General features: G+C 39.9%; 56 protein-coding genes (2 of these 56 running past the window's edge). 32 read left to right on the top strand and 24 right to left on the bottom strand.

All coding sequences use genetic code 11. From position 1 onward, the window contains the following. From PL_RS18550 to PL_RS18495, 12 genes are all read left to right on the top strand, one after another. Positions 1-1439: the 3' portion of a Gfo/Idh/MocA family protein gene (locus PL_RS18550; RefSeq protein WP_041886861.1), read on the top strand. It extends 19 nt beyond the left edge of the window; only the last 1439 of its 1458 coding nucleotides appear in the window; its start codon lies beyond the left edge, outside the window; its stop codon occupies positions 1437-1439. Between the two features lie 22 nt (positions 1440-1461). Continuing rightward, positions 1462-2154 (top strand): 3-keto-disaccharide hydrolase, encoded by a 693-nt coding sequence (locus PL_RS18545; RefSeq protein WP_348620081.1) that lies wholly within the window; start codon positions 1462-1464, stop codon positions 2152-2154. Positions 2155-2206: 52 nt separating this feature from the next. After that, positions 2207-3454: a nucleoside permease gene (locus tag PL_RS18540; protein ID WP_348621868.1), complete on the top strand. Its 1248-nt coding sequence runs from the start codon at positions 2207-2209 to the stop codon at positions 3452-3454. Positions 3455-3456: 2 nt separating this feature from the next. Then, positions 3457-4341 (top strand): hydroxypyruvate isomerase family protein, encoded by an 885-nt coding sequence (locus tag PL_RS18535; protein WP_041887107.1) that lies wholly within the window; start codon positions 3457-3459, stop codon positions 4339-4341. A 9-nt stretch (positions 4342-4350) separates the two neighbouring features. After that, on the top strand, positions 4351-5223 hold the full coding sequence (locus PL_RS18530; protein WP_041887109.1) for a sugar phosphate isomerase/epimerase family protein: 873 nt from the start codon (positions 4351-4353) through the stop codon (positions 5221-5223). Positions 5224-5321: 98 nt separating this feature from the next. Further along, on the top strand, positions 5322-5885 hold the full coding sequence (locus PL_RS18525) for a Crp/Fnr family transcriptional regulator (RefSeq protein ID WP_041887110.1): 564 nt from the start codon (positions 5322-5324) through the stop codon (positions 5883-5885). 118 nt (positions 5886-6003) lie between these two features. After that, positions 6004-6393 (top strand): RidA family protein, encoded by a 390-nt coding sequence (locus PL_RS18520; RefSeq protein ID WP_041887112.1) that lies wholly within the window; start codon positions 6004-6006, stop codon positions 6391-6393. A 189-nt stretch (positions 6394-6582) separates the two neighbouring features. After that, positions 6583-7575: an aspartate-semialdehyde dehydrogenase gene (locus PL_RS18515; protein ID WP_041887113.1), complete on the top strand. Its 993-nt coding sequence runs from the start codon at positions 6583-6585 to the stop codon at positions 7573-7575. A 131-nt stretch (positions 7576-7706) separates the two neighbouring features. Continuing rightward, the gene (dacB, locus tag PL_RS18510) at positions 7707-9104 is read left to right on the top strand and encodes a D-alanyl-D-alanine carboxypeptidase/D-alanyl-D-alanine endopeptidase (protein WP_348620077.1); all 1398 of its coding nucleotides are present in this window, start codon (positions 7707-7709) and stop codon (positions 9102-9104) included. A 157-nt stretch (positions 9105-9261) separates the two neighbouring features. After that, complete coding sequence (locus PL_RS18505; protein ID WP_041881407.1) at positions 9262-11166, top strand: beta-N-acetylhexosaminidase; 1905 nt, start codon at positions 9262-9264, stop codon at positions 11164-11166. Between the two features lie 4 nt (positions 11167-11170). Then, entirely contained in the window at positions 11171-11980 is an 810-nt protein-coding gene (locus PL_RS18500) for a tRNA pseudouridine synthase A (protein ID WP_041881404.1), read from the top strand. A gap of 66 nt (positions 11981-12046) precedes the next feature. Continuing rightward, a complete protein-coding gene (locus PL_RS18495; protein ID WP_041881402.1) occupies positions 12047-12445 on the top strand; it encodes an acyl-CoA thioesterase in 399 nt (132 codons plus the stop codon). On the opposite strand, the gene PL_RS18490 is transcribed toward PL_RS18495, so the two are convergent. From PL_RS18490 to PL_RS18475, 4 genes are read right to left on the bottom strand one after another with little or no spacing between them, the layout of a single operon-like run. Then, the gene (locus tag PL_RS18490; RefSeq protein ID WP_041881398.1) at positions 12442-12948 is read right to left on the bottom strand and encodes a shikimate kinase; all 507 of its coding nucleotides are present in this window, start codon (positions 12946-12948) and stop codon (positions 12442-12444) included. The genes PL_RS18495 and PL_RS18490 overlap by 4 nt on opposite strands. Beyond that, positions 12948-14006: an ABC transporter permease gene (locus tag PL_RS18485; RefSeq protein ID WP_041881395.1), complete on the bottom strand. Its 1059-nt coding sequence runs from the start codon at positions 14004-14006 to the stop codon at positions 12948-12950. Before PL_RS18485 ends, PL_RS18490 begins: the two co-directional genes overlap by 1 nt. 1 nt (position 14007) lies before the next feature. Next, positions 14008-15159 (bottom strand): BT_3928 family protein, encoded by a 1152-nt coding sequence (locus PL_RS18480; protein WP_041881393.1) that lies wholly within the window; start codon positions 15157-15159, stop codon positions 14008-14010. 29 nt (positions 15160-15188) lie between these two features. Further along, entirely contained in the window at positions 15189-15731 is a 543-nt protein-coding gene (locus tag PL_RS18475) for a DUF1599 domain-containing protein (RefSeq protein WP_041881390.1), read from the bottom strand. Positions 15732-15815: 84 nt separating this feature from the next. On the opposite strand from PL_RS18475, the gene folP reads away from it, so the two are divergent. Both folP and cdaA read left to right on the top strand, forming a co-directional pair. Then, positions 15816-16673, top strand: a complete 858-nt coding sequence (folP, locus tag PL_RS18470) for a dihydropteroate synthase (protein ID WP_082035902.1) — start codon at positions 15816-15818, stop codon at positions 16671-16673. 46 nt (positions 16674-16719) lie between these two features. Continuing rightward, positions 16720-17511, top strand: a complete 792-nt coding sequence (cdaA, locus tag PL_RS18465; protein WP_041881385.1) for a diadenylate cyclase CdaA — start codon at positions 16720-16722, stop codon at positions 17509-17511. Positions 17512-17602: 91 nt separating this feature from the next. Here cdaA and PL_RS18460 read toward each other — a convergent pair whose 3' ends face one another. The 4 genes from PL_RS18460 to PL_RS18445 form a co-directional block, all read right to left on the bottom strand. Beyond that, positions 17603-18013, bottom strand: coding sequence for a BrxA/BrxB family bacilliredoxin (locus PL_RS18460; protein WP_041881383.1), 411 nt, complete (start codon positions 18011-18013; stop codon positions 17603-17605). 360 nt (positions 18014-18373) lie between these two features. Then, a complete protein-coding gene (locus PL_RS18455) occupies positions 18374-18652 on the bottom strand; it encodes a ubiquitin-like protein (protein ID WP_200890726.1) in 279 nt (92 codons plus the stop codon). An 80-nt stretch (positions 18653-18732) separates the two neighbouring features. Further along, complete coding sequence (locus PL_RS18450; RefSeq protein ID WP_082035898.1) at positions 18733-19026, bottom strand: ubiquitin-like protein; 294 nt, start codon at positions 19024-19026, stop codon at positions 18733-18735. A gap of 63 nt (positions 19027-19089) precedes the next feature. Then, positions 19090-19380 carry a ubiquitin family protein gene (locus tag PL_RS18445; protein ID WP_082035901.1) on the bottom strand — a complete coding sequence of 97 codons (291 nt, stop codon included), beginning with the start codon at positions 19378-19380 and terminating at the stop codon, positions 19090-19092. A 224-nt stretch (positions 19381-19604) separates the two neighbouring features. On the opposite strand from PL_RS18445, the gene PL_RS26030 reads away from it, so the two are divergent. From PL_RS26030 to ahcY, 3 genes are all read left to right on the top strand, one after another. Then, entirely contained in the window at positions 19605-19742 is a 138-nt protein-coding gene (locus PL_RS26030) for a hypothetical protein (RefSeq protein ID WP_410429551.1), read from the top strand. A 221-nt stretch (positions 19743-19963) separates the two neighbouring features. Continuing rightward, positions 19964-20383 carry a hypothetical protein gene (locus PL_RS18440; RefSeq protein WP_041881376.1) on the top strand — a complete coding sequence of 140 codons (420 nt, stop codon included), beginning with the start codon at positions 19964-19966 and terminating at the stop codon, positions 20381-20383. A 241-nt stretch (positions 20384-20624) separates the two neighbouring features. Beyond that, on the top strand, positions 20625-21941 hold the full coding sequence (ahcY, locus tag PL_RS18435; protein ID WP_041881374.1) for an adenosylhomocysteinase: 1317 nt from the start codon (positions 20625-20627) through the stop codon (positions 21939-21941). Between the two features lie 73 nt (positions 21942-22014). Here ahcY and PL_RS18430 read toward each other — a convergent pair whose 3' ends face one another. Beyond that, on the bottom strand, positions 22015-23025 hold the full coding sequence (locus PL_RS18430) for a polysaccharide deacetylase family protein (protein ID WP_087149076.1): 1011 nt from the start codon (positions 23023-23025) through the stop codon (positions 22015-22017). A gap of 22 nt (positions 23026-23047) precedes the next feature. Here PL_RS18430 and PL_RS18425 point away from each other — a divergent pair, with 22 nt between their 5' ends. From PL_RS18425 to PL_RS18415, 3 genes are all read left to right on the top strand, one after another. Beyond that, positions 23048-23761, top strand: coding sequence for a pyridoxine 5'-phosphate synthase (locus PL_RS18425; RefSeq protein WP_041881424.1), 714 nt, complete (start codon positions 23048-23050; stop codon positions 23759-23761). A gap of 78 nt (positions 23762-23839) precedes the next feature. Further along, positions 23840-26728, top strand: coding sequence for an aminomethyl-transferring glycine dehydrogenase (gene gcvP / locus PL_RS18420; protein WP_041881370.1), 2889 nt, complete (start codon positions 23840-23842; stop codon positions 26726-26728). A gap of 152 nt (positions 26729-26880) precedes the next feature. Next, entirely contained in the window at positions 26881-27294 is a 414-nt protein-coding gene (locus PL_RS18415; protein WP_041881366.1) for a response regulator, read from the top strand. Here the strand turns inward: PL_RS18415 and PL_RS18410 are convergent. Next, on the bottom strand, positions 27281-28048 hold the full coding sequence (locus PL_RS18410; protein ID WP_041881365.1) for an MBL fold metallo-hydrolase: 768 nt from the start codon (positions 28046-28048) through the stop codon (positions 27281-27283). The genes PL_RS18415 and PL_RS18410 overlap by 14 nt on opposite strands. A gap of 154 nt (positions 28049-28202) precedes the next feature. On the opposite strand from PL_RS18410, the gene recJ reads away from it, so the two are divergent. From recJ to PL_RS18395, 3 genes are read left to right on the top strand one after another with little or no spacing between them, the layout of a single operon-like run. After that, positions 28203-29918, top strand: a complete 1716-nt coding sequence (gene recJ / locus PL_RS18405) for a single-stranded-DNA-specific exonuclease RecJ (RefSeq protein WP_041881363.1) — start codon at positions 28203-28205, stop codon at positions 29916-29918. Further along, positions 29915-30649, top strand: coding sequence for an LPS export ABC transporter ATP-binding protein (lptB, locus tag PL_RS18400; RefSeq protein WP_348620069.1), 735 nt, complete (start codon positions 29915-29917; stop codon positions 30647-30649). Before recJ ends, lptB begins: the two co-directional genes overlap by 4 nt. 8 nt (positions 30650-30657) lie before the next feature. Beyond that, positions 30658-32172 carry a GH3 auxin-responsive promoter family protein gene (locus tag PL_RS18395; protein WP_041881361.1) on the top strand — a complete coding sequence of 505 codons (1515 nt, stop codon included), beginning with the start codon at positions 30658-30660 and terminating at the stop codon, positions 32170-32172. Here PL_RS18395 and PL_RS18390 read toward each other — a convergent pair. Further along, positions 32169-33152 (bottom strand): chitinase, encoded by a 984-nt coding sequence (locus PL_RS18390; RefSeq protein WP_082035897.1) that lies wholly within the window; start codon positions 33150-33152, stop codon positions 32169-32171. The genes PL_RS18395 and PL_RS18390 overlap by 4 nt on opposite strands. A gap of 400 nt (positions 33153-33552) precedes the next feature. Here PL_RS18390 and PL_RS18385 point away from each other — a divergent pair, with 400 nt between their 5' ends. Beyond that, positions 33553-34761: a GAF domain-containing sensor histidine kinase gene (locus PL_RS18385; RefSeq protein ID WP_041881358.1), complete on the top strand. Its 1209-nt coding sequence runs from the start codon at positions 33553-33555 to the stop codon at positions 34759-34761. A gap of 7 nt (positions 34762-34768) precedes the next feature. On the opposite strand, the gene PL_RS18380 is transcribed toward PL_RS18385, so the two are convergent. Both PL_RS18380 and PL_RS18375 read right to left on the bottom strand, forming a co-directional pair. After that, positions 34769-37156: a phosphocholine-specific phospholipase C gene (locus PL_RS18380; RefSeq protein WP_041881355.1), complete on the bottom strand. Its 2388-nt coding sequence runs from the start codon at positions 37154-37156 to the stop codon at positions 34769-34771. Positions 37157-37318: 162 nt separating this feature from the next. Then, a complete protein-coding gene (locus PL_RS18375; RefSeq protein ID WP_082035896.1) occupies positions 37319-37702 on the bottom strand; it encodes a winged helix-turn-helix transcriptional regulator in 384 nt (127 codons plus the stop codon). 232 nt (positions 37703-37934) lie between these two features. On the opposite strand from PL_RS18375, the gene PL_RS18370 reads away from it, so the two are divergent. Then, positions 37935-38687 carry an SDR family oxidoreductase gene (locus PL_RS18370; RefSeq protein WP_041881352.1) on the top strand — a complete coding sequence of 251 codons (753 nt, stop codon included), beginning with the start codon at positions 37935-37937 and terminating at the stop codon, positions 38685-38687. Between the two features lie 166 nt (positions 38688-38853). Here the strand turns inward: PL_RS18370 and PL_RS18365 are convergent, their stop codons facing one another. Together PL_RS18365 and PL_RS18360 are read right to left on the bottom strand one after the other, a co-directional pair. Then, positions 38854-40515, bottom strand: a complete 1662-nt coding sequence (locus PL_RS18365; protein ID WP_041881350.1) for an FAD-dependent oxidoreductase — start codon at positions 40513-40515, stop codon at positions 38854-38856. A gap of 41 nt (positions 40516-40556) precedes the next feature. Continuing rightward, positions 40557-41954: a sensor histidine kinase gene (locus tag PL_RS18360; RefSeq protein WP_041881348.1), complete on the bottom strand. Its 1398-nt coding sequence runs from the start codon at positions 41952-41954 to the stop codon at positions 40557-40559. Positions 41955-42064: 110 nt separating this feature from the next. On the opposite strand from PL_RS18360, the gene PL_RS18355 reads away from it, so the two are divergent. From PL_RS18355 to PL_RS18345, 3 genes are read left to right on the top strand one after another with little or no spacing between them, the layout of a single operon-like run. Beyond that, positions 42065-42220 (top strand): hypothetical protein, encoded by a 156-nt coding sequence (locus PL_RS18355; protein WP_160292098.1) that lies wholly within the window; start codon positions 42065-42067, stop codon positions 42218-42220. 1 nt (position 42221) lies between these two features. Beyond that, positions 42222-43553 carry a DUF5690 family protein gene (locus PL_RS18350; protein WP_348620066.1) on the top strand — a complete coding sequence of 444 codons (1332 nt, stop codon included), beginning with the start codon at positions 42222-42224 and terminating at the stop codon, positions 43551-43553. Further along, complete coding sequence (locus PL_RS18345; protein ID WP_041881343.1) at positions 43550-44671, top strand: TIGR03364 family FAD-dependent oxidoreductase; 1122 nt, start codon at positions 43550-43552, stop codon at positions 44669-44671. The genes PL_RS18350 and PL_RS18345 overlap by 4 nt, the downstream gene beginning before the upstream one ends. 64 nt (positions 44672-44735) lie before the next feature. Here the strand turns inward: PL_RS18345 and PL_RS18340 are convergent, their stop codons facing one another. Both PL_RS18340 and PL_RS18335 read right to left on the bottom strand, forming a co-directional pair. Further along, positions 44736-45533 (bottom strand): hypothetical protein, encoded by a 798-nt coding sequence (locus PL_RS18340; RefSeq protein WP_041881340.1) that lies wholly within the window; start codon positions 45531-45533, stop codon positions 44736-44738. A gap of 34 nt (positions 45534-45567) precedes the next feature. Beyond that, positions 45568-46029, bottom strand: a complete 462-nt coding sequence (locus PL_RS18335) for a GNAT family N-acetyltransferase (RefSeq protein ID WP_041881337.1) — start codon at positions 46027-46029, stop codon at positions 45568-45570. A 206-nt stretch (positions 46030-46235) separates the two neighbouring features. Between PL_RS18335 and PL_RS18330 the strand changes: the two genes are divergently transcribed. Next, positions 46236-47336: an NAD(P)-dependent alcohol dehydrogenase gene (locus tag PL_RS18330; protein ID WP_041881335.1), complete on the top strand. Its 1101-nt coding sequence runs from the start codon at positions 46236-46238 to the stop codon at positions 47334-47336. Here PL_RS18330 and PL_RS18325 read toward each other — a convergent pair. Next, positions 47314-48252 (bottom strand): helix-turn-helix domain-containing protein, encoded by a 939-nt coding sequence (locus PL_RS18325; protein ID WP_041881333.1) that lies wholly within the window; start codon positions 48250-48252, stop codon positions 47314-47316. The genes PL_RS18330 and PL_RS18325 overlap by 23 nt on opposite strands. Before the next feature lie 68 nt (positions 48253-48320). Here PL_RS18325 and PL_RS18320 point away from each other — a divergent pair, with 68 nt between their 5' ends. Continuing rightward, complete coding sequence (locus PL_RS18320) at positions 48321-49862, top strand: GMC family oxidoreductase (RefSeq protein ID WP_041881331.1); 1542 nt, start codon at positions 48321-48323, stop codon at positions 49860-49862. A 24-nt stretch (positions 49863-49886) separates the two neighbouring features. Further along, on the top strand, positions 49887-50729 hold the full coding sequence (locus tag PL_RS18315; protein WP_041881327.1) for a pirin family protein: 843 nt from the start codon (positions 49887-49889) through the stop codon (positions 50727-50729). Between the two features lie 49 nt (positions 50730-50778). On the opposite strand, the gene PL_RS18310 is transcribed toward PL_RS18315, so the two are convergent. From PL_RS18310 to PL_RS18285, 6 genes are all read right to left on the bottom strand, one after another. After that, a complete protein-coding gene (locus tag PL_RS18310) occupies positions 50779-51012 on the bottom strand; it encodes a thioredoxin (RefSeq protein WP_041881324.1) in 234 nt (77 codons plus the stop codon). 10 nt (positions 51013-51022) lie between these two features. Continuing rightward, positions 51023-52486: a catalase gene (locus PL_RS18305; RefSeq protein WP_041881321.1), complete on the bottom strand. Its 1464-nt coding sequence runs from the start codon at positions 52484-52486 to the stop codon at positions 51023-51025. Between the two features lie 179 nt (positions 52487-52665). Further along, the gene (locus tag PL_RS18300) at positions 52666-53889 is read right to left on the bottom strand and encodes an MFS transporter (protein ID WP_041881320.1); all 1224 of its coding nucleotides are present in this window, start codon (positions 53887-53889) and stop codon (positions 52666-52668) included. A 35-nt stretch (positions 53890-53924) separates the two neighbouring features. Next, positions 53925-54599: a FadR/GntR family transcriptional regulator gene (locus PL_RS18295; RefSeq protein WP_041881317.1), complete on the bottom strand. Its 675-nt coding sequence runs from the start codon at positions 54597-54599 to the stop codon at positions 53925-53927. 197 nt (positions 54600-54796) lie between these two features. After that, the gene (locus tag PL_RS18290; protein WP_041881415.1) at positions 54797-55627 is read right to left on the bottom strand and encodes a M57 family metalloprotease; all 831 of its coding nucleotides are present in this window, start codon (positions 55625-55627) and stop codon (positions 54797-54799) included. A 314-nt stretch (positions 55628-55941) separates the two neighbouring features. After that, positions 55942-56577, bottom strand: a complete 636-nt coding sequence (locus PL_RS18285; RefSeq protein ID WP_052496237.1) for a DUF6266 family protein — start codon at positions 56575-56577, stop codon at positions 55942-55944. 289 nt (positions 56578-56866) lie between these two features. Between PL_RS18285 and PL_RS18280 the strand changes: the two genes are divergently transcribed. After that, positions 56867-57671 carry the 5' portion of a universal stress protein gene (locus PL_RS18280; RefSeq protein ID WP_041882833.1) on the top strand. 17 nt of this gene lie beyond the right edge of the window, so the window shows 805 of its 822 coding nt (coding positions 1-805); the start codon lies at positions 56867-56869; its stop codon lies beyond the right edge, outside the window.

Genomic DNA, 57671 nt, shown 5'->3' with positions numbered 1-57671 from the left:
AGATAACTGCGTCTGACAGACGCTCGTTTCTTAAGACAACAGCAATTGCCGCTGCTTCATTTATGATAGTACCCCGTCATGTTTTGGGCGGGAATGGTTTTTTAGCACCGAGTGACAGATTGATTGTAGCAGGGGTTGGTGCTGGTGGAAAAGGGTCCTCTGATATTGCGAATTTTGCTAAAAGCGGAAAAGCAGATATTGGATTTCTATGTGATGTAGATACTAACAGAGCTGCAGGAACAGTAAAGAACTTTCCAAAAGCAAAGTTCTATAAAGACTGGCGCGAAATGCTGGATAAAGAACATAAAAATATTGATGCGGTCAGTGTTTCAACTCCTGATCATAGTCATGCAATGATTGCGCTGGCCGCTATGCAGCTGGGTAAACATGTTTATGTTCAGAAACCACTGACACATGATATTTATGAAGCCAGAAAATTGACTGAGGCAGCTAAAAAATATAAAGTGGTTACACAAATGGGTAACCAGGGTGCTTCAAATGACGGCCCCCGTCAAATGAAGGAATGGTATGATGCTGGCCTGATCGGAGATGTTCATACTGTTTATGCATGGACAGACAGACCGGTATGGCCTCAGGGTATTCCATGGTCGGCCAATAAAGCTGATATTCCTAAAACCCTGGATTGGGATTTATGGCTTAACAGTGCTCCTTACAAAGATTATGTAGAAAAACTGGTTCCTTTCAACTGGAGAGGCTGGTGGGATTATGGAACAGGTGCACTGGGGGATATGGGCTGCCATTTACTGGAAGCTCCTTTCAGCATGCTGGGTTTAAAATACGCATCCGAAGTGGAAGCCAGTGTTGGTTCTGTCTACGTGGATGAATTTAAACGTGGTTATTTCCCTGACAGCTGCCCTCCTTCAAGTCATGTAACCTTAAAATTTCCTAAAACTGCCAAAACTCAGGGCGATATTACCGTACACTGGATGGACGGAGGTATACAACCTACCCGACCTGAAGAACTGGAAGCCAATGAAGTATTTGGCGATGGTGGCAACGGAACATTGTTTATCGGAACAAAAGGAAAAATGATGAGCAGCACTTATAGTGCAGATCCCCGTCTATTACCTTTAAGCCGTAATAAAGATATTAAAGTGCCTGAAAAATTTGCCCGTGTTCCACATGGTGCAGAAGGTCATTATGCACAATGGGTTGAGGCCTGTATCGCCGGGCATGGCAAAAAAGAATTAAGTTCTCCGTTTGAAATTGCTGGTCCGTTAACTGAAGCTCTGTTAATGGCTAATCTTGCCATCAGAGCAAATGATGTACAGCGTAAAAATGCAAATGGCAAGATATCTTATCCGGGCAGAAATATTAAACTGCTATGGGATAATGACAACATGAAAGTAACCAATTTTGATGATGTGAACCAGTATGTCAAACGTGAATACCGTAAAGGCTGGACACTGGGTGCTTAATTTAAAAAACAAATTTATACTGATGAAAAAACATGCTATTTCTGCAATACTGATATTTACAATGATTGGCTTCAATGCAAAAGCCCAGACTTCGAAAAAGGGATTTACTTCTTTATTTGACGGGAAAACAACTAAAGGATGGCACAGCTACGGAAAAACTACTGTAGGAAAAGGCTGGAAAGTTGAAAATGGCACCTTGCATCTTGACCCTAAAGCCAAACAAAAAGATGATGGGGATTTGGTAACAGATAAAGAGTATGCAAACTTCCATTTAAAAATTGACTGGAAAGTGGCTCCTAAATCCAACAGCGGAATTTTATTCCATATTAACGAAAATCCCGAAAAATACGTGCAGACTTACCGCACCGGACCTGAAATGCAGGTACTGGACAATGAAGGCCATCCTGACGGGAAAATCACTAAGCACCGCGCAGGCGATTTATATGACCTTGTAAAAAGCAGTTCAGAACCTGTTAAACCGGTTGGACAATGGAATACTGCTGAAATTATCAGTAACAAAGGTAAATTGGAATTCATATTAAACGGAGTTAAGATAGTTTCTACCACACAGTTTGATGAGAACTGGAAATCATTGATTGCAGGTAGCAAATTTGCCAAATGGGAAGGTTTTGGAACTTTTACAACAGGCAAAATAGCACTGCAGGATCATGGGGATGAGGTCTGGTTCCGTAATATTATGATCAAAGAGTTATAGTTTTTAACTAGCTTTCAAAATCCGTTCAACCAAAAAACCTTTAAACTATATGATGAATATTACTACCCGCGTTAAATTATCAGCAATGATGTTCCTGGAATTTTTTATCTGGGGCTCATGGTTCGTTACATTGGGTACATTCTTAGAGAAAAACCTGCATGCAACCGGTGCAGATTCGGCTGCAGTATTTTCTACACAGTCCTGGGGAGCTATTATTGCGCCTTTTATTATCGGACTGATTGCAGACAGATTTTTCAATGCGGAGAGAATCCTTGGGGTACTGCATATTATCGGAGCGGTACTGATGTATCAGATGTATACTGCAACTGATGTACATGTGTTCTATCCTTATGTATTAGGGTACATGATCTTGTTCATGCCAACTCTTGCTCTGGTTAATTCTGTCTCTTTTAATCAGATGAAAGATGCGGAGAAAGAATTTTCAAATATCAGATTCTGGGGTACTATAGGATGGATTGTAGCCGGACTATGTATCAGCTACCTGTTTCTGTGGGATTCAAAAACAGGCATGGATTCAGGACTGTTAAAAAACACTTTCCTGATGGCCGGGGTAGCTTCACTGATTTTAGGTTTATTTAGTTTCTCACTGCCAAAAACTCCGCCAAAAGTAGCTAAAGGAGAGAAAGTAACCATTTCTGACATTCTGGGTCTGGATGCGCTGAAACTCCTTAAGGATAAAAACTTTGCGATATTCTTTATTTCTGCCATTCTGATTTGTATCCCTCTGGCATTTTATTACCAGAATGCGAATCTTTTCTTATCCAGTATTGGTGTAGAAGGTCCTACAGGAAAAATGGCAATCGGACAGGTATCGGAAGCCTTATTCTTATTAATGATCCCTGTATTTTTCAAAAGATTTGGTTTCAAAACCACCATTCTTGTGGGGATGATTGCCTGGGCAATCCGTTATGCATTATTTGCTTACGGTAATGCAGGTGAATTAAGCTTTATGCTGCTGATTGGTATTGCTTTACATGGTGTATGTTACGATTTCTTTTTTGTATCCGGACAGATTTATACCAACTCCAGAGCAGGAGAAAAATATAAAAGTGCTGCTCAGGGTTTAATCACACTGGCTACTTATGGCGTAGGTATGTTAATCGGCTTTAAAGTTGCAGGTATGATTACTGATAGCTATAAACTGACAGATGGTGCTGTAGACTGGAAAATGGTCTGGATTATTCCTGCCGGAATCGCACTTGTAGTATTTTTACTTTTCACCGTTTTCTTTAATGAGAAGCGTAAAAGAGTTATTGACACCCAATTTAATGAAGTTTAACCATGGGAACTGAACAAAGCCGCAGAAATGCATTAAAGACAATTATTACAGGTTCAGCAATTCTGGGCCTGTCTTCTGCCCTGCCAACATATGCATCAGAAATGGAACCAGTAAATGCTCCGTTAAAAGGTAATGTAAATCATTCTGTTTGTCGCTGGTGCTTTAGTGGTATCCCGCTGGATGAACTTTGCGCTGCTGTAAAGGGAATGGGTTTAAAGGCTATGGATCTTGCCGGACCGGCTGACTGGCCGACCCTAAAAAAACATGGATTATATTCATCTATGTGTAATGGCGCTGAAATCAATCTGACCGATGGCTGGAATGATCCTGCTTTTCACCCAAAACTCATAGAGAATTATACAAAAATGATCCCCCTGGTAGCTGAAGCAGGTTATAAAAATCTGATTTGCTTTAGTGGAAGCCGCAGAGGAAAAGATGATGAAACCGGATGGAATAATTGTGTGGAAGGATTAAAGCAGGTTATACCGCTGGCCGAAAAACACAATGTAGTACTGGTTATGGAGTTACTGAACAGCAAAGTTGATCATAAAGATTATCAGTGCGATCACACTGCATGGGGTGCTGAACTGGCTAAAAGACTCGGTTCAGAAAACTTCAAGTTATTATACGACATTTATCATATGCAGATTGATGAAGGTGACGTTATCCATAACATCAGGACCTATCATCCTTATATTGCACATTATCATACTGCCGGTGTTCCCGGAAGAAATGAAATAGATGATACGCAGGAACTGTTTTATCCTGCAATTATCAAAGCTATCCTGGAAACAGGGTTTAAAGGATATATCGCACAGGAATTTATTCCCAAACAAAAAGATAAACTCCAGTCCTTAAGAAATGCGATTAAAATTTGTGACTTATAAAGATCAATTATGAACTCAAGAAGAACTTTCATTAAACAGGCAGGTCTGGCTGCAGCAGGTGCCATGGTACTGCCTTCATTAGGTTTCGCTGCAGGCCCCGCTAAAGTCGTTGGCTTACAATTATATTCACTAAGAGCGCAATTACCAACTGATGTAGCAGGTACTATTGCAAAAGTTGCCAAAGCAGGTTATAAAGAGGTTGAAACTTTTGGTTATTCAGCTAAAGATAAGTTCTGGGGTTTAGACCCTAAAGCTTTCAAAACTTTACTCTCCAATAATGGTCTTACTGCACCAAGCGGACATTATGGAATGGATAAATTTATTGGAACGGGAAATGCAGAGGAGCTGAAAACTTATATCGAAGCAGCAAATACTATCGGCAGCAGTTATATCGTAGTTCCTTACTTAGGTGACAATCTGCGTAAAACACAGGATGACTGGAAAAAAGTTGCAGCCAGATTAAATGAAGCTTCTGCAATTTGTAAAGCCAGCGGACTTAACCTCGCTTATCATAACCATCACTTTGAATTTATTAAATACGGAGAAACTACCGGTTATGATATCCTGCTTAAAGAGACAGACCCTAAAGCTGTTCAGTTCGAAATGGATCTGTACTGGGTAGTAAGATCTGGTAATGATCCTGTAAAGTTGTTTACTGATCATCCTGGACGTTTCCCAATGTGGCACGTTAAAGATATGGATAAGGTAGATAATACTATTAATACTGAAGTTGGTACAGGAAAAATCGACTTTAAGGCTATTTATAAGCATGCACAGCAGGCTGGATTGAAACACCTGATCGTAGAACAGGAAAACTTTGCCATCGACCCGTATGTGAGTATTAAACAAAGTGCAAATTATATTAAAAAGGCACTTTTATAAAAAGAGCATTTAAAAAGGCGGGCTTATTAAGTCCGCCTTTTTTGTGTCGCTTTAGAGAATGTCTTACCTTAGCAGGTATCTTTAGCAACCTCCTGACCATGCATGACAAACTGAGAGAACATATAGAGAAAATAGTACCTCTTAGTGATGATGAGTTTTCATTCGTGTGTACACATTTTTCTATTAAAAAGTTTAAAAAACATCAATTTCTTATTCAGGAAGGCGAAGTTGCAAAACATGCCTACTTTGTAGTTTCCGGATTATTAAAACTTGTCTATACGGATGATACAGCAAAAGAGCACATTGTTTCTTTTGCTATGGAAGACTGGTGGGAAAGCGACTATTACGCCTATTTTACACAGACTAAAGCAACCATGTCCCTGGAATGCGTTGAAAATACACAGGTGCTCTGTCTTTCGTACGAAGACTACAAAAAACTATGTGACAGTCTTCAAAAAATGGAACGCTTTTTTCTTGAAAAAGCAAATTTTGGTTTTGTCGGAGCACAGCGACGTATCATATCCTGGTTAACGTCTAATGCGAAAGAACGTTATGATCAATTGCTTAAACAATACCCTGCGCTTATTCAGCGTGTCCCTAAAAGTCTGCTTGCCGCTTATCTGGGCGTTTCCCGCGAAACCCTGAGCAGATTAGCTCCATAGTGTGATAAATCTCACCTAATAATCGTGAGGTTTGTCAACCGATATTTCTATAGGTTATGTACAATTTTGCCTAGCAAATTTTAGAAAATATGCGCGTATTGGCATAAAACAAAATCATATGGAAACAAGACAAATCAATCCCTGGAAATGGCAGGATGAACGCAGTTATGCACAGGCAGTTGAAGTAAAACACGCAGAAAGCACACTCTATTGTTCGGGCCAGACAGCTATAAATGCCGACGGAGTCTCAAGTAATGAAGACATGAAATCCCAGTTAATTCAGGCGATGCAGAACCTGGAAAAGCTGATTGAAGAAGCCGGTTATGAATGCAAAGGTATAGTACGCTTAAATATCTATACAACCTCAACAGCAGAACTCTGGCCTCATTTCCCTGTTTTCCAGGAATGGATTAACAAACATGGCATCAGACAGGCTCTTACTTTACTGGAAGTAACCAGCCTTTTTGAAACATTAAAGGTTGAACTTGAAGCTACAGTCGTAAAGTAACGGGTTAGTTTACGCAAGCCACAGAGAGTCTGTATTATAAATTATAATCAGACTCTTTTTTATGTCAGTTTTTTTTACCGTATTGTCTGATTTATTTAAACAGATTCTAAGGAAAAACCGTTTTTTTTCCCATATTTGGAATATGATATATTATCATTAAAAATAATTAAATAAAATCAAGATCAAATCATGAAAATTGCAGTTGTAGGTGCTACTGGTTTAGTAGGCACTGTTATGTTAAAAGTACTAGAAGAGCGTAATTTCCCGTTAACCGAATTAATTCCGGTTGCATCTGAGAAGAGTGTTGGCAAAGAAATCACTTTTAAGGGTAAGCAGTTCAAGGTAGTTAACATGGAAACAGCTATTGCAATGAAACCTGATGTGGCTTTATTTTCTGCCGGTGGCAGTACGTCTTTAAAATATGCTCCTTTATTTGCAGAAGCAGGAACAACAGTAATTGATAATTCATCTGCCTGGCGCATGGATCCATCTAAAAAACTGATTGTACCGGAGGTTAATGCTTATGAATTATCAATTGATGATAAAATCATTGCTAATCCTAACTGTTCAACGATACAAATGGTAGTGGCCTTAAAACCATTACATGATAAATATAAAATTAAGCGTGTAGTCGTTTCTACTTACCAGTCTGTTACCGGTACAGGTGTTAAAGCTGTGGAGCAAATGATGAATGAACGCAATGGTATTATGGATGGTGCAATGGCTTATCCTTACCAGATTGACTTAAACGTCATTCCTCAGATTGATGTATTCGAAGAAAACGGATATACTAAGGAAGAAATGAAAATGATTAAAGAAACCCGCAAAATTATGGGCGATGACAGTATTAGCGTAACTGCAACAACTGTCAGAATTCCGGTAATGGGCGGACACTCAGAATCAGTAAACATCGAGTTTGCCAATGACTTTGATCTGGCTGATGTGAGAGCTGTTCTGGAAAAAACCGAAGGTATTATTGTAGTGGATGATATTGCCAATCTTAAATATCCAATGCCGAAAGACGCCCATGAAAAAGACGAAGTTTTTGTTGGCCGTATCAGAAGAGATGAGTCCCTGCCAAACACTTTAAACATGTGGATCGTTGCTGATAACCTGCGTAAAGGTGCTGCAACAAACGCTGTTCAGATTGCTGAATTCTTATTGAGAAAAGAGCTGATCTAAGCTGTTTTTTCATCAGACCTCATTTATATACGGAATGTGGTGTTAATCTGGTAAAATGCCGGATTAACACCACATTTTTTTGTTATTAGTCTTTTGCTTTCCCGTTATTTGTAAAGAAATATCCGATACAGATGTTAAAAAAAACAATTGCATTCTTATTTGTGCTTTCGCACGGTTTTACTTTTGCACAAAGTCCCGTTCAAAAACTGACACAATCATTTAATAATTTACTGGAAGACAGGCAGACTAAATATGCAATCACTTCCATTTGTGTTTTAGATGCAAAAACGGGTAAACAACTTTATGCTAAAAATGAAAACACCGGTGTTGCCACAGCTTCTACATTGAAAACAATTACGGCTGCAACAGCATTTTCTATTTTAGGAAAAGATTTCCAATACCAGACTACCATGGGATATACCGGAAATATTAGTGCTGATGGAACATTAAAAGGAGATATTATCATTATTGGTGGTGGAGATCCTACCCTGGGTTCGCCACGTTATGCACAGAGTAAAGAAGGCGTTGTTCTAAGTCAGTGGGTTTCAGCAATCAAAGCTGCAGGGATCAAAAAAATTGACGGCAGAGTGATCGGCGATGATAGTCTCTGGGGTACGCAGTCTGCTCCGGATGGATGGTTATGGCAGGATCTGGGCAATTATTATGGTGCCGGCTCTTCGGCTTTAAGCTGGAGAGAAAATCAGTTTGACATTAAGCTGCGTACCGGTAATCCGGTTTCAGTTCTCAGAACAGTACCGGATATGCCTTATCTGACTATTATCAATGAGCTAAAACCAGGCACTGCCGGCAGCGGAGATCATGCATATGCATACCTGCCTCCTTTATCAAATACTGCCTACCTGAGAGGAACCTGGGCAACAGATATACAAAAACAAGGTATTGCAGCAGCAATTCCTGATCCGGCCTATGAAGCTGCTTTTCGTTTGCAGGATACTTTAACAAAAGCAGGTATCAAAGTCAGTGAAGTACCGGTAACTACCCGTCAGTTATCTGCAGCGAAATTACCCGTACCTGAATTGCAGCAAAAACTGAGCACCATAACTTCTCCTGCCCTGCCTGAAATTGTCTACTGGCTCAATAAAAAAAGTATTAACTTATATGCTGAACATCTTTTAAGAACTATAGCATGGAAGTCGGGTACAGCTCCGACTACAGGTAACGGTGCAGCTGCAGAAATTAAGTTCTGGGCAGCTAAAGGATTTGATAAAAATGCGTTGAACATTATTGACGGAAGCGGACTTTCTCCGGCTACCAGAGTAACCACATCGGCTATGGCCAATATTCTTTTCCAGGTACAGCAGGAAAACTGGTTTGCAGATTTTTATAAATCTCTGCCCGAATATAATGGGATGAAGTTAAAAAGTGGCACTATTAACGATGTATCTGCATTTGCAGGCTATTATACCGCAGAAAATGGCAGCAAATACGTAATTGTTATCAATATTAACAATTATTCTGGCACCGGAATCAACAGCAAACTTTTCAAAGTACTGGATGCGCTTAAATAGTAACATTTTATCCACAGAAAGCCCCGTATTTATCCACAAATTGCTAAATTGCAACCTTTTACCAATTGCTTAAGCACAAGCCCCTCTTCATTTTATGAATAAATTCTTACCTTTTATATGCTGCCTTCTTTTTTACACAAGCACATATAGTCAACAAATGGGATCCTCAATTTCTAATTTTTCTGTAACAGACAGTAATGCAATTTCTTCCGGCAGATTACCTGAATTTTCGATTATTCCTGAACCTGTATCTTTGTTAAAAACCAATGGTTCTTTCACTTTACCTGATAAAGTTGTTGTTCTGGCAACTCCTGAAATGAAACTGGTTGTGGATTATCTGAAAGAAAAGCTATCAGCTCCAACCGGAAAATTTGTAGCTGAATTTACGCATACACAGGCAGCAGGGACAATCAGATTAGTCCTTAATGCTACTCCGAATGCGACACTTGGAAATGAAGGTTACCAGCTTTCGGTAACTCCGGCTTTAATTGTCATCAAAGCGAATCAAACTGCCGGATTATTTTATGGTGTTCAGAGCTTACTGCAACTTTTCCCTAAAGAAATAGAATCCAAAGAGTTGGTGGAAGGTGTAAAATGGAGAATACCCTGTGTAGAGGTTACTGATTACCCGCGTGTGGCCTGGAGAGGGTTAATGTTCGATGTGGCCCGCCATTTCTTTACCAAACAGGAGGTAAAGCAATATATTGACGCGATGGTACGCTACAAATTCAACCTGCTTCATCTTCACCTGACTGATGATGAAGGATGGAGACTGGAAATTAAAGGTCTGCCAAGATTAACTGAGGTTGGTGCCTGGAATGTTAAAAAGGTAGGTGAATTTGGTAATTTCAGTGTACCCGGACCTGATGAACCGCGTACTTATGGTGGTTTCTATACTCAGGATGATGTCAGAGAACTGGTCAGATATGCCAAAGACAGATTTGTAGATATTTTACCGGAAATAGATGTTCCCGGCCATAGTCTTGCAGCTATTGTTTCTTATCCGGAACTTTCCTGTACACCTGGCGCCGAAACTTATCGTGTACGCTCAGGAGAACGTATTATGGACTGGTCTAAAGGAGCGCCTCCGATTGCACTGGTAGATAACACCCTATGTCCTGCTAACGAAAAGGTTTATACCTTCCTGGATTCTGTAATCACACAGGTAGCAGCTTTATTCCCTTTTGAATATATTCATATGGGCGGTGATGAAGCGCCAATCAACTACTGGCAAAAAAGCGATGCAATTAAGGCCTTAATGTTAAAAGAAGGTTTAAAAGATATGCACCAGGTACAGGGATATTTTGAAAAGAGAGTTCAGAAAATTGTAGAGTCGAAAGGCAAAAAGTTTATGGGTTGGGATGAAATTATGATGGGTGATGTACCTGCAAGTGCAGCGGTGATGAGCTGGAGAAACGCTAATTTTGGTATAGAGGCTTCTCGTGCTAAACATGAAGTAGTGATGAGTCCTCAGGGCACTAATTACCTTGACCTGATGCAGGGAGATCCTGTTTCGGAATCCAGAGTATATGCTTCTACACGTTTGGGTAAAGCTTATGAATTTGATCCCATTCCGGCCGGTGCGGATCCTAAATATATTAAAGGAGGACAGGCCAATTTATGGTCTGAACAGGTGTATAACATTCGCCAGGCAGAATACATGACCTGGCCCAGAGGTTATGCCATAGCTGAATCAGTGTGGTCTCCAAAAGAAAAGAAAAACTGGACTAATTTTACCGGTAAAATGGAACAGCATTTCCATAGAATGGATATTGCCGAGACAAAATACTCGCCTGCAATTTATGATCCGATAGTAAAAGCGGGCAGAACTGCAGACAGACAGGTAATGGTTGAACTGACTACAGAAATTGACGGACTTGATATTTATTATAGTTTTGATAATTCTACACCAGATAGATTTTATCCGAAGTATGCAGAGAAAGTGGCCATTCCTAAGGATGCAAGTCAGATGCGTGTAATTACCTACAGAGGTAAGCAGCCAATCGGCAGATTATTAACTATATCTGTTGATGATTTAAATAAAAGAGCAGGAAAAAGATAAGCGGTTGAGATATTTCGTACACATCGGTTACAATGGTTTACAATATAACGGCTGGCAAAAGCAGGCTAATGTATTGAATATTCAGGGCGTGATAGAAAATGCCCTGAGCCAGATTTTTAAAACACAGATATTTATCAATGGATGTGGAAGAACAGATGCGCAGGTGCATGCCAGTCAGTTTTTCTTCCACATGGATATCGAAAAGGAATGGGATTTTGATCTGATTTTCAGGCTTAATAAACTTTTGCCGATGAATATTGCTGTTTATGATGTTATACCAATGGAAGGGCTGCCTCATGCCCGTTTCGATGCCGTACAACGTGCGTATGACTATTTTCTTCACACTTATAAAGATCCTTTTTTAAATGGCCTGAGCTCTTATTACCTGCTCCAGAACCTGCAATGGGATAAAATGAAAGCTGCCGTAGCTTTACTCCCGCAATACAAAGATTACCGGGCTTTCTGCACCAGCCCGGATAAATATGAACATACGCTATGCTATGTACGTTCTGCCAGCTTAATGGTTGATGCAAAAGAAGAAAAAATGAGATTTCAGATTTCTTCTAACCGTTTTCTGGGTAAGATGATCCGTATTATTATGGGACAGCTCTTAAAAATCGGTAAAGGTTTAATGAGTGTGGATGAATTTGAAAGTCATCTGATCAGCAGAGAAACACCAGCATTGATTACTCCGGCACACCCTCAGGGACTTTATCTTTCAAAAGTAACTTATCCTTATCTGAATCTGCCTCCAAGAGTTGATTTCTCTGCCGTACTTCAAAAACAAGCTGATACAAACTGGATTACACTCTGATATTATTTACGCTAAGGTGAGATTCGGCTATTAATAAACCCTTATTTTTGCATAAAATTAAATGTTATGAATTTTCACACCAGAAAATGGATCAAACCTGAAGATCTGAATCCCAACGGAAGCTTATTCGGAGGTAGTTTATTGAGATGGATTGATGAAGAAGCAGCAATTTATGCTATTGTTCAATTAGGTAATCCAAGAGTTGTTACCAAGTATATATCCGAAATTAACTTTGTAAGTTCTGCTAAACAGGGCGATATCATAGAAATGGGTATCACAGCGATTGCATTCGGCAATACTTCATTGACCATGCGCTGTGAGGTACGTAACAAGATCACCCGTAAAAGTATTTTAACGATTGACAGAATGGTATTTGTCAACGTAGATGAATATGGTAATCCTGTTGCACACGGTAAAACGGAAATCAAATTTATAGAAGAGCAGTTTGCTGCTGAAGATAATTAACTCCGGGCCAGAATTTCAGCACGGATATCATCAGCGGTAAGGCTAATTCCACTCAATACAAGAGAGGCCTTATTATAAAACCCTTCCCGTTCTGCCAGTTTATTTTCAATAAATTCGACAACACCCTCAGCTGTCAGGTTACGTAGCAACGGACGTTTGGCCATTCCGCTTTCCAGACGTTTAGCAAGTGCTGGCGCAGCCATTTTGATATAAATGGTTGTACCATTCTCGTTCATCCAGTCAATATTATCAAAAAAACATGGGGTTCCCCCTCCTGTTGCAATTACACAATTTTTAGGATAGTCCAGGCTCTTTAATGTCTCACTTTCCAGCTTCCGGAATGCATCTTCTCCATGAGCAGAAAAATAATCTCCTACTGAACTACCTGTGTTCTTTTCGATCTGGTGATCAAGGTCAATCAGATCATAACCAAGTTTGGTAGCTAACTTTCTTCCCAGTGTGCTTTTACCACACCCCATAAAACCAATCAGAAATATCTTCATTAATTATCCAATTTTACCCTCGGATCAACAAGGGCATACAATACATCCACAAAAATATTAATTACAACGAATACCAGTGCAATAAAAAGAATCGACCCCATGACTACCGGAAAATCAGACATTTCCAAAGCTCTGACCGTTGCCCTGCCCAATCCATTATAACCAAAAATATATTCTACAAAAAAAGATCCGGCCAACAGCGAAGCAAACCACCCCGAAATAGCCGTAATAACCGGATTCAAAGCATTTTTCAAGGCATGCTTATAGATAATCGCCCTGCGCCCCAAACCTTTTGCACGCGCAGTACGGATATAATCCTGCGCCAGTATATCAAGCATTGCTGTTCTGGTCAGTTGTACAATAATCGCCAGTGGCCGCAAACCCAGAGTAAGTACAGGTAATATCAGGTTTTTCAATGTCATAACCTCTCCCTGAAAGGGGTCATAACTATACAGGCTTCCTGACATGTTTAAACCGGTATAAGGTCCTAATACAAAACCAAAAAACCAGGCGATAATAATACCTGCAAAAAAAGATGGTGCAGAAAGGCCCATAATGGCAAAAGCATTTACAGAATGGTCTATCCAGCTATCTTTATATACAGCTGATAACACTCCAAGTAAGACGCCTATCAATGTAGCGAATAACATAGCTGTAGCGGCAAGTACAAATGTATTGGGAACAGTTTCTGATAAGATTAAAGATACTTCCCGCTTAGTCTGATAAGATCGTCTGAGATAAGGCCATTTCAATGCTATTACCTTTGCTGAAAAACTGATCAGTGGGATATAATGATATTTTTCCTGTGCCTGTTTATTATTCTCGTGAAAACCTACCGGAGACAGGTCATTGATAAATAACACAAACTGCATAGGCCTGGACTGATCCAGTCCGAATTCTTTACGTACAGCTTCAAGTGATTGTACATCCGCGCGCTGGCCCAGAGTCATCCTTGCAGGATCTCCCGGCAGAATATTGAACAGGACAAATACAACAACTACTACACCCACCATTACTGCGAGTCCATAGAAGAATTTCCTGAGCGCATAAAACCACATCTTACTTATTGAAATAAGCGGCTTTTAATTTTTCCAGTGAAGGCAGAGACTGATAGCTCCACTTGTTAATCACGACCCCGTTTTTCAGCAATATGATACCGGGGTTAGCCCTGACCATACTTTTTAGCGGTACAGCATCGGCATAAAATATCTCCGCAAATAATTTGTGATTCTTACTGAATACCGCGGCATCCTGCGCAGAATTAGACGTGAGAAGTACAGTACGGATATTAAATTGCTCTGTCAGATCTAAAGTCATTGCATTCAGTTTCCCAATCGCATCTTCGTTAGTCTGTTTCAGATTGTAAGCAACTATAATAATGTTATAATATGGGTTCTCTATCAGTTCTTTGGTATAATCAGTTCCTGAAGCATCGCTGATAACCAAATCCTTAATTTTAGCTTCATAGCCTTTCTTAATGAGTTTCTGCTCCGGCTGACCAACAATCTCCCAGTTACTGTCTTTCCAGATTTCTGTCTTCAGATAATCTTTATCACTCATTTCTTTGGTCTCTCCTGTTGCTTTGTTTTTCAGCTTATACATAATCAGAAATAAATCTGGTTCTGCACCTGCAGGAATTTTCATCGCCTCCGGTATACTGGCTCCCTTTTTATAAGGTAAAAAGTCAAGTACCGGCAGAAAGGTATAGGTATAAATACTGAATATAACTGAAAGTGCGACAACGGCGATCAGACCAATTTTCTGCTTACCCGGGTTTACGGTGACCGGTAAAATCTTATTCCGGTTGATAAACAAATATACAATCAGAACCAGTAAAATCAGATCCTTGGAGAAAGACTGCCATGGAGTTAAAGGAATGGCATCACCAAAACAACCGCAGGATGTAACTACTTTAAAAGCAGCAGAAACAAAGGTTAGAAAAGTAAAAAATATAATAATTCCGAGCAGGCCGGTAGTTACCTTTTTACTCCAGAATCCAAATAGCAGTAAAGCACCCAGAACAATTTCAAGTACGCAAAGAAAAATAGCTATACCGGTAGCAAAAGGGCTTAAAAACGGAATATGAAATACATCAAAATATTCTTCCAGTTTATATCCGAATCCGAGTGGATCATTGGCCTTAATCAGACCTGAGAAAATAAAAAGTATACCTACAAATATTCTTGAAAAATTAAGCGCGGCTTTGTTCATCTTTTTACAGCTATTTTAATTTATTGATATTATTTTACATCCATTCTGATCAATGCAAAGACTGCATAATTCAACATATCCTGATAGTTGGCAACAACTCCTTCGGATGCTACTGTCTCTCCAAGATTATCTTCAATCTGTTTAACCCTGAATATTTTCATCAGAATAAGATCTGTCAGTGAACTGACTCTCATATCTCTCCAGGCCTCCCCATAATCATGATTTTTAGCAAACATCAGGTCTTTTGTTTCTTTTACCTTCTGATCAAACAGGGCTTCTACTACACCAAGCTCCATTTCATTTGGATCATTCTCTGTCATTTCACTTTGCATCATTGCAATTACACAGTAATTGATGATTGCGATATATTCGGGAATAATACCCTCCCCTACTTTAGAAACCTTTTTTTCTTCAAGGGTACGGATACGCTGAGCTTTGATGAATAACTGATCAGTGATAGAGGACAGACGCAGAATGCGCCAGGCAGTTCCATAATCTTTGGTTTTCTTTAAAAAAAGCGATTTGCAAACCGCAATTACTGAATCGAATTCTTGTGAGGTATTTGTTGCCAAAACAATTAAAATATTTAGAGTCTGATAAATTAAAACGCCTTCTTAGTTTAAAGCTATTTTAATACTGTATTTTTGTACAGAATGATGGCTAAAGATACATTTTTAAACCGAAAAATAACACTTAACCTAAAAGGTGAACTCCTGGATTTAAGCCGCCCCTGTGTGATGGGCATACTAAATTTAACACCTGATTCTTTTTACAGCAACAGCAGAATGAGTTCTGTGGATGCTGCGCTGGAACGGACAGAAGCCTGTCTGAATGAAGGTGCTGCTTTTATAGATATAGGAGCCTATTCTTCCCGTCCCGGAGCAGATGAGGTGACTACAGATGAAGAACTGAAAAGAATCATTCCGGCAATCACTGCAATCAGTAAAAGATTTCCCGAGGCGAAGCTTTCTATTGACACCTTCAGAGCCAAAGTTGCCAGAGAAAGTATTGAAGCCGGAGCACATGTAATCAATGACATTTCTGGTGGAAATCTGGACGAACAAATGTTTGAAACAGTTGCAGCGTTAGACGTTCCCTATATCCTGATGCATATGCAGGGCACACCTCAGACCATGCAGCAAAAGCCAGTTTACAAAAACATAGGGCTCGAAGTAGTGGATTATCTTGCACAAAAAATAAGTGTTTTAAAGGCAATGGGAATTAAGGACGTCATCCTGGATCCTGGTTTCGGCTTTGCTAAAAACACAACACACAATTACCAGTTGTTTAGTCAGCTGGAAAACCTGAATATATTTGGTCTGCCTGTATTGGTTGGCATTTCAAGAAAATCAATGATTTACAAATTACTGGGAACTACTGCAGAAGAGGCATTGAATGGAACTACCGTACTTAATACCATCGCTCTGCAAAAAGGGGCAACTATTTTAAGAGTGCATGATGTGCGTGCTGCAGCAGAGTGTATTGCAATTGTCGAAAAAATGCAACAATCCTAGAATCTAATTTTAAACAGATTCTTATTATTTTCCTAACTTGGCAACAATGAAAGGCTTTGACTTTGATTTTCTAACGATAACTGTAACGGATGTAGTGGACATTTTGTTCGTTGCTTTCCTCATTTACTATACTTACAACCTGATTAAAAACACACTGGCAGTAAATTTACTGCTGGGTATGTTTATTATCCTGATCTTATGGTTTGTAGTAGATGCATTAAATATGCGTCTGTTATCTTCTATCATTAATAAATTCATGAGCGTTGGGATTATTGCATTGATTGTGATTTTCCAGCCTGAGATCAGACGTTTTCTGCTGCTGATTGGAAAGAATACCTTTTTACAAAAAAACAAGGCGTGGTGGGGCTATTTATTTGGCAGTAAAGATATCGAACGAGATAATCTGGTAAGAATAAAGCCCATTATTGATGCCTGCAAAAGCATGAAAAAATCCAGAACAGGGGCTTTGATTGTATTTGTCAAGTTTTACGATGATCAGTTATTTGCCAATAGCTGCGAACTGATTGATTCTAAAATCTCCAAACGTTTATTGGAAAGTATATTTCAGAAATACAGTCCGTTGCATGACGGAGCAGTTGTCATTGCTGAAAATAAGATTAAAAGCGCCAGCTGTATATTACCGCTGACCGATAATGATAAATTGCCTCCGCAATTTGGACTGCGTCACCGTGCAGGAATTGGTGTATCAGAAACGACTGATGCAGTTGCAGTAATCGTATCTGAAGAAACCGGCGAAATTGCTTATGCAAAACAAGGCAGGGTCAGAATGAATGTATCTTTCGGAGAGCTGGAAAAATTACTGAATAAGGACTTTTAATCTTTCTTTAAAAAGATATGGTAATAAAAAATCCGGTACAAAGACCGGATTCCTTACCGGTATACACCGGATATATCTTTTAAGATATTAATTAGCAGTATTGCTCAAAAGCACCAATCAGGTTATCAGCAATCATTTGAGCTGCACGTCCTTCAATTTGATGACGCTCAATCATATGTACCAACTTACCATCTTTGAATAATGCCATTGCTGGCGAAGACGGAGGGAAAGGCATCATATAACTTCTCGCTCTGTCCACTGCTTCTTTTTCCATCCCTGCAAAAACAGTAATCAATTTATCTGGATGTTTTTCATTAGCAGCAGCTAATCTTGCTGCCGGTCTTGCATTCGAAGCTGCGCAACCACAAACAGAATTCACAACTACAAAGACAGTTCCTTCAGAAGAAATAGCATTGTCCACATCTTCTGCAGTTTTCATTTCTTCAAAACCTACTTTTGTAAGTTCTGCACGCATTGGTTCAACTAAGTATTCTGGATACATATATAAAAGCTTTAATATTATTCAATTTTACATACAAAGGTACTGCACTGTTACATAGCATCAAAGGAATACTATCGGGGTCAATCGTTTTTTACCTTGAAATTACTTTGAATCAGTAAGACTTATCTGTGGATCTGCATCGGGTGTACTTAATTTGTCACTCGTCACAACTCTTATAAAATCTGTATACTGAATTGTTTTGCGGAAATTAATGTACATTGAATTTTATTGTGAGCCGGGACCAAATAGTCAGCCAGCCCCGGACCTTGCCAGTAATATAGGGAACAAGATCTTTCCGGGTGTTATAATTAAGCCTGTTATTTCCAGTTTAAACACTGAAAATAACAGGCTTGTCCACTACTATCTTAATATCAGATGGAGTGTACTTTCTTTCTGAATATTATAATCGCTCAAAGTTCTGCCATCTTCCAATTGTCTGCCTGCGAAAATTAAACGCTGCCAATCAACCGCGATACCTTCTTTGTCCCGTATTTTAGCTTTCACATTTTCAATCGTATCTGAAGGTTCAACTTCAAGTGTGATTGTCTTGTTTTCTAATGTCTTTACAAAAATTTGCATCGCATAAGCCGAGCTGATCAATGAGCAAAGCATGAAAACCATAACTAAGGATAGTGACATTTTTTTTAACATAGTTTTAGAATTTAGGGTTTATTAAAATATAAATTGAGGTTATTAAACTTGAGACAAATTATTATCAGTTACTGCCTTATTATCAGATGTAGTGTACTTTCTTTCTGAAGATTGTAATCACTCAGCGTTCTTCCTTCTTCCATTAGTTTTCCGCCATAAATTAAGATCTGTTTATCGACAGGTATACCTTCTTTGTCTTGTATCTTTTGTTTTATATTGTCAATCGTGTCCGAAGACTCAACTTCAAGTGTAATTGTCTTACCTGCTAAAGTCTTAACAAAGATTTGCATGGCAGAAGCCGTGCTGACAAATGCGCAAAGCATGAAAACCACAAATAAGGATAATGAGATTTTTTTCAACATAGTTTTAGGATTTATTTAAGTATGAATCAGGTTATTAAATTTGAGGTAAGTTCTTACTCTTTGTTACCTTAATACCAGATGCAGTACACTTTCTTTCTTAATATTATAATCGCTCAAAGTTCTTCCATCTTCCAATTGTTTACCCGCAAAAATTAAGCGCTGCTGATCAACAGGTATACCTTCTTTGTCCTGTATTTTAGCTTTTACATTTTCAATTGTATCAGAAGATTCAACTTGAAGTGTAATTGTCTTGCCTGTCAAGGTCTTTACAAAAATTTGCATGGCAGAAGCTGAGCTTACAAATGAGCAAAGCATGAAAACCACAAATAAGCATAGCGAGATTTTTTTTAACATATTTTCCTGTTTATTATTTACAAGGGCAATATAATTTATTATTTTAACCAAAACAATATTATATAGTTTTATTTAAACATAAATAAACTCATTGAGAACAACAAGTATTTAATTAATAAACATGAATTAGCTAAAACTAAAATACACATAATAAAAAAGCACTTATTCTTATCATGCCTCAGCTTATTTCTGTTATGTGGTTCAAAAAATATTAAAGCAGACAAATTGCTCCCGGAAGCAGCTACACCTGGAATGTGGGTAATTATGCAACAATAGTCAGCGGACAGGGGACCAGTTCAATAATTGTAACATTATTCAAATATCCGAAAACACATTTCTATATGTCACTATTTCAGCTGTAGAAAATAACACAGCACTGGAAAGAAAATTCATCCAAAAAGTATCTGGCTGCAATAGCTGCCAGGCGGATTAAAATATTTCAAAAACAGAAAATGCCCTCCATCAATGAAGGGCCTTTTCTGTTAAATAAGCAAAAAATTTTCACTCAGATAGGGGTATGAACAGATAATAGCGTTTAAACATTTATTAAAAATATAATTATCATTCATTTAAAAAATATCAAATGAAAAATCCGTTACTTCTATTCACCAATCACACTAAACTCCTGCTTACTATCTGTACAGGTCTGACCTTTTTTCTGGGCTCATGTAAAAAGGACAAAAACACCGCTCCTGCTACAAGAGAAGTAAACATTGAGTACAGAGTAAGTCTTGCCAATCCGACTGTTAAATCCACTGTAAATATTCTTTATACGCCAACTGATAAAGCCTGGACAATTATGCCGGAAATAAATCCTCCGTTCTCAAAGAAATTTACAAGAACTATAAAAAAAGGTGACGGTATCAAATTTGAAGGTTTCATTACCGACGGCGGAAATGTAAATCTGGAACTACTGATAGATGGTAAGACGGTTTATGCTGAAACCTGCTACAACCGTTCTTTCCTGAAAGAAGAACCCAAGGATATATACAATTTCCAATAGATTTTTTCCGGCCTTTCTTTTTGAAAGGCTTTTTTTACATCCCCACCTCCTTTTGTATCATTTGAAAATCAAGAATGTGGAGATCTCTGCATAAACTACCCAACCATCTGATACCCTTTTGAATTTGGCCAAACTATTGTGTAATTTTGCAAAAGAAAAAGAAGCCACTATAACCAAGAGAACCGGCCGATTTTTCAAAACTTAACAATTAACTATAAATCAGTTACTTAACAAAATAAATATGTCATCAGTAGAGACTACTTATGTTCCTTTTAAAGTAAAGGACATTTCACTGGCAGAATGGGGCCGTAAAGAAATTGGATTAGCTGAAGCAGAAATGCCGGGCTTAATGTCTTTACGTGCAGAATTTGGTCCATCAAAACCATTAAAAGGTGCGCGTATCGCTGGATGTTTGCACATGACTATCCAGACTGCAGTTTTAATTGAAACTTTAGTTGAACTTGGAGCAGAAGTGACCTGGTCATCATGCAATATTTTCTCTACACAAGACCATGCTGCTGCTGCTATTGCTGCTGCAGGAATCCAGGTTTATGCGTGGAAAGGTCTGAACGAAGCAGATTTCGACTGGTGTATTGAACAGACTTTACATTTCGGTCCTGAGAGACAGCCACTAAATATGATCTTAGATGACGGTGGTGATTTAACCAACATGGTTTTCGATAAATATCCTGAGCTGATTGCTGCGATCAAAGGATTATCAGAAGAAACCACTACTGGTGTTCACCGTTTATACGAGCGTATGAAAAACGGAACTTTACATTTACCGGCTATCAACGTAAATGATTCAGTAACCAAATCTAAATTTGACAACAAATACGGTTGCCGTGAGTCATTGGTAGACGCGATCCGTCGTGCTACTGATGTTATGCTTGCCGGTAAAGTAGCTGTTGTTGCAGGTTATGGTGACGTAGGTAAAGGTTCTGCCGAATCTCTAAGCTCACAAGGTGTACGTGTTATCGTTTCTGAAATTGATCCTATCTGTGCATTACAAGCTGCAATGGAAGGTTATGAAGTGAAAAAATTCGCTACAGCAGTTAAAGAAGCTGATATCGTTGTAACTACTACAGGTAACTGTAATATTGTTCGTCCTGAGCATTTCAAGACAATGAAAGATAAAGTTATCGTTTGTAACATTGGTCACTTTGATAATGAAATCGATGTTGCCTGGTTAAATGCTAACTATGGTGATACCAAAGTTGAGATCAAGCCTCAGGTTGACAAATACACAATCGATGGTAAAGATGTTATTTTATTAGCTGAAGGCCGTTTGGTTAACTTAGGATGTGCTACAGGCCACCCAAGTTTTGTAATGTCTGCATCTTTCACTAATCAGACTTTAGCTCAGTTAGAGCTTTGGACTAATCCAGGTAAATATGAGAACAAAGTATATGTTCTTCCTAAATCACTGGATGAGAAAGTAGCACGTTTACACTTAGCTAAAATCGGTGTTGAATTAGATGTATTAGATCAACAACAAGCTGATTATATTGGCGTACCGGTTGAAGGTCCTTTCAAACCTGAAGCATACAGATACTAGTCTTCTCAGCAGCTTGTTTGACAAGCTGCTGGTATACAAAAAGGGGTGCAGACTTAAAGTCCGCACCCCTTTTTTATGACTTACCAGTTCCGTATTCGTCTTCTAAACTTTCTGTGAGATCGTACATCAGCCATTGTTTGCCAGTCACAGCTGCGGCCTTACTTTTTAACAGTTTGATGAAATCAGCTACACCTACCGGCTCATTCCCATTTCCATGAATCAGCACGATACTTCCGGCTGCTGGTTTTTGTCCTTTTGCCAGCCATGCATCACTACCAATCGGAATCACACCATAAGCCAGAACCTTATCTACTATTTCCTGATCAGAAACCAGTCCCGGGAATCTGAAAAATACTGAAGGAGTCAAACCACGTTGTATCATAGCCATTTCAGTCCCTAGTATTTCAAAATCCATACTTGTTCCAGGCTCCAGTAAAAAATTAGTTCTCAATGGTGCAGTAGGGCTCACATGGTGATAGAATGAATGATTTACCCAGGTAATTTCTATTTCCTTCTTTGCTACCAGTTCCTTCAGCCAGTTCAGATCATCATTATGCGCCATCATCCATCTCCCCGTGACAGAAAGCGCAAGAGGAACCGGTTGTTCAGTCTTTGCAAATTCTTTAATGAGTGAGGTAAAGATAATCCGGTCAAGTGGTTTATGTGAAGGACAAAGATCTATAGTCAGTGTTACCCCTTTTTCCTTTGGAAAACCATGGGTAATACCAGCATCCTGCAAAGCAATGGACTCTTTCCGTGCAGCATCAAGCGCTCTGAAATAAGCAGTTTGCTGAAAATATGTTTTTGCACTTTTCCAATCCAGCTGGCGCAGGGTAATTCCTGAAGCAGGCAGAAGCTGAGAAGATAACGTGCGGGGATTTACGGCCAGATAAAACAACTCCCCGTCTTTCAGCATTTTACGGATTACTAAAAGTTCCTCTCCCTTTACTTTTGCCACGCCCGTATACAATACGTAATTTTTCATTCCTTCCTGTGCTGCACAGACAGTTGTCCCAAAAAACAAAAAACACCAAATAATTACACAGAACGTTAACCTGTTTACAATAATATTATACCTGTTCATGTTTTATGGATTATCTTTGTACATGGCAAAACTATCAGTAAATATCAATAAAATAGCCACGTTACGCAACAGTCGCGGGGGAAACAATCCAGATCTGGTTAAGGTAGCACTTGACTGTGAACGTTTTGGTGCGGAAGGAATCACTGTACATCCAAGACCTGATGAACGTCATATCCGTTATCAGGATGTATTCGATCTTAAAACAGCCATTTCAACAGAATTCAATATAGAAGGTAACTGCAAAGAACAAAAATTCATTGACCTTGTACTGGCAAACAAGCCAGCACAGGTAACACTGGTACCAGATACTGAAGGACAGATCACTTCCAATCATGGATGGGATACTATAAAACATCAGGCCTATCTTAAAGAAATGGTACAACTGTTTCAAAAAGAAGGTATCAGAGTCTCTATCTTCACAGATCCGGTAAGAGAAATTATCGAAGCTGCACAGACTACAGGAACAGATCGTATAGAACTTTATACAGAGTATTACGCTTCCAATTACGCAAAAGATCCGCTCAAGGCAATCACCCCTTATACACAGGCAGCACACACTGCAAACAAGCTGGGGCTAGGAATCAATGCCGGGCACGACCTTGACCTGAATAATCTGAAATATTTTGCAGATAACATCCCTAATTTACTGGAAGTTTCAATCGGTCATGCCTTAATTAGTGACTCACTTTATTTAGGCCTTGAAAACACGATTCAGCTATATCTGAAACAATTGTAGAATATATTTAGTTCAGGCTATTCCATTGGAATAAAACTGAAATTTTAATACCTTTGCGCAAATTTATTGTTAACCGTCATGAGTTTAAACATCCATTACAAAGAAGACTTTAAAAACCGTCATATTGCTCCAAATGCGGAGGATACTGCGGCTATGTTAAGCACCCTTGGCCTGGGTTCTGTTGCTGAATTGATCGAACAAACTGTTCCTCAAAAAATCAGGTTAAAACAGCCACTTAATTTACCTGCAGCAAAGTCTGAGAAAGAATATCTGGAGAGCCTTAGACAAACGGCTTCACTGAATAAGGTTTTTAAATCTTATATCGGACAAGGATATTATGACACCACCACTCCGGGAGTAATTCTGAGAAATGTGATGGAAAATCCAGGATGGTATACTCAATATACACCATACCAGGCTGAAATTGCACAGGGCCGTTTACAGGCTTTACTGAACTTTCAGACTATGGTCATCGACCTTACAGGTATGGAAATTGCAAATGCTTCTTTATTAGATGAAGGTACTGCAGCAGCTGAGGCTATGTTTATGCAGTTCAGTCTGCGTAAAAATCAGCAGGCAAATAAATTCTTTGTTTCTGAATTATTATTCGCACAAACTATAGACATCTTAAAAACCCGTGCAAACCCTTTTGGAATTGAGCTGGTAATTGGTGATCATCAGACATTTGAAGCAACAGAAGATTTCTTTGGTGCTATCGTTCAATATCCTGCCGGAAATGGTGAGGTATTTAACTATACTTCATTTGCTGAAAAAGCACATGCTAAAAATGTTAAATTAACAGTTGTTGCTGACATCTTAAGTTTAACCCTGTTAACTCCTCCGGGAGAATGGGGAGCTGATATTGTTGTAGGTACAACACAACGTTTTGGTGTACCAATGGGCTTTGGAGGTCCTCATGCTGCATTTTTTGCGACTAAGGATGAATACAAACGTTCTATCCCGGGCAGAATTATCGGTGTAACAATTGACAGTCATAACAACTATGCTTTGCGTATGGCGCTGCAAACAAGAGAGCAGCATATCCGCAGAGACAAAGCGACATCAAATATCTGTACTGCACAAGCTTTATTAGCTATCATGGCAGGTTTCTATGCAGTATACCATGGTCCGAAAGGCCTGAAATTAATTGCTGAAAGAACTCATGGTTTAGCTGTAGCACTTTCACAATCAATTGAGCAGATCGGCTATAAACAATTAAATAAAGTTTATTTTGACACTATCCGTGTTGATTTAGGTGATTTAAAAGATTCAATCCACAAAGAGTGTATCGATAACGAAATCAACCTGAATTATAACGGTACAGTAGCTACAATTGCACTGGATGAAACCACTTCTCTTGCAGATATCAAATTACTGAACAAAATATTTTCTAAAGTAAAAGCTATCTCAGCTGACAATGTTGAACTGGCCAACGAGAAAAACATTGAAACTGTAATTCCAGCTGCACAACAACGTACATCTGCTTATTTAACTCATCCGGTATTTAATTCGCATCATTCAGAACATGAAATGCTGCGTTATATCAAATCTCTGGAAGCAAAAGATCTTTCTCTTTGTCATTCTATGATAGCTTTAGGTTCATGTACAATGAAGCTGAATGCAACTACAGAAATGATCCCGGTTACCTGGGCGGAATTCGGAAGAGTTCACCCATTTGCTCCTGCAGATCAGGTAGCTGGTTATTATACTGTCTTCAATGAAATTGATCGGTGGTTAAGTGAAATCACTGGTTTTGCAGCGATGAGCTTACAACCAAACGCAGGTGCTCAGGGAGAATATGCAGGTTTAATGGTAATCAGAGCTTATCATCAGGATCGTGGTGATCATCAGCGTAATATCGCTTTAATCCCTTCTTCAGCACACGGTACCAATCCTGCATCAGCAGCGATGGCCGGTATGAAGATTGTGATTGTTAAATGTGATGCCAATGGTAATATTGACGTTGCTGATCTGAAAGCAAAAGCTGAAGAACATCAGGCTAATCTTTCCTGCTTTATGGTTACTTATCCATCTACACACGGTGTATTTGAAGAAAGTATCATAGAAATCTGTGAAATTATCCACGCTAACGGTGGACAGGTTTATATGGATGGTGCAAATATGAATGCTCAGGTTGGCTTAACCAGCCCGGCAAATATTGGTGCTGACGTATGTCACCTGAATTTACATAAAACGTTCTGTATTCCTCACGGTGGTGGTGGTCCTGGTATGGGCCCGATCGGTGTAGCAGCTCACCTGGTAAAATACTTACCCGGACACGCAGTTGTTGACATCAATAATGAGAAATCCATTCACGCAGTATCTTCAGCTCCATGGGGTTCAGCATCTATCCTGATTATCTCTCATGCTTATATCGCAATGATGGGTGGCGAAGGATTGAAGAATGCAACCGAATATGCAATCCTGAATGCGAACTACATGAAAGCACGTTTAGAAAAACACTATCCTGTACTTTATTCAGGAAGTAAAGGACGTTGTGCCCATGAAATGATCCTGGATTGCCGTGAGTTTAAAAACTTTGGTATCGAAGTAGTTGATATCGCTAAAAGATTAATGGACTATGGATTCCATGCCCCAACAGTTTCTTTCCCGGTTGCAGGTACATTAATGGTTGAGCCAACAGAAAGCGAGCCTAAACATGAACTTGACCGTTTCTGTGATGCTTTAATTGCAATCAGACACGAAATTACCCAGGTAGAGAAAGGTACACTGGACAAAATTGATAATCCACTGAAAAATGCACCGCATACAGCTGCTAAAGTTACTGGTGATGAATGGTCACATAGCTACAGCAGACAAATTGCAGCATTCCCGTTAGCTTATGTTGCAGAACATAAATTCTGGCCTTCAGTAGGAAGAGTAAACGATTCATTCGGAGACAGATCACTGGTTTGTGCCTGTCCTCCGATAGAGAGTTATATGGAAGAAGAAGAAGTTACTTTGTAAACTGATAAAGTTCCTTTTATTGAAAAAGGAGGGTCATTTTAAAAAATGATCCTCCTTTTGTCAAATATATTAAACCGTCAAAGATTTACTTTACGTTTCTATTTTATATCTTTATATTAATCGCCGTGATCTTTTTATAAACTTTTAAGCTGATGAATACTAAAATTAACCTGCTGGTAATTGATGACGATGACATCAATATCTTCATTATTAAGAAAATAGTGGAGAAAACAGGCTATGAAGCGAAAATGGTTGCAAAGACAAACGGGCTCATGGCCATTGACTATCTGAAAGAACTGATAGAAAGTGATCAGGTATTACCCCATCTGATCCTGATTGACATCAATATGCCTGTACTCAACGGATGGGAATTTTTAGATGCCTATGAAAAACTGGGTATAAAAACTGAAATTGACATGTATATGCTTTCTTCTTCAGTCTATGAGAATGACATTGAAAAAGCAAAAACCTACAAAACAGTAAAAGGGTTTATTTCTAAACCCCTGTCTATTGAACGTTTGGTAGAGCTTTTTGAAGGCAAAAGTTTAGACTCTATACAACCTTAAACTGACCTTCTTCACCCAGTTCAATAAAACCCGTAGCTTTACTTTTACCATGATAGAAAAGACAGTTCCAATGCTCTTTAACGGCACTGTGTCCAAATTCTTCTCTTAGTTCCATTGACCTGCGGCCATCATAATCATATTTTGCAATAAACTTTTTCAGCAGTTCTTCCGGCTCAGGCAAAACATCCCCGCCAAAAAACACTTTATCCTCACCATCGTTTAATAACCAAGCCTGGTGAAAAGGCGTATGCCCTCCTGTTAATATATGCTGAATCTCTGGTGTCAAATTATCAGTTTCATCAACAAAGACCAGAGTTGCATTACGTTGAAGAAAATCAAAAATATCTGTTCGGTAAGACGACGAACTATTGGTAAATGCCCCTTCCCATTCCCCGCGCTGAATTACATAAGTAGCATTGGGGAAACTAAGTTCCATACCATTTTCCTTTTGATGTACCATTCCACCTGCATGATCAAAATGCAGATGTGACATTAAAACATAATCAACATCATCAGGATTGAAACCCGCTTTTTTTATATTCTCATGTAAGATCAACTGTCCTTCCTGATTACTGTAACCCAGTCCGGTGTCCAGTAAGAGTAATTTATCTCCCAGTTTAACAAGAAAAGGATTGACATGTATGAATAAAGATCCTGGTCTGTCTTTAGGGCTATCTGTCTGAGGATTAAAAGGGATGAACTTTTTATCGGCTGCAACAGAGTACGAACCTTCATATAAAGTGAAAACTTGCAATGGCGTAGGTATTAGTCAAAAGAATAATTAATGATATATTTACAATCGATTGCAAAGATATGGAACCTGCATGAAATACCTTCATGTTAACGTCATTACCGCCTGTAAGAGGCCATTTTTGTAAGAAAAACTAAACAAAAATCAGAAAAACTAAATGAAGAAAAGATGGGTGCAGGCCGTAAAAGGTAAAGCAGAAGTAACAGATTCGCTTGCACAGCAATTAAACATAGATACAAGTTTAGCCGAAATACTGGTACAAAGAGGCGTATCTTCTTTTCAGGAAGCCAAAGATTTTTTCAGACCCACGCTGACGCAGCTATACGATCCTTTTATAATGAAGGATATGGATAAGGCCATTGCAAGGATCGGCCAGGCTTTAACTGCCGGGGAGAGCATCATGATTTATGGCGATTATGATGTGGATGGAACAACTTCAGTTGCCCTTGTCTTTAGTTTTTTCGGTCAGTTTACCCAAAACATAGAATACTATATCCCGGACAGACATAAAGAAGGATACGGAATTTCCACAGCAGGAATTGATTATGCAGCTTCAAAAGGGATAACACTGATTATTGCACTGGACTGTGGTATTAAATCAAATGATAAAATTGCTTATGCCAATACGCTGAAAATAGATTTTATTATTTGTGATCACCATTTACCCGGCGATGAATTACCCGCAGCCGTTGCCATCCTTGATCCGAAACGTACCGATTGCCCCTATCCTTTTAAAGAACTTGCAGGCTGCGGAATAGGATTTAAACTGGCACAGGCTTATTGTCAGACCCATAATCTTGCCACAGAAAATTACGAACGCTATCTTGACCTGGTTATGGTTTCTATCGCGGCTGATATTGTGCCGATAGTAGATGAAAACCGTACCCTTGCCTATTTCGGGCTGATTAAGTTAAATACAAATCCCTGCACAGGATTAAAAGCCCTGATGGAAAGTTGTGGTAAAAACAAAGATTTTACCATTACCGATGTGGTATTTACCCTGGCTCCCCGCATTAACGCTGCAGGCCGTATGGATCATGGCAATCAGGCCGTCAAAATGCTTTTATGCACTGCCGATACACTCGCAGCCGAACAGAGCCTTTTCATTAACATTCAGAATACAGACCGTAAAACATCAGACCAGAACATTACTGCAGAGGCCCTTGCCCTGATTGATGAATCTGAAATCCTGATCAATAAAAAAACAACCGTAGTTTATAATGACCACTGGAATAAAGGAGTTATCGGTATAGTTGCATCCCGTCTTACTGAAAAATATTACAGACCAACCGTAGTACTGACACTTTCTAATGGAATGCTGACCGGATCTGCCCGTTCTGTGGCTGGTTATGACCTGTATGAAGCCTTACTAAACTGTGCAGACTTACTGGAACAGTTTGGAGGACATAAGTTTGCTGCCGGGATGACTATTAAACCCGAGAATATAGCCGCATTTACAGAAAGATTTGAAGCCGTAGTCGCTGCGACCATAACAGAAAATTTACTTTGCCCGGAAATTCAGATTGACAATGAAATTCTGCTCACACAGATAGACGGAAAATTTCAGCGTATTCTTGCTCAGATGGCACCATTTGGACCGATGAATCCTGCCCCGGTATTTGTTAGTCATAATGTATTTTACGCAGGAAGACCTTATATTGTAGGGGCAAAACATTTAAAGTTGAGTATTAAACAACAAAATTCCGCTATTTTTGAAGCCATTGGATTCGGACTTGCAGAATTTGAACAACTATTACAACCTGATCAACCCTTCTCTGTGTGCTATACAATAGAGGAAAATGTGTGGAAAGAGCAAAAGCGTTTACAATTAAATATTAAAGCAATAGAGATTAATAACCAATCATATAAATGATATTAAGAGCTGATAATCTTATAAAAAAATACAAACAACGGACTGTCGTCAATGACGTTTCGTTTAGTGTGAGCCAGGGAGAAATTGTAGGATTGCTAGGCCCTAACGGAGCCGGAAAAACTACTTCCTTTTATATGATTGTAGGACTGATCAAGCCTAATGAAGGTAATATCTATCTGGACGATGAAGATATTACCAAAGATCCCATGTACCGCAGGGCACAGAAAGGAATTGGTTATCTGGCGCAGGAAGCATCAGTTTTCAGGAAACTATCAGTGGAAGACAATATTCTTTCCATCCTGGAGATGACTACCATGACCAGGGTAGAACGGGAAGAAAAGCTGGAAGAATTAATTGATGAATTCAGTTTACACAAAGTGAGAAGAAACCGGGGAGATCTTTTATCAGGAGGAGAACGCCGGAGAACAGAAATTGCCAGGGCACTGGCAGCGAGTCCTAACTTTATTTTACTGGATGAACCATTTGCAGGGGTAGACCCGATTGCAGTAGAAGAAATCCAGACTATCGTGGCCAAACTCAGAAACAAAAATATAGGAATCCTGATCACAGATCACAATGTTCAGGAAACACTTTCCATTACAGACCGGGCCTATTTATTATTTGAAGGTAAAATACTGGAGTCTGGTACCCCAGAAGTTCTTGCCGCCAATGAGATGGTCAGAAAAGTCTATTTAGGTTCCAATTTTGTACTTCGCAGTAAAAACTTATAATCTATAACATGGCAATTGTAAATTCTATTTTCACCTGGTATATGAAAAAGCGTGTCCATCAGATAGAGCTTTTCATGAAATATCCTATAGATGTCCAGGAGGAATGGTTTCATAACCTGATTTCCAGCGCAGAAAATACAGAATGGGGAAAAAAATACGATTATAAGTCTATCGAAACTCCAGAACAGTTTAAACAACGTGTTCCGCTGCAAAACTACGATTCCTTAAAACCCTATATTGAGCGCATGCTCAAGGGAGAACAAAATATTCTCTGGCCATCAGAGATCAGGTGGTTTGCCAAATCATCAGGAACCACCAGTGACCGGAGTAAGTTTATCCCGGTATCTCCCGAAGCTTTAGAAGAATGTCATTTCAAAGGTGGGAAAGATATGATTTCCATCTTCTGCAATAACAAACCAACCAATCAGATCCTGACCGGAAAAGCGCTGGTACTGGGAGGAAGTCATCAGATCAACCAGTTGAACGAAGACTCATTTTACGGAGACCTTTCTGCTGTACTGATCAAAAACCTTCCTATGTGGGCAGAATATTACCGGACGCCGGATATTTCAATCGCTCTGATGGATGATTACGAACAAAAGATGGATAGAATGGCAGAAGCCACCATTAAAGAAAATGTAACCAACATCTCAGGCGTGCCAACCTGGACTATAGTTCTGGCCAAAAAAGTGCTGGAAATCACCGGTAAGAAAAATTTACTGGAAGTATGGCCTAACCTGGAATTGTATTTCCATGGAGCAGTTAATTTCAGCCCATATAGAGAACAGTTCAAAGAACTGATCCCGAGAGAAGATATGTATTACCTGGAGACTTATAATGCATCTGAAGGCTTCTTTGGTATACAGGATCAGATCTCTTCAGAAGAGATGCTGTTGATGCTGGATTATGGTATCTACTATGAGTTTTTACCTTTAGAACAGCTTTGCGATGATAACCCCGTTACCCTCAGTCTTGGAGAAGTAGAGCTGCATAGGAACTATGCAATTATTATTTCTACCAATGCCGGTCTATGGCGTTATGTAATCGGGGATACCGTTCAGTTTACTTCCTTATCACCTTTCAGAATCAAAATTACCGGCCGCACCAAACATTTCATTAATGCCTTTGGAGAAGAAGTGATTATTGACAATGCGGAACAGGCTATCAGCAAAGCATGCAAAGAAACCGGCGCAGCTTTTAAAGACTATACCGCCTGTCCGATATATTTCAAAGGCAATGATGCAGGCGGACATGAATGGATTATAGAATTTGATCAGCAGCCTGATAATTTCGAGAAATTTGTAGACATACTTGACCAGACTCTCCGGGAAATCAATTCTGATTATGACGCCAAGCGTTTTAACAACCTGGCACTTTGCAGACCAAAAGTTCACAATGCACCAAAAGATACTTTTTATAACTGGCTGAAATCAAAAGGTAAACTGGGCGGACAACATAAAGTACCCAGACTAGCCAATGAAAGAAAGTATGTAGATGAAATTTTACCGCTGTTAAACCTTTAAGGAAAGGGCTGCATTGAGCCACAAGAGCATTGCCTGGTATCTTTCAGACCAAATATCTGCAAATAGTGCTGATAATAATCAGTCCTGTTTTTCATTGCAGCTACTGCTTCCCCACTGTTGCACTCTATAGCGCCGTTGATAATATTGGTTACCATTCCAAACCCGGCGGTCCATCCTTTTGACAGATCCGCAGCAGAAGGCCGCCATTTCCCAATAATCACCTCATGCGCAGAAGGCTTGGTTCCCTGTGGTGTCATCCAGAAATATATTGCACTCTCAAAAGCAATTACAGGGTCTTTCAGCAGCAGATCCGGGTCACTCAGTAACTTGTTTTTATCTCCGAAGATACAATCAGAAGCAAAACCATAATTACCATTATAACTCAGCTGAAGCGGTCCTCTCCCATAATACCTCTTTCCAGGTACAGCCGGATAAATCGCGTTTGCAGCCAGATAAGCATTGGTCGTGTCCAGTTCCCGTTTCAGCATTAACCCATCATTGAAATGTCCATCCTGTCCATCTCTGGTTTCATGCGCGGCCTGTGCAAAAAAAGCAGCAAGCTCCCGCTGGTTAATTTTCCGGTCTGTACCGTTACAGAATGTCCCGTAGTCAATTGTGACACTGGTATATTCCTTTTGCTGTGCCCATGCCTCATTCCAGTCTTTATCCTGACGCACAACAGCCTGTTTTCCTGTACGCTTATCAAATCTGGTAATCTTACAAATAAAAGGCCCTCTTTTTTCAACCTGAATTTTTATCTGTGCTAAATTCTGAACAGCTTTCACTAAAGAAGTATAAGTATAAAACTTACTTCTTAAAGGGAACAGCTTGTTGTAAACTGCAGGAGAAAGCAGGGAAGAAAATGAACCAGTGGCATCGCTGTGAACCGGAATATTTAATCTGGATGCATTGGCCTGAAAACAAGTACACAAGCAGATCAGCACAACAGAACTCAGTTTAATACACGTTTGTCTCATCATATTATCTCGGGTTTTAGAATCCGCATCAATTCAAATGACAAAATTATCAAATGAATGCTATGCTTTTCCTAAACCTGAGAAAAAAGAAACTTAATAAATCCCAGGCAAAGTCTAATTATACTCATAATTTATAAAAATGAATCATATTCATACATAAACATACACGGAGCGGATATCCCCAGTGGCAAATTATCGTCACTTATTACAGGATTGTCCAATTGACAAATGGTTTTAATATTATAGTTAATCAACATCGTTTTTTAAAAAGAACAATTTATACAACAATCAATCCAGTATTTTGTTTAATGCATAATATTATTCTCAAAAAAATTTTCCAGGTAGCCTGAAAACAGATAAGAGGGGGTTTATTACCAATAAATACAGATTCCGAAAAAAAACAATGACAAATACTGAAACGCCAGATAACCTTATTCCTGATAACGATGAGACCAGGTTAAAAAAACTCTATCAATATGAAATTCTGGACACCCATTCTGAAACAGATTTTGACACAATCGCCTTAATGGCATCCGAAATATTTGGCACAAAAAAAGCCTTTGTCACTTTTGTTGATAAAGGACATGTATTTGTCAAAGCAAGCAGCAGCAGAATTGAAGTAGATCATATTTCCAGAGCCTATGGGCTATGCTCCCTGAGCATCATGGAAGATGATCTGACTATATTTTATGATACCCATGAATTCCCTGAGCTCATGAAAAACCCATATATCTCCAGACCCGGAGGTGTGAGATTTTATGCAGCAGCGCAGATCAGAACTGCCGATGGATTTGCACTCGGTACCGTTTGTGTACTGGATGCAGAGCCCAGGACCGTAGTTACTGAACATCAGTCAAGAATGCTTCAGTTACTTTCCCGAATGGTTATGGAGAAGCTGGAAACACGTATGGTCAACAGAAAGATTGTGAGAGCTTATGATGATCGTTTGCACCGCCTGGCACATGATATGAAAAACCCCGTAACTTCAATCTCCTTATATGCACAATTACTGGGTAGCAGGGAGATGAACAGCGAAAAGGTATTTTCCATGGCAGCGAAGATTGAAAACTCCTCCAAAGGACTGGAAAAGAAACTCAATAACCTGCTTACAGATGCAAGAAGTGAAAACTCAGCGATTGAATTGGTTCATGAATCAGTGATGATTACCGATTTGCTTAGTCAGTTACACCATTCCTTCGAACTTTCACTGGCAGCAAAAAAACAGACACTGATCATTAATAATGATTTATTTGTTCTGATTTATGTAGACAGGGAACGCATACTTGATGTACTTGACAACCTGTTGAGCAATGCGATGAAATACTCCTACGAAGGTGCAGTGATTACCATTAACACTTCCCTGGAAGAAGATGAGCTCATTATTGAGTTCAAAGATGAAGGATTAGGCCTGAGCGAAGAAGACAAGAAAAAACTGTTCCTGAAATTTGCCAAACTAAGCGCTATTCCCACTGCACATGAAAAATCTTATGGATTAGGTCTGTTTATTGTGAAAATGCTTGTAGAAAGCCATAAAGGCAAAGTATGGGCAGAGAGTGAAGGCAAAAACTTTGGAAGTTCTTTTTTCATTTCCCTGCCCATTTTTAAGCAATAAGCCTTTACTATAGAATTCCGGCCATATAAGGATCAGAAATTGACTCCTGCCCTGTTTCCACATGTCCGGCATACTGTCTGCTATAGGTTTCATCAGCAGTCTGCACAGTAAAATCATACCATCCCGAATATTTTTCGAGATTTAAAACCACCTGTTTTTTACCCTGTGGTGCCAGGCTGATTTTCTCTGAATTTCCAGAACCAGTGTAAACCAGTTGTTTAATTTCCAGTTCCAGCGTTTTCTTTCCTTTATTTTCCAGCAGCACGATAACATTACCACTCAGTTTTTCTCTGAGCAGTCCTGATTTCTCATACAGACACGCTATATTAACTTCAGGATCATTTTTACTTCCTTTATAATGTCTGAAAAACCCGTTTGGTCCTCTGACCAGCAGATTGTAATTTTCAGTCTTAAATTTACTCAGTTCAAGCTGATGGGTTAACTGATCTCCGGCATTTACTGCATAATCCCAGTTTTTACCCGATATTTCTGCATAAGGATTTAATGATGTTACATTAAATGCCGAACCAACAGGTTCCAGTAATTGTCCGAAACTAGTTTTTCCAGATTCAAATCTCAATTCTACAGCCGTTTTATTTTCATTTAAACCAGCCTCTGCAAATAACTGATAAGGCAGTGCACAAGCCTTTCTTGTCCCTTTTTCCTGTACAGGCATGGCCACAGGCGATGCTGATGAAAATGGCAGATTAGCATTGATTGCTGTTATTTCGCCAGCTGTCAGTGCATCAGGCGTAACCTGTGCAGGTTTATTCCTGGCATTCTGAATACTGATAACTACTTCCTCTTTCTGTAATGATTCAGGATTAACCAGTTTTTCCCCGTTATAAGGTCTGAAAACAGAAGTCAGATCACCACAAACAGCCCTTCTCCAGTCACTGATCTGGTGACTTCTGATCTTTTTCCCTGTTTTTTTACTTAGAAACTTCTCCAGAAACTGCTGCGAAGAAGTATGATCAAATACCTGAGAATTCACATAGCCGCCTTTACTCCATGGAGAAGCAATCAGCATAGGCACACGATAACCTAAACCTATAGGGCTACCTTTTTTAGCTTCCCATTCCACATCAATATTCATTTTCGCGGACACTTTTCCGGTTTCAGGATCATTCGGATTTGGTGCTACAAAAGGTGGAATATGATCGAAATAACCATCATTCTCATCGTAAGTCAAAACAAAGATTGTTTTTTTCCATACCTCAGGATTTTTGGTCAGGATGTCTATCGCTTCAGAAACATACCATGTTCCATATAAAGGAGAACTGGTGTGATCTGAAAAACGCTGCGGGGCAACCAGCCAGGAAACCGTTGGCAGTTTACCCTGATCTACATCTGCCCGGAACTGATGGAAAATATCATTTTTAGGAATTTCAATTTTTTCTTCAACTCCCTGATCATTCTTATAACTGAAGGACTCAAGCTCAAGATAATCTCCAGGCATATTGATATTTGTCGCAAATGCCTTGTCAATGAGATTTTTTTCCTTCTGGCTCAGTTTATTATATTTTTCAGTGACTTGTTCAGCAGTCAGTATTTCTTTTTTATTGGTACGATCACCATGTTTGCGGAAATAAGCAGACAGTTTTACGTTATAACGCTTTACATATTCCAGTGCATTATCCCCGTAATTATCTACCCAGTCACCTACCCTTTTATCCTGCAAATTTACCGTCCACAGCTCATTCTGATAAACTTTCCAGGATACCTGATGATCTTCCAGCAATTCAGGAAAAGTATCCCAGTCTACAAATGTATTGGAATGAGATTCGGCCTGTGAATTATCCACCGCAGCAATGGCTTTTCCATTCTGCTCCGGACGGATCGTACCGGTCCAGAAAAACAATCTGTTTGGTGTAGTTCCCGTTAATGAAGAACAAAAACTGTGATCGCAGATCGTAAAAGCATCTGCTAAAGCATAATAAAAAGGGATATCAGTACGCTCATAATGACCCAGTGTCATCAATGTTTTTACCGGTACCCATTTGTCGTACTTCCCTTTATTACGGGCCGCTACCTGGTCATTCCAGGAATGAGGCAGACCGCCCTGCCAGGTAATTTTTGTCTTATTAATATCGATATGAAAAGGAGCAAAAGTATTTCCTGAAGCATCCTGCTGAAGCCATACTTTATTTTTGTCCGGTAATATAGCCACCCGCGGATCATTAAATCCGCGTACTCCGCTCAGTTTACCGAACATATGATCAAAAGAGCGGTTTTCCTGCATCAGGAATACCACATGTTCCGCATCATAAAAAGTAGTCCCGGGATCTGCTTCAATCGCCATTGCCTTTTGTATAGACATCGGGATTACATTCGCCAAACCGGCAGCACCAGAAAACATCGCTGCTTTCTTCAAAAAGTCTCTTCTGGAATTCATTATTATCAATCAAATTAGGTGTATCTCTCTTAGCAGAAATGCATTAAGGTATTTCTTATAAATATTATCAGAAATATCTGTAATTAATATGCTGTAACAAAGATATTGCCCTCGTAAATCTTAATTGTAAAGCCTTTGTTAAGCAATAAAGACCAGAAGAAACTATGATTTTATCTGATCAATATGATAGCAGCTGCTGCCACTTTTCCTATCCGGCTGATCGGTTCCTGTTACAAAATGACTGCCCCAGATTTCCAGGGCCTTAAATATCCCCGTTAACTCTGCTCCCAGTTCAGTAAATGAATACTCTACTTTCGGTGGCACCTCAGGATACACCTTTCTGCGGATAACCCCATCCTCTTCCAGTTCCCTTAACTGCTGGGACAGCATTTTTTCTGTGATACCAGGAACATTCCTGTTAATCTCACTATACCGTCTTGCACCAAAACGCAACTCGTTAAGAATTTCCATTTTCCATTTCCCGCTGATTACACTCAGTGCTGCTTCCATTGCACAGGTATATTCCTGTTGTCTTTTATTTGTCATTATTTGTACAGGCATTTAAGATTAAACTCAACCGGCCCATAACCTACCATCAGGTATGTGCCGTACTAAAAGGTGCGTTCTTGACCAGACAATTTAAAATGTGTCCATTTGATCATTAATTAATAAATATAAGAAACAAGTCCGGGCTGGTGACAGGAAAATTAACAAAATGAGTCAGGACTGATCTTCAATAAACCCAGAAGCAATAAACAGCTTCATAAAATTTAAAGAAATGAACAAATTAGCAGGTAAAACAGCTGTAATTACAGGTGGAAATAGTGGAATTGGTTTAGCTACAGCACAAGAATTTATTGCCCTTGGAGCGAAAGTGATCATTACAGGCAGAAATCAAAAATCTATAGATGACGCAGTAGCTGTACTTGGAGAAAATGCTGCCGGTATCGTTTCAGATTCCGGGGATATGCAACAGGTAAAAAACCTGGGCAACCAGATTAAAGCGATTTCAAAAAAGATAGATATTATTTTTATCAATGCAGGCGTCGGACAATTTTATCCCATTGATCAGGTTACAGAAGAATTATTTGACCAGATGATGAATGTCAATTTCAAAGGAGCATATTTTAGCCTGCAGCAATTACTGCCTTTAACCAATGATGGAGGATCCGTTATCCTCAACACGTCAATCAATGCGCATCTGGGCATGTATGGAGCAAGTGTTTATGCCTCAAGTAAAGCTGCGTTAATTTCTCTGGCCAAAAATCTGTCATTAGAACTGATCCCAAGAAGAATAAGAGTAAATGCTATTAGTCCGGGTCCGGTAGCTACGCCAATGCACAGTCCGGCAAAAATGGGAGTTACCACAAAACAGTTTGAGGAAATAGGTGGCGGGATACTCAAACAGATTCCTGTTGGAAGATTTGGATTACCGGAAGAGATTGCAAAAGTAGCAGCTTTTCTGGCCTCAGATGATTCTTCTTTTATGCTCGGCGCAGAATTAATTGTTGATGGTGGATTTACTGTGTAAGTCAGCTCTGCCCATCAAATTTAACAATTTCATCATACGGAAAACCATGAATCTGAAAACAATTACACTGGATGCGAGCCATGCCTCATTAGCATCACATCCGGAAGAAATTATAGCATTAATATCCTGTACCCTAACAGGTACAGGATATTTTATGAAGCAGTTTTTAAACCTCTGCCAGATACTTGTGTACAAAACTAATGGCCATCGAACCTTCTCCAACAGCCGAAGCCACCCGGTTCATCGCCCCAGAGCGGACATCACCAGCGGCAAAAATACCTGCACAACTGGTTTCCAGTAAAAACGGATCTCTTTTCAGCTTCCATGTCTTTTTGAAGTTCTCATAATTTCTCAGTTCACGGCCGGTTTCTATAAAACCCTTTTCATCTTTCAGGATATCCAGCTTCAGCCAGTCCGTATAAGGTTTAGCCCCTATAAAAATATATAATGCCGAAGCTTCTTCTTCCCTGGTTTCTTTGGTTTTAACATTAATCAGCACCAGTTTTTCCAGACAGCCATCCCCTTTTGCTTCTATGACTTCGGTATTTCCTAAAACATGAATATTAGGCGTATGACCAATCTGATCAATGAGATAAGATGACATGGTCGAAGTCAGATCGTCCTTACGGATAACGATATGCACATTACAGGCAAATTTAGACAGATACATTGCTGCCTGACCTGCCGAATTACCTCCGCCAATGATATAAACATTTTTATCCCTGCAGGCAGCAGCTTCCGTAGTTGCAGCACCATAATAGATACCAGCACCGGTCAGCTCAGCTACCCCTTTAACTTCCAGTTTCCGGTAATCCACTCCCGTGGTGATAATAACCGACCGGCTGATAATCTCCGGTCCGTCTTCCAGTACGATAGTTTTATAACCATCTTTCTGTTTGATATCACTAACCGACTGCGGCGATAAAAAACCTGCCCCTAAACGTACCGCCTGACTAATAGCCCTTCTGGTCAGGTCTGCCCCGCTTAACCCGGATGGGAAACCCAGGTAATTTTCAATTCTTGAGCTTGTTCCGGCCTGCCCTCCCGGAGCTTTACGTTCAATCATCAATGTTTTTAATCCTTCAGAAGCGCCATAAACAGCCGCTGCCAGCCCGGCAGGACCAGCTCCGATAATCACCACATCGTACATATCATGAACAATTTCCGGGTTCTTCCCTATTTTAGCAGCGATTTCCTTAATAGAAGGCTTGGTCAGAAATGTGCCGTCATCCAGTAATAACATAGGCAGGTCATCATTTGTCAGCTTATTGATTGACAAAAGATTAGCTGCATCAGGATTAGTCTGTATATCCATCCACCGATAAGGGATCAGGTTACTGGCCAGATAATCCTTGACCACATGTGATAAAGGAGAAAACTGAAATCCGACTACTCTTATTCCTTTAAATTCCGGGATATAATCACTCTGCCAGTCATCCAGCAGATCATTGATTACCGGGTAAAGCTTGTCTTCAGGCGGGTCCCAGGGTTTGATGAGGTAATAATCCAGCTTCACCTCATTGATTGCCTTGATCGCAGCCTCAGTGTCAGAATAAGCCGTTAATAAGACACGCTTGGCATCCGGATAAATCAGCATTGCCTTTTCCAGGAATTCAACACCTTCCATCTCCGGCATCCGCTGGTCGCATAAAAATAAAGCGACTACATCGGCACTGTTTTTCAGTTCGGTCAGCATATCCAGCGCTTCCTGAGCAGAGGATGTACTTAGAATTTTATATTCTTTACTGTATTTTATTTTCAGGTCACGGCTGATAGAGCGCAGGACCTGCGGATCGTCATCTATAGAGAAAATTATAGGTAGGTTCATCTTTATAATCATTTAAAATTTGTTAAACAGATTTTCATCCGTTAAGCGTCGAGTGGGAAACAGACTGTAAACTCTGTCCGGCCGGGTACAGATTTCACCTTGACATTACCATTATGCTGATGAATAATTCTATGAACAACCTCAAGCCCCATTCCTGTCCCTTTACCCATAGGTTTAGTTGTAAAAAACGGGTCAAAGATATTGGAAAGTATGTCTGCCGGAATGCCCGGTCCGTCATCAATCACAGAGACATTTACAAATTCCCTGTCCTTTTCCGTTTTCAAAGTTAAAGTACCTTTAAGTGCCGGTTCCATCGCATCAATTGCATTGTCAATCAGGTTAGTCCAGACCTGGTTAAGCTCACCAATCATCCCTTTGATATGCGGAAGAGTTTCGTCATAATCTTCCACTACTATAATATTTCCCTTTCTTATTTTATGACCTAACATGGTGAGTGTATTACGGATACCTATATGAATATCAGCATATTCCTTATCCATGCCCCTATCCATATGTGTAAATGTTTTTACAGAATTGACCAGGTCGGCAATTCTTTTGGAAGACTCCTGAATATCTTCTACCATACGCTCTGTAACCAGCAAATTACTGATCCAGTTGAAAACCGGTGACAGATGCTCAGGAACAGGTGCTGCACAGGCCTCCAGATCAGCAACACTAAAATTAAAATCCACAAAACTCTCTGCAATGGCAAAACTGTTCTCTACATTTTTCTCTTCAAACCAGTCAGCAATCTCATCTTCGAGTGCTATCCGCTGTTTCAGAGATAAAAGAGGTTGTTCCTTAGCGCCCAGTATTCCAAACAGCACTTCATTTAATTTGTCTATCTGTTCTTCAGCAATTGTAATAGCAGCCACTTTTTTAAAAACCTCAGGCCCCAGTCTTAAATGCTCTTTCAGTGAAATAGAATCGCGCACTATAGCCGAGGCGGGATTATTCAGTTCATGAGCCAGTCCGGCACTCAGTTTACCCAGGGCCAGCATTTTCTCATTCTGCTGCTGCATGGCGGTAAATTCCCGGACCCGGTTACTCATTACATGAACCAGTGACTGCGTCAGTTCAAAATGATTTTTAATCATTTCCTGAATTCTTTCCGTTTTGAAACTCAGTAACTGTACTTCACCAATGGCCTGTGCATAACCTCCGGAAATCTTTCCTCTTGAATAAGGCAGATAACCCGAGATATCTCCTTTTGTAAACATGACAAATTCACGTTTCGAGCCATTCTGGAATAGATGAAGACTCATTTTGCCAGCAATTAAGATATGAGGACCAGCAATCGGATCGCCCGGTTCAGTCAGATAATCGCCATCCTGCAGCAATTGATTCTCACTGTTATCCAGAAACCATTGTAACTGATCATCAGGAACATTATTAAAAACATCGAGAGACTTAAGCCATAAAAGAGTTACAATTTGCATGGCCTAAATTTAACTAAATTTCTGAATCAATTGTTTACCAAAGCTTAACATTGAGGTCATTTGATATTAATAAACAAAGTTTAGTATTGCTAAACAAAAGATAAGCAGATATGAGCCTCATTAAACTTGCAGTATTTGATATAGCCGGTACAACAATTAAAGACAATCATGAAGTCCGCAAAGCACTTCTGCAAATGCCTGGTGAGGAATCTCCGGTCATCAAACCGCAGTTCATTAGTAATAATCATACACTTATAAATACATAAGATGAAAATAATGGATCACCTGCGTGCAAAAGTCGCTACCTTACCTTATGCTGTAATCTCTATACTGGCTGCCCTTGCTGCTTTTGGAACCTATACTGCTATGTATTCTTTCCGTAAAGCATTTGCTGCAGGTACCTTTATTGATCATCAGTATTTACATGTTGACTATAAAGTCTGGTTAGTTATTGCCCAGGTTATGGGTTATATGCTAAGTAAGTTTTATGGTATCCGTTTTATTTCTGAGATCAGGGGGAATAACCGGGGTAAAAGCATTCTGATGCTGATCGGTATCTCCTGGCTGGCCCTATTGGGGTTTGCACTGGTTCCGGCTCCCTGGAATATTGCGTTTCTGTTTATTAACGGTTTCCCGCTGGGTATGATCTGGGGATTGGTATTCGGTTATCTGGAAGGCCGTAAGTCTACAGAATTTATGACCGCCGTAATGTCCATCAGTTTAATATTTGCCTCAGGTTTTGTCAAAACTGTTGGCCGCAATCTGTTGACCGTATTCCATGTCAATGAATACCATATGCCTTTTGTAACGGGGGCGATATTTGTAATTCCTCTTTTACTGTTTGTTTTCTGTTTAGAACTTATGCCTCCGCCTACCGAGGAAGATAAAAAGCTAAGAGTAGAACGTGCCCCTATGAATGCACAGGAAAGAAAGAATTTTCTGATCCGCTTTTTACCCGGCATAGTGCTCACGCTGATCATCTACGTATTACTAACGATTATGCGGGATGTCAGAGATAATTTTGAAGTGGAAATCTGGGCAGATCTGGGCGTAAAAAGCAATAATATCTATACCCATATTGATCTGTTTATTTCTGTGGTTGTCCTGGTGGCGATGAGTCTGCTGATCCTGGTGAAGAAAAACATCAAAGCCTTCAGCATTATACATTTATTTATTATCGGAGGATGTCTGCTTGTCGGCATGTCTACTTATCTGTTTGAGCATAAAATGATCAGTCCTATTGCCTGGATGACAGCCGCAGGATTAGGTCTTTATCTTGCTTACGTACCCTATAATGCCATATTTTTTGAAAGGATGATTGCCTCTTTCAAGTACCGCAGTAATGCCGGTTTCATTATGTATGTTGCCGATGCTGCAGGTTATCTGGCAAGCGTAAGCATTCTGGTTATCAAAGAACTGGGCAAACCCAATATCAGCTGGGGCAATTTTTTCAAAGAAGGCATCATGCTTGTTGCAATAGTAGGTGTAATCAGCGGTGTATTATCACTGATCTATTTTCTGCAGACCGCCCAGAAAAACCGCAAAAAGGAAAAAAAAGCTGAAGAACAGAATCAGCAGTTCAATATCATATCGTTATGAAGAAAGCAATAGTAATAGGCGCAGGCATCGTAGGTTTAGCTACCGCACGTGCATTAGCCATCAGAGGTTATCAGGTCACCATTATTGAAAGAAATGAACGTGCCGTTGGTGCATCTATACGAAATTTTGGTATGGTCTGGCCTATCGGACAGGCTACAGGTCCGATGTTCGAGAGAGCCATGTTATCCAGAAGTATCTGGAAAGAAATCTGCACAGAAGCTAAAATCTGGCATGACGAGGTAGGTTCTTTACATATAGCCTATCATGATGATGAACTGCAGGTCATGACAGAATATGCAGACATTAACCGTCAGCATCGCAATTGCAGTCTGCTAAGCCCTGAACAGGCCCTGGAGAAGTCTCCTGCTATCAATACCACTGGCCTGAAAGGTGCCTTATGGAGCGGTGAAGAGATGATCATAGAATCCAGAGTTGCCGTTGCGCAGGTAGCTGCTTATCTGGCCGAAAAATATGGAATAATCTTTCACTGGAATACAGCAATCAGCCGGATTGAACATCCAAAAGTGATGTCCGGAAACCAGAGCTGGGAAGCAGAGGAAATCTTTGTCTGCAGTGGTGCAGACTTTGAAACACTGTATCCTGAATTATTTGCGGCTACTGACATTACCAAATGCAAATTACAAATGATGCGTCTGGTTACTCAGCCGGATGAATGGCGTATAGGCCCATCCTTATGCGGTGGTTTATCCATGATTCATTATCCGGGTTTCCAGGCTGCAGCCTCTTTGCCTGCATTGAGAAAAAGATATGAAGCGCAATATGCAACCCAATTAAACTGGGGTATACATGTGATGGTTTCACAGAACGGAAGCGGTGAACTGACTATTGGAGACTCCCATGAATATGGATTGGTTCACGATCCTTTTGACAAAGAATTTATCAATAGTATGATCATAGATTACCTGCATACCTTTGCAGATTTCAAGGACTGGAAGATGCTGCAGTCGTGGCATGGTATCTATCCTAAAATGACTAACGGAGCAACAGAGTTTATTACAGAAGCCACACCCGGAGTAACCATTATCAATGGTTTGGGTGGTAACGGTATGACTTTGTCTTTTGGGCTATGCGAGCAGTTTATTGCTTCCAGAGTTTAAATTTCAGCTGCGTGAGATAGTTTACAACAGCAAAGGGCAGCTCAGGCTGCCCTTTGATATTATTTTATTTGCGTCTCATATCCACAATCCTGTTATCGTCATTATAGCGCAGAAAGGTAACCCCATTTTTATTTTTCCTGAAGCTGTAATTCGCTGTGATCCATTTATAAACTGCACCCATTTCTTTAGGACTGCCTGGCGCGATAGGCTCATTCAGATCTTCATTGGTCCGGTAATGTACCTGGTATAAAAAGTCTTTAACTGCAAAGATGATAGTCTGCTTATCAGGAGTTAACAGTAAAACCTGTCCCTGAATCCTTTCATCAGGATGCTGTCTTTTAATCACGTAAGCTTTAGAAGTTACGTTGGTGATAAAAAAATCATTATTAACCAGGTATCCGGTTGCCCCCATTTTATTGATCCCGGTCGTATATTTCTTATCATCTTTTCCATTTGACGGGCGATATAAACTGATTACTTCCAGTTTGCCATTATGCGTTGCGATCAGAAACGGGCGCGGCGTCAAACCTGAGCTGTCAGCAAGCTCAACCAGTAAACATGTTTTTTGTTTATTGGTAAACTGAACACCCGAAGATTTAAACTTATATAGTCCCCCACCGGTATCAGTCATTTTATCCTGTATATGAACCGTACTGTCTCTGAATTTCACCACCAGAACCGGTTCCTCTCCCGGTTCACTGATTTTTACGACAGAAATAGAGTCCGATGCATCCTTTGGAAAATCGTTAAAGACTTCATTCTGTGTTAAAACCCTTGGCACATAGTTCCTGGTTTTTTCATTTTGCTGATTACATCCGGCTGAGAGAATTAATAAAGCAACGGCAACTAAAGATAATTTCATAATTAAGGTATATTTTCAAAGGTCAGGTATGTGCTTAAATCTCCCTTCTCATCTGGGCATAAAGTTTTGTAAAACCAGCTTTTTCATAGGCTTTAACAGCAATATCATTCTCCAGATAAACTTCCAGTCTCAGTTCAGTAATTCCCTGTGCTTTAGACCAGCTTGTCAGCCCTGCAAGAATTGCCTTGTTAACTCCTTTTCCGCGATGCGAGGGCGCAACATACATAAAACCTAAATAGGCATAACGATCAAATTTAAGATAAGGTTTTGCATTTTCGATACGTGCATAACCCGATCCGACCACTTCATCACCCGATACCGCAACAAGCATTTCTATATGCGGCGCAGTAATTAATTCATAAATATTATAGTAATTAACCCCTGTAATATTCAATGTAGGATTAAAAGGGCGTTCAGCCTCTACCACCCCCTGTTCAAATTGAAGAAGTATATCCAGATCACTGAGGGCCGCTTTTCTGATTATAATTTGTTCCATATTTCAAAACTAGTAAAATATAGCCTAATCGTTTTAATTTAAGCATTAAACAGCATCAATTTCACAAAACAGCTACAATAATACCAGTACAAATAGCAAAACAGACAAATTGACAACAGTTACGGACTTTTAGCCATTTACCAGCAACATTATCCCCCGTAATTTTGGGTATCATTAATTTTTGAATTACTAAAAGCATTGATACCATGAATATTACAGCAGCAGTAGCTACCGAAAAAGGTAAACCACTTACTCTGGAAACCCTGACCCTTGACGAGCCCAGAGAGAACGAAGTTCTGGTAAAGATAGTAGCAGCCGGTATCTGCCGGACAGATGTAGATGTTATAGATCAGTTTCTGCCAGTGCCTATGCCCATAGTTTTAGGACACGAAGGTGCCGGCATAGTTGAAAAAGTAGGGAGTAAAGTAACCAAGGTAAAGCCGGGAGACCATGTAATCCTGAGTGTAGGTTCCTGTGGTGAATGCGAAATGTGCCGTAAAGCACTTACTCCCTACTGTTTTACCCATATGCCCAGAAATTTTGGAGGAAGCAGGCTTGACGGCAGTGTAAGTTTACATGACAGCTATGGTAAAGAGGTACACAGTCATTTTTTCTCCCAGTCTTCCCATGCTACACATTGCGTGGCCGACCAGAGCAGTGTGATTAAAGTACCTCAGGAGGCCGATCTGAAATACCTGGCTCCGTTTGGATGTGGGATTATGACCGGATCAGGGGCAATTCTCAATACCCTGAGACCAGAAGCAGGAACCAGTATAGTCATATTTGGTACCGGAGCTGTTGGCCTGAGTGCATTAATGGCTGCAAAAATTGCAGGCTGTTCTATGATTATTGCCGTAGATATTAATGAAGGAAGACTTGAACTCGCCCGTGAAATGGGTGCTACGCATACCATTAATGTAAGTAAAGAATCTCCTGTGGAGATGATTAAAGACCTGACTGATGGCCGCGGGGCACATTACTCATTTGAATCATCCGGAGTTAAAAAAGTAATGCATACCGCAATGGAAGTCATCAGAGAAAAAGGGATCTGTATCATTACCGGCCTGTTGCCTCAGGGCACGGACATAGAAGTAGATTCCTTTGGTCTGGTCAGAGGCAGAACAATGATGGGCAGTGTGATGGGAGATTGTAATCCCGATGTTTTTCTTCCGCGCCTGGTACAGTTTTTCCTTGACGGGAAGTTTCCGGTAGATAAAATGATGTCATTTTACCCATTGGCAGAAGTGAACAAAGCTATTGAAGATGGTCTGCATGGAGATACCATTAAGGCTGTACTGACGATGTAAGTTGTCCGGGCAGAACATCAGGATTTTGTTCTTCAGTCTTTCTGAAATCGGAAGGAGATATACCAGAGTACTTTTTAAAGAAACGGCTGAAATGCGCAATATTTTCAAAATTAAGCACATATGAAATCTCTTTAATCGTCTGCGTAGTATATTTCAACAGATGCCGGGCTTCCTGAATAATCCGGTAATGAATCATGGGTAAGGCAGTCTGACCGGTTTCTGTCTTGATAACTTCTCCCAGATACTTAGGACTAACTTTTAAAATATCTGCATATTCTTTAACCGTTTTAAGTGTAAAAAAATGTTTATCAATCAATCTTTTATAAGCTCTGACCAACTGTTCATTTCTGGGAAAAGCAGAATCCGGCAAGGCAATTTTTTCAGTACAAAGTCTGTTTACCCTGTACAACAATTCCAGAAGCTGATTCAGGATGATGTGTTTACTAAAGGTTGTGTTGAGCTGATACTCCGTATTGATCCTGTTAAAACTATCACAGACCATTTCAAAATCATCGGCACTAAGCTTAAACAAAGGAGGCAGATCAGGATTCATAATTAACAGCTGCTCAATAATACTGGCAGAGACCGGCGTATCCAGATAAAATGAGGGCGTAAAGGTGATCGATAAACAACGAAAATCAGCACTCGCATCCGAAATGACCTGGTTGTATTTTGGTCTTGAGATATGCACAGAATGAGACGGCACTTCAAAAGTATGGGGTTCTATTGTTTTTATACAATGTCCTTCTACACATAGAATAATGGAATAAGATTCCGCTTTAAAAGAAACTTTCTCCGGGCAGTTAATCCTGATTTCAGCTAATAAAAGGTCATTAAAGACAGTCGTATACCGGCCGTCCTGCCCCAGATATCCAAATGGTGCAACATCCGTTAAAATGTTCTTTTTAGTTAGCATAACAATAGATATAAGTTATTAAAACGATCAGAGTTACAAAAAAATATAAGCATTAAGAAATCAATACTATGAAAAATCAGGAACAAGCATATGATCATATTGTAATTGGCTCAGGATCATCAGGATCTGTCTTAACCAGAAGATTAATTGACGCCGGAAAAAAAGTATTACTGGTAGAAGCCGGCCCGGTAGACAGTAAGCCTGAAATCCATGATCCGATGGGCTCGGTATCCTTATGGAACTCAGAAGTCGACTGGGCATTTCGTACCGAACCCCAGCGGTTTGCCAACAACCAGCAACTACCATTCCCAAGAGGCAAAACACTGGGCGGAAGCAGCGCATTCAACGGGATGATTTATGTGAGAGGGGCAAAACAGGATTTTGATACCTGGGCATATCTGGGTAATTATGGCTGGGATTATAATACCATAGCAAAGAACTTTAAAAGATTTGAGCATTTTATAATTAAAGATGAGCAGCTGGAAGGAGATCATCATGGCATGAACGGGGAGTTACCTATTACACTCAACCCCGCTCCCACTGAGGTCACAGAGGCTTTTATTGCTGCTGCAAAGAGTTATGGCATTCCCTATAACCCGAACTATAATAATGGAAATAACATATTCGGCGTATATCATACCTGGCTGACCATTAAAGATAATAAAAGGATGAGCAGCTGGGTAGCATTTCTTCAGCCTGTAAAAAACCATCCTAACCTGACTTTACTGGTAGGTGCCCAGGTAAACCGTATCCTGTTTTCAGGGAATAAGGCTATTGGCATTTCTTATACACTTGATAACGGCAAAAAAGATAATGAAGCTTATGCCACAGGCGATATTATTATCAGCGCAGGTTCCATTAATACGCCTAAATTGCTGCTCTTATCAGGAATCGGAGATCGGAAACATCTGGAAGATGTTGGCATTGAGACACTGGTCGATTTGCCCGGAGTTGGTCAGAATCTGCAGGATCATATTAACGTACCCCATGTCTGGGAAACCCACCAGCCGGTGCCGATGTCCAAAGCTCAGGGTCTGGAGGCTACCCTGTTCTGGAAAACCAAACCGGATATGACTGTACCGGACATGCAGCCTTTCATTATCACTTTTCCGTTTCCCGGAGAAAACTCTCCTGAAAATGGGTTTACCATAGTTTCTACCCTGACACATCCGCAAAGCAGGGGTTATATCAAATTAAGATCGGCTGATCCGAACGAAGCGCCGATTATTGATCCCCGGTTTTTAGAAGATTCTGATGACCTTGATTCACTGGTCCTGCAGACAGAATTTTTGCGTAACTTAGTCAAAGAGCCAGCAATGAGCAAGCATATTCTTACTGAGACTATGCCAGGTAAGGCGGTTAACAATAGAGATGAAATTAAAGATTTTATCAGAAAACATCTGGTAAGCGATCATCATCAGGTAGGAACAGCAAAAATGGGTATCGATAAAATGGCCGTAGTTGATCCCCGTCTCAAAGTATACGGGGTGGAGAATCTCAGAGTAGCTGATGGTTCAATCATGCCATTAATCAATACCGGAAATACCAATGCCGCCTGTATCATGATTGGTGACCGCGCATCTGATTTCATTTTAAACCCTGAAATATAAATATTTCATCTAACTCATAAGATCATGGAAAATCAAAAAATAGCACAACGTGCAATTAAACGCACCTGGAAAATAGAACTCAATAAACACAGCGATATTCATACTGCCGGGCTGGTACTTCCTCCGGGAAACTGGGAGGAATTTGATCCGTTTTTGCTGATGGCAGAAGATATCTTTCAGCAAAAAGCTTTTGACAATCATCCGCATCGCGGGATGGAAACCGTAACCTATATCATTGATGGTGAAATGCATCATACTGATGATAAAGGAGGTAAAGGCACGATCAAAAAAGGTGACGTACAGTGGATGACTGCCGGCAAAGGTATTAACCATCTGGAAGAACCACCAGTAAATACTACAGTCCATTCTTTACAATTATGGGTAAACTTACCCAGGGCAGAAAAGATGGCTACTCCACGTTATCAGGATATTATTGGTGCAGAAGCACCTGTGCGCCGGGAAGAGGGTGTTAGCTATCGTGTATTCTCAGGTTCATCCGGCAATGTAGTCTCGCCTACCAAAAACCACGCACTGGTTACCATGGCCGAAATAGAGATTGAAGCAGGTGCGACAGCCGTTCAGGATTTACCGGCAGACTATAATGGATTTATAGTGGTCCTGGAAGGTTCAGGAGTATTTGGAAGCCACTATACCGAAGCACAAAAAGGTCAGGTATTATTACTGGATAATGTGCTGGGTGAAGCGGCTGAAAGTGAGATCCGCATCAAAGCAAAAGAGCAAATGAAAGTACTCTTTTTTGCCGGTCGGCCTTTGAGAGAACCGGTAGTTGCCAAAGGACCGTTTGTCATGAACACTGAAGAAGAGATCAAACAGGCTTATGCAGATTACAGAGCCGGTAAGTTTTAATCTTTAAAATAGAAAGCGTGTCTCCCTGACTGAGAGACACGCTTTCTGATTAACCTTTTACGTCGGCCAGAGATGCTCCAAAATTAATATGGAGTACGTTCCCGTTTGTTGTCACCAGGGCAGGAACAGATTTAATGCCTGCTTTTTCGGCTTCTTCAATCTGGTTTCTGTGTTCTGCCAGATTAACAACTTCTACTTTATCTGCACCAATAAGGGCGATAATATCCTGTTCAGCACTCACACATACTGAACATCCTGCGTGATAAAAAATTGACTTCTTCATATTTATAAATTTAAATGTTGATATACTCTTCCGGTTTTATGCCTAATGCTTTGGCCACTCCTGTGCCATAAGCAGAATCTGCCTTCAGACAGTTCTGAATATGTCTGAGCTGAATAAATTTCTGTGCTCCGCCAACAGCATCTGCTGTGTTATTAAATAATATCTGCTGCTGCTGCGGAGTCATCAGGCGAAATAGATTTCCTGGCTGCGAATAATAATCAGCATCCTCACGATGATCCCAGTTTGTTGCATAGCCATGAATTGCCAGTGGCGGATCTTTAAACTCTCCCTGCTCCTGCCATTCCTTAAAACTATTGGGTTCATAACCTTTGGCAGCACCATAATTGCCATCTACACGCATTGCTCCGTCCCTGTGATAAGCCATATAAGGGCATTTCGGGGAATTCACAGGAATCTGGTAATGGTTTACCCCTAAGCGGTAACGCTGGGTATCCCCATACGCAAACAGGCGTCCCTGCAACATTTTATCAGGAGAGAAACTAATCCCCGGAACAACATTTGCAGGATTAAACGCCGCCTGTTCTACGTCAGCAAAATAATTTTGCGGATTACGGTTTAATATAAATTCACCCACCGGGATCATCGGATAATCCGCATGCGGCCAGACTTTGGTCAGATCAAACGGGTTAATTGCATAACTTTCTGCTTCAGCCTCAGGCATCACCTGGATATACATTTTCCACGAGGGGAAATCTCCATTTTCTATACTGTCAAAAAGATCTTTCTGGTGACTCTCCCGGTCTTCACCAATCAGTTTTTTTGCTTCCTCATTACTCAGATTTTCAATCCCCTGCTGGGTTTTAAAATGGAATTTGACCCAGAATCTTTCCTGCTGTGCATTAATGAAACTGAAAGTATGACTTCCAAAACCATCCATGTGACGGTAAGATTTAGGTATTCCTCTTTCGCTCATGGTAATTGTCACCTGGTGCAGTGACTCGGGAAGTAAAGTCCAGAAATCCCAGTTGTTATCAGCACTGCGCATATTTGTTCTCGGATCACGCTTCACTGCATGGTTCAGATCCGGAAATTTCAGCGGATCACGCAGAAAGAATACCGGTGTATTATTACCGACCAGGTCCCAGTTCCCCTGTTCGGTATAAAACTTCATGGCAAAGCCTCTGATATCCCGTTCAGCATCCGCAGCTCCTCTTTCTCCCGCTACAGTTGAAAAGCGGACAAACATGGGTGTTTCTTTTCCCGGTTTAGAAAATATATCAGCCCTGGTATAACGGGTTATATCATGTGTAGTTCTGAAAACACCAAATGCACCGGAACCTTTTGCATGCATTCTGCGTTCAGGAATAACTTCCCTGTCAAAATGAGCCATTTTTTCCAGAAACCAGATATCCTGCAGCAATGCCGGCCCAAAACGACCTGCAGTCTGAATATTCTGATTATCAGCTACCGGGCTACCGCCCAGCGTTGTTAATTTTTTCTTCTGTTCATCCATATCTTTTTGAATTAAGGTTATCCATCTTTTGATGGCATAAAATTAATCTGACAGGATATTTATAGCGTGATCCAGAATTTACATAAATGTATGGTCCAGCTTAAGAGACCTACCGTATTCTGCAAAAAAAGCGCGGGTTATCCTAATAACCCGCGCTTTTTTGCAGAATGTATTTAAGCTTATTTCTTTTTTTCAATATTAGGCAGGAACCCCGTAATTACTCCGATCAGCGGCAGGAATGCACAAACCTTAAACACGTATCCTATACTGGTATAATCTGCCAGTTTACCTAAAACAGCCGATCCTACGCCGCCCATACCAAAAGCAAAACCAAAGAATAAACCAGCAATCATCCCCACTTTTCCAGGAATAAGCTCAGTGGCATAAACCAGTATCGCTGAAAATGCAGAAGAAATAATTACACCGATCACTACAGCGAGTACCCCGGTTAAAAACAATCCCGTATAAGGCAGTAAAAGCGTAAATGGGGCAACCCCTAAAATAGAAATCCAGATAATATATTTTCTGCCAAAACGATCTCCCAGTGGCCCGCCTATCATAGTCCCCGCAGCTACTGCTGCTAAAAAAGCGAAGAGATAAAGTTGTGATTGCTGAACCGAAATATGGAATTTATCAATCAGGTAAAAAGTAAAATAACTGGTCATACTGGCCATATAAAAATACTTCGAAAAGATCAGTACCAGCAGGATACCAATAGAAAGTACAACTCTCCCCTTTGACAGGTTATGCCTGGTTTCATCCAGATGCTGAACTTTCCCTTTGGTTTTAAGATCGAGGTGATCTTTATACCATTTTCCGATTTGTATAAGAATCAATATCCCCAGTACAGCGGCAATTCCGAACCAGATCAGATAAAACTGTCCGTAAGGAATCACAATTAATGCTGCCAGTAGGGGCCCGATTGCACTGCCGGCATTTCCACCCAGCTGAAATATAGATTGCGCCAGTCCTTTTTTTCCACCAGAGGCCAGGTGAGCCACTCTTGAAGCTTCAGGATGAAAAATTGAAGAGCCTATCCCTATAAAACCTACAGAAATCAGAATTGCGCCAAAACTCGATGCCATAGCAACAAATAATAAACCAATCAGCGTAAAACCCATGCCTACAGCCAGTGAATATGGCTTTGGCTTTTTATCAGAAAAGTGCCCGACAAAGGGCTGCAGCAATGAAGCCGTAAGCTGATAGGTCAGTGTGATCAGGCCAATCTGGGAAAATGAAAGATTAAACTCAGTTTTAAACAAAGGATAGACAGCAGGGATCACAGCCTGCAGCATATCATTTAGTAAATGCGTAAAGCTGATTGTAAAAAGTATCGGGTAAATCGTTTTCTGAATGATACCTTTTGTTGTAGCGGAATCGATTGAAGCGGTATTAGTTTCCATAATTTATAAAAAAAGCCATCCTGACGGTGGCGTCGTTACTGAGAAATATGTCCAAGAATTTTAGCAGAGTTATTCCATGCTTTTTTTGCATCACCAGCCTCAATACTTTTGAGCAGCTGTTTGTGCTGATGACTGGTTTCTTTGAAAGGTTTTGTATCTTTATAGACTTCCAGAAACCAGTTTCTTAAATGAATAGCTACTGATTTATACAGGTCGATGAGAATTTCGTTACCCGATGCCTCTGCAATAGCGATGTGAAACTGGATATCGGCATCTATACACTCCTCCAGTAAATCATGCTTCGCAGCCTTATCTCTTTTCTTAAACCATTCTTGTATTTTAACCAGGTCGGCCTTTGTTCTGTTCAACGCTGCTTTTTCTGCGATCTTCATTTCCAGCAATTGTCTCACTTCGTCCAGATCTTTGGTATCGGCACGTTTTAAACGCTGAGATAAAGGTTCTTTAATTCCTGTAGCATTCTCTACAAAAGTACCTATCCCCTGCTGAACTCTTAATAATCCACAGTTGGTTAAGATTTTAATGGCTTCTCTGATCGTAGAACGGCCAACTCCAAAAGCCTGCATCAGTTCAGGTTCTATAGGCAGTTTTTCATCAACTTTATAAGTGCCAAAGGCGATCTGCTGCTGAATTTTTTCAGCTACTTCATCGGCCAGGGATTTACGGGAAATTAGATTTGTCGTATTCATCATATCATCTGATGATTCAAATGTAGAGAATTATTTTTTAACTATGCAAAAAAGGGTAAACAAGATTTTTCCTTTTAATAAGAAAGCCCCCTGATTTCTTATCAGAGGGTTTCTGGTTCATCGTAGAAACTGAAATATATCATTCAGCTGATCTTCCTGGTGCACAATAAACAATCAATATTTAGTTAATAGGATAGATATTATTTATACAAATATTTTAGCGCGATAAGGTCATTCGCATTAAATGTTCTGTCGCCGCCATTAGAACATGCCAGCATAAATGATTCAGCATCTGCTTTAGATGGAGTGCCTGGAATAAGTACAGCACCAACTCCGGCAGTTCCTTCATTGGCTCTTTTTCCACCGCAGCTATAAGCACGATTCATATAATCTGTATGACGGAATCCGATACAGTGACCTACTTCATGCTGTAACACTGATGCTACATACAATAAATTAGGGTTAGCACCATATGCTGCCGCATTGGTATTCATTTTGACCTGGTTGAAAGGATCACCGGCAGCAGTAGGGAATCCCGATGATCCAAGAGTAATATATCCGCCGCTTGGTCCTTCATTAAAGCCAAAAACATCAATATCTCCAACTGTTCCGGTGTTTGCTCTCTGGAAAGTCAAACCTAATCCCTGCGCATTATATCTGGTTATCATCAGATCAACAGCATCACTGTAAACCTGTGGTAAATTGGTAACTGAGATAGTGATCGCTCTTGGCAGATTCTTTACTAAATTTGTAGTTCTGTATTGCTCAGTTTCAGCAATATTTAAGTTTGGTGTGTTTGATTTTTTAGCTAAATTATCGTCAGTTAATACAATATCCCCTTCTACCAAATAACCACCATCTACCTTACGGGCGTTTTCAGTACTAAATCCCATTGCTGAAATTTGTGATAGGGTTGTTTTAGAGATTTCATCCTTGTTTGTGGTTTCTGCAGCGTCTTTTTTCTTACAGGCAAACATTGATACTGCCAAAGCTCCGGTTAGGACAAGAGCTAAAAGATTCTTTCTTTTCATAGTTTTAGGTTTTTTCATAGATTGTTATTGCACAGCTAGTTAATCAAACCTAATTTATTATTCTTTCTATTGTAATCAAAATATTACAAGCTAAAACGTATTTATCAATAACGATTCTAAGAATAAACAGTTGTTTTATATAAAAATTATAGTTTAAAGTATCGCCTTTAATTATATAAATAAAATATTATTCTGAATTCCGTTTAACGCTCAGGGTTTAAGCATTAACAAAAAGCGTAATAGCCTTCCTGTAAACCAGGAAGGCTATTACGCTTTCAGACAAAACATGATTTGAAATTCTGTGATTCCGGCTATTAAAAAATCTGGCCGGTATAAACACTATCAGAAATACTTTTACGATCCGCAGCAATGAATGAGACATAAGTCTCCAGCAGCATTCCTTTTACATAACCCGGAATAATTAAATGTCCTGCTCCTTCCAGCCGCTCTTCACCACCTGCAAGATAAACTGCATATTTCTGATCTGGTAAATAAGCCAGTAACATCACTCTGTCACTACTTTTCATCTTTTCTGTCATGCAGGTCGCGTCCCATTTAAAATCCAACCTGTTACCAGTGAGCTTTACGTTAATGTTACGCGTAACAGGTAATTTCCCCCTGCTGAACAAAACTCTGGAAAAATCAATGTGCTGATCAGGATATGTCCCGGTAATTGCGTTTAACCTGTTATACGAAGCGGCAAGATTATGCTGATTTTTAATCGTATTCAGGGCTACCAGTTCAAAGCCGGTATTGATATATTCTTTAACCGGATTTAAAAATTCAGCTATAATCCTGGTTTGCTGTCTTACAGCAAGCTGATTAATCGTAGGCTCTTTTAAACACAGACCTATTGTTCTTTTAACTACCTGTCCGTTGAGCACATAAGTAACTGTATTACCAACTTTCCCTATAAATCCCCTGTTTAAATTCGGTTCTAATATTGCCATGATTATAAATTTTAATTAAACAACCATTTATTTCTAATCAAGATACGATATTAATCTCATTATAAATAATCAGCCGAAATTCCGTGCAAACCAAAAGAAAGGTCAGAGATCGGAGTTGGTATAGGGTTGGTATACCCCGGGGGTATACCAACCCTATACCAACTCCGATCTCTGACACCCTTAAACGTTAAATACGGGGATTTTCGTTTTATTGTCAAATTATTTTCCCGTGCCTTTTAGCGCATATTATATTAAAACATCTGATTAAATTAGGAAAAACTGAAACCAGATGATGACCATAATTGCTGCAACCGATTTTTCCGTACTGGCAGAAAATGCAGTCGAATATGCTGCTGCAATTGCAAAACATAAAAATGCAAAGCTGATTCTGTTTAATTCCTTTGAAATTCCGTTTCATGCGGCTAATACCTTATTGCCTGCTTCGAGTATCCAGACGCTGATGATTGAAAACGAAATCCGTTTGCTGGAACGGTCTTTTGCGCTTTCCTATGAATACGGAATTGAAGTTGGTCATGAATCTGCCTTTTCATTTATTGAAGATGAACTGAAAGAAGTAATCAGTAAATACGAAGCTGAACTTGTTGTTCTGGGCATGACACAGAAAACGCTGGAACAGGATCTTTGGGGCAATACCACTTCTTTTGCCATTAAAAATCTGAAACTCCCGGTACTGGCAGTTCCACTGCATGCAAAATTTGAAGGCACGAAAAAAGTACTTTTCGCCTGCGATGTATTACGTGGCTTATCAAAAAAAGCACTTGCACGTATCAAAGAAGTAGCAGTGGATCTGGATGCGCAGGTAGAAGTGTTTAATGTGGACCAGAGACTGGAAGTATTAAGATCTGAAGATACCCACTCCTCTGTAGTCAATACGCTCGATGACGGATTAGACGGAATTACCTATTATTATAAAAACGTTAAATCAGTGATGGTGATCAGGGAAATAGAAAAAGAAATTAAAGAATTCCAGGCCGATCTGCTGATTATGGTTCCAAAGAAATATGGTTTCTGGGCCAATATAATTCACCGCAGCAAAACACGTGTGATGGCTTCAGGACTGGACATCCCTCTGC

It is taken from the genome of Pedobacter lusitanus, from assembly GCF_040026395.1.
In the GTDB taxonomy this organism is placed as follows: Bacteria; Bacteroidota; Bacteroidia; order Sphingobacteriales; family Sphingobacteriaceae; genus Pedobacter; species Pedobacter lusitanus.
This window is presented reverse-complemented; position numbering and strand designations above follow the sequence as displayed.

Excerpts from the sequence above, each read along its gene's own strand:
- PL_RS18525 (WP_041887110.1), top strand. The coding sequence starts at position 5,322 with ATGCATGACAAACTGAGAGAACATATAGAGAAAATAGTACCTCTTAGT.
- PL_RS18490 (WP_041881398.1), bottom strand. The coding sequence starts at position 12,948 with ATGAAGATATTTCTGATTGGTTTTATGGGGTGTGGTAAAAGCACACTG.
- PL_RS18285 (WP_052496237.1), bottom strand. The coding sequence starts at position 56,577 with ATGGCAATATTAGAACCGAATTTAAACAGGGGATTTATAGGGAAAGTT.
- PL_RS18515 (WP_041887113.1), top strand. The coding sequence starts at position 6,583 with ATGAAAATTGCAGTTGTAGGTGCTACTGGTTTAGTAGGCACTGTTATG.
- PL_RS18375 (WP_082035896.1), bottom strand. The coding sequence starts at position 37,702 with ATGACAAATAAAAGACAACAGGAATATACCTGTGCAATGGAAGCAGCA.
- PL_RS18505 (WP_041881407.1), top strand. The coding sequence starts at position 9,262 with ATGGGATCCTCAATTTCTAATTTTTCTGTAACAGACAGTAATGCAATT.
- dacB (WP_348620077.1), top strand. The coding sequence starts at position 7,707 with ATGTTAAAAAAAACAATTGCATTCTTATTTGTGCTTTCGCACGGTTTT.
- gcvP (WP_041881370.1), top strand. The coding sequence starts at position 23,840 with ATGAGTTTAAACATCCATTACAAAGAAGACTTTAAAAACCGTCATATT.
- recJ (WP_041881363.1), top strand. The coding sequence starts at position 28,203 with ATGAAGAAAAGATGGGTGCAGGCCGTAAAAGGTAAAGCAGAAGTAACA.
- PL_RS18395 (WP_041881361.1), top strand. The coding sequence starts at position 30,658 with ATGGCAATTGTAAATTCTATTTTCACCTGGTATATGAAAAAGCGTGTC.
- PL_RS18385 (WP_041881358.1), top strand. The coding sequence starts at position 33,553 with ATGACAAATACTGAAACGCCAGATAACCTTATTCCTGATAACGATGAG.
- PL_RS18415 (WP_041881366.1), top strand. The coding sequence starts at position 26,881 with ATGAATACTAAAATTAACCTGCTGGTAATTGATGACGATGACATCAAT.
- PL_RS18445 (WP_082035901.1), bottom strand. The coding sequence starts at position 19,380 with ATGTTAAAAAAAATCTCGCTATGCTTATTTGTGGTTTTCATGCTTTGC.
- PL_RS18330 (WP_041881335.1), top strand. The coding sequence starts at position 46,236 with ATGAATATTACAGCAGCAGTAGCTACCGAAAAAGGTAAACCACTTACT.
- PL_RS18370 (WP_041881352.1), top strand. The coding sequence starts at position 37,935 with ATGAACAAATTAGCAGGTAAAACAGCTGTAATTACAGGTGGAAATAGT.
- PL_RS18365 (WP_041881350.1), bottom strand. The coding sequence starts at position 40,515 with ATGAACCTACCTATAATTTTCTCTATAGATGACGATCCGCAGGTCCTG.
- PL_RS18540 (WP_348621868.1), top strand. The coding sequence starts at position 2,207 with ATGAATATTACTACCCGCGTTAAATTATCAGCAATGATGTTCCTGGAA.
- PL_RS18305 (WP_041881321.1), bottom strand. The coding sequence starts at position 52,486 with ATGGATGAACAGAAGAAAAAATTAACAACGCTGGGCGGTAGCCCGGTA.
- PL_RS18340 (WP_041881340.1), bottom strand. The coding sequence starts at position 45,533 with ATGAAATTATCTTTAGTTGCCGTTGCTTTATTAATTCTCTCAGCCGGA.
- ahcY (WP_041881374.1), top strand. The coding sequence starts at position 20,625 with ATGTCATCAGTAGAGACTACTTATGTTCCTTTTAAAGTAAAGGACATT.
- PL_RS18455 (WP_200890726.1), bottom strand. The coding sequence starts at position 18,652 with ATGTCACTATCCTTAGTTATGGTTTTCATGCTTTGCTCATTGATCAGC.
- folP (WP_082035902.1), top strand. The coding sequence starts at position 15,816 with ATGGCTAAAGATACATTTTTAAACCGAAAAATAACACTTAACCTAAAA.
- PL_RS18355 (WP_160292098.1), top strand. The coding sequence starts at position 42,065 with ATGAGCCTCATTAAACTTGCAGTATTTGATATAGCCGGTACAACAATT.
- PL_RS18335 (WP_041881337.1), bottom strand. The coding sequence starts at position 46,029 with ATGGAACAAATTATAATCAGAAAAGCGGCCCTCAGTGATCTGGATATA.
- PL_RS18545 (WP_348620081.1), top strand. The coding sequence starts at position 1,462 with ATGAAAAAACATGCTATTTCTGCAATACTGATATTTACAATGATTGGC.
- PL_RS18345 (WP_041881343.1), top strand. The coding sequence starts at position 43,550 with ATGAAGAAAGCAATAGTAATAGGCGCAGGCATCGTAGGTTTAGCTACC.
- PL_RS18460 (WP_041881383.1), bottom strand. The coding sequence starts at position 18,013 with ATGTATCCAGAATACTTAGTTGAACCAATGCGTGCAGAACTTACAAAA.
- PL_RS18485 (WP_041881395.1), bottom strand. The coding sequence starts at position 14,006 with ATGTGGTTTTATGCGCTCAGGAAATTCTTCTATGGACTCGCAGTAATG.
- PL_RS18495 (WP_041881402.1), top strand. The coding sequence starts at position 12,047 with ATGAATTTTCACACCAGAAAATGGATCAAACCTGAAGATCTGAATCCC.
- PL_RS18450 (WP_082035898.1), bottom strand. The coding sequence starts at position 19,026 with ATGTTGAAAAAAATCTCATTATCCTTATTTGTGGTTTTCATGCTTTGC.
- PL_RS18360 (WP_041881348.1), bottom strand. The coding sequence starts at position 41,954 with ATGCAAATTGTAACTCTTTTATGGCTTAAGTCTCTCGATGTTTTTAAT.
- PL_RS18530 (WP_041887109.1), top strand. The coding sequence starts at position 4,351 with ATGAACTCAAGAAGAACTTTCATTAAACAGGCAGGTCTGGCTGCAGCA.
- PL_RS18315 (WP_041881327.1), top strand. The coding sequence starts at position 49,887 with ATGGAAAATCAAAAAATAGCACAACGTGCAATTAAACGCACCTGGAAA.
- PL_RS18290 (WP_041881415.1), bottom strand. The coding sequence starts at position 55,627 with ATGAAAAGAAAGAATCTTTTAGCTCTTGTCCTAACCGGAGCTTTGGCA.
- PL_RS18300 (WP_041881320.1), bottom strand. The coding sequence starts at position 53,889 with ATGGAAACTAATACCGCTTCAATCGATTCCGCTACAACAAAAGGTATC.
- PL_RS18425 (WP_041881424.1), top strand. The coding sequence starts at position 23,048 with ATGGCAAAACTATCAGTAAATATCAATAAAATAGCCACGTTACGCAAC.
- cdaA (WP_041881385.1), top strand. The coding sequence starts at position 16,720 with ATGAAAGGCTTTGACTTTGATTTTCTAACGATAACTGTAACGGATGTA.
- PL_RS18380 (WP_041881355.1), bottom strand. The coding sequence starts at position 37,156 with ATGAATTCCAGAAGAGACTTTTTGAAGAAAGCAGCGATGTTTTCTGGT.
- lptB (WP_348620069.1), top strand. The coding sequence starts at position 29,915 with ATGATATTAAGAGCTGATAATCTTATAAAAAAATACAAACAACGGACT.
- PL_RS18310 (WP_041881324.1), bottom strand. The coding sequence starts at position 51,012 with ATGAAGAAGTCAATTTTTTATCACGCAGGATGTTCAGTATGTGTGAGT.
- PL_RS18390 (WP_082035897.1), bottom strand. The coding sequence starts at position 33,152 with ATGATGAGACAAACGTGTATTAAACTGAGTTCTGTTGTGCTGATCTGC.
- PL_RS18295 (WP_041881317.1), bottom strand. The coding sequence starts at position 54,599 with ATGATGAATACGACAAATCTAATTTCCCGTAAATCCCTGGCCGATGAA.
- PL_RS18520 (WP_041887112.1), top strand. The coding sequence starts at position 6,004 with ATGGAAACAAGACAAATCAATCCCTGGAAATGGCAGGATGAACGCAGT.
- PL_RS18430 (WP_087149076.1), bottom strand. The coding sequence starts at position 23,025 with ATGAACAGGTATAATATTATTGTAAACAGGTTAACGTTCTGTGTAATT.
- PL_RS18535 (WP_041887107.1), top strand. The coding sequence starts at position 3,457 with ATGGGAACTGAACAAAGCCGCAGAAATGCATTAAAGACAATTATTACA.
- PL_RS18440 (WP_041881376.1), top strand. The coding sequence starts at position 19,964 with ATGAAAAATCCGTTACTTCTATTCACCAATCACACTAAACTCCTGCTT.
- PL_RS18325 (WP_041881333.1), bottom strand. The coding sequence starts at position 48,252 with ATGCTAACTAAAAAGAACATTTTAACGGATGTTGCACCATTTGGATAT.
- PL_RS18320 (WP_041881331.1), top strand. The coding sequence starts at position 48,321 with ATGAAAAATCAGGAACAAGCATATGATCATATTGTAATTGGCTCAGGA.
- PL_RS18350 (WP_348620066.1), top strand. The coding sequence starts at position 42,222 with ATGAAAATAATGGATCACCTGCGTGCAAAAGTCGCTACCTTACCTTAT.
- PL_RS18480 (WP_041881393.1), bottom strand. The coding sequence starts at position 15,159 with ATGAACAAAGCCGCGCTTAATTTTTCAAGAATATTTGTAGGTATACTT.